52 protein-coding genes and 6 pseudogenes (1 of these 58 cut by a window edge) are annotated in these 56334 nt (G+C 61.0%); 32 read left to right on the plus strand and 26 right to left on the minus strand.

Annotated elements, in window-relative coordinates; genetic code table 11:
• The 9 genes and pseudogenes from MUU54_RS14435 to MUU54_RS14475 form a co-directional block, all read right to left on the minus strand.
• Window positions 1-298, minus strand: the 5' portion of a protein-coding gene (locus MUU54_RS14435; RefSeq protein WP_247244720.1) for an acyltransferase family protein. 746 nt of this gene lie to the left of the window's left edge; only the first 298 of its 1044 coding nucleotides appear in the window; the start codon lies at window positions 296-298; its stop codon lies beyond the left edge, outside the window.
• Window positions 299-405: 107 nt separating this feature from the next.
• Window positions 406-1532 (minus strand): annotated as a pseudogene (locus MUU54_RS14440) (4-oxalomesaconate tautomerase).
• Window positions 1525-1987: pseudogene (locus MUU54_RS14445) on the minus strand (4-carboxy-4-hydroxy-2-oxoadipate aldolase/oxaloacetate decarboxylase); the annotation flags it as partial. The pseudogenes MUU54_RS14445 and MUU54_RS14440, both read right to left, overlap by 8 nt.
• A 318-nt stretch (window positions 1988-2305) precedes the next feature.
• Window positions 2306-3145, minus strand: a complete 840-nt coding sequence (locus MUU54_RS14450; RefSeq protein ID WP_247244721.1) for a GNAT family N-acetyltransferase — start codon at window positions 3143-3145, stop codon at window positions 2306-2308.
• Window positions 3142-3888, minus strand: coding sequence for an aspartate/glutamate racemase family protein (locus MUU54_RS14455; RefSeq protein ID WP_247244722.1), 747 nt, complete (start codon window positions 3886-3888; stop codon window positions 3142-3144). The genes MUU54_RS14450 and MUU54_RS14455 overlap by 4 nt, the downstream gene beginning before the upstream one ends.
• An 8-nt stretch (window positions 3889-3896) precedes the next feature.
• The gene (locus MUU54_RS14460) at window positions 3897-4715 is read right to left on the minus strand and encodes an ABC transporter permease (RefSeq protein WP_247244723.1); all 819 of its coding nucleotides are present in this window, start codon (window positions 4713-4715) and stop codon (window positions 3897-3899) included.
• A complete protein-coding gene (locus MUU54_RS14465) occupies window positions 4716-5633 on the minus strand; it encodes an ABC transporter permease (protein ID WP_247244724.1) in 918 nt (305 codons plus the stop codon).
• 52 nt (window positions 5634-5685) lie between these two features.
• Window positions 5686-6978: an ABC transporter substrate-binding protein gene (locus MUU54_RS14470; RefSeq protein ID WP_247244725.1), complete on the minus strand. Its 1293-nt coding sequence runs from the start codon at window positions 6976-6978 to the stop codon at window positions 5686-5688.
• Window positions 6979-7025: 47 nt separating this feature from the next.
• The gene (locus MUU54_RS14475; protein WP_247244726.1) at window positions 7026-8114 is read right to left on the minus strand and encodes an ABC transporter ATP-binding protein; all 1089 of its coding nucleotides are present in this window, start codon (window positions 8112-8114) and stop codon (window positions 7026-7028) included.
• 238 nt (window positions 8115-8352) lie between these two features.
• Here MUU54_RS14475 and MUU54_RS14480 point away from each other — a divergent pair, with 238 nt between their 5' ends.
• Window positions 8353-9063 carry a GntR family transcriptional regulator gene (locus MUU54_RS14480; protein ID WP_247244727.1) on the plus strand — a complete coding sequence of 237 codons (711 nt, stop codon included), beginning with the start codon at window positions 8353-8355 and terminating at the stop codon, window positions 9061-9063.
• Here the strand turns inward: MUU54_RS14480 and MUU54_RS14485 are convergent.
• The 3 genes and pseudogenes from MUU54_RS14485 to MUU54_RS14495 all read right to left on the minus strand — a co-directional run.
• A complete protein-coding gene (locus MUU54_RS14485) occupies window positions 8974-9450 on the minus strand; it encodes a hypothetical protein (RefSeq protein WP_247244728.1) in 477 nt (158 codons plus the stop codon). The genes MUU54_RS14480 and MUU54_RS14485 overlap by 90 nt on opposite strands.
• Window positions 9450-9650: a hypothetical protein gene (locus MUU54_RS14490; RefSeq protein WP_247244875.1), complete on the minus strand. Its 201-nt coding sequence runs from the start codon at window positions 9648-9650 to the stop codon at window positions 9450-9452. Before MUU54_RS14490 ends, MUU54_RS14485 begins: the two co-directional genes overlap by 1 nt.
• Window positions 9651-9666: 16 nt before the next feature.
• Window positions 9667-9975 (minus strand): annotated as a pseudogene (locus tag MUU54_RS14495) (amidohydrolase family protein); the annotation flags it as partial.
• On the opposite strand from MUU54_RS14495, the pseudogene MUU54_RS14500 reads away from it, so the two are divergent.
• The 4 genes and pseudogenes from MUU54_RS14500 to MUU54_RS14520 all read left to right on the plus strand — a co-directional run.
• Window positions 9973-10164 (plus strand): annotated as a pseudogene (locus tag MUU54_RS14500) (3-hydroxyacyl-CoA dehydrogenase); the annotation flags it as partial. The pseudogenes MUU54_RS14495 and MUU54_RS14500 sit on opposite strands and share 3 nt — an antisense overlap.
• A gap of 596 nt (window positions 10165-10760) precedes the next feature.
• Window positions 10761-11402, plus strand: coding sequence for an acyl-CoA dehydrogenase family protein (locus MUU54_RS14510; RefSeq protein WP_247244730.1), 642 nt, complete (start codon window positions 10761-10763; stop codon window positions 11400-11402).
• A 64-nt stretch (window positions 11403-11466) separates the two neighbouring features.
• Window positions 11467-11781, plus strand: a complete 315-nt coding sequence (locus tag MUU54_RS14515) for a hypothetical protein (RefSeq protein ID WP_247244731.1) — start codon at window positions 11467-11469, stop codon at window positions 11779-11781.
• Window positions 11782-11849: 68 nt separating this feature from the next.
• Window positions 11850-12083, plus strand: coding sequence for a hypothetical protein (locus tag MUU54_RS14520; protein WP_247244732.1), 234 nt, complete (start codon window positions 11850-11852; stop codon window positions 12081-12083).
• 45 nt (window positions 12084-12128) lie between these two features.
• Here MUU54_RS14520 and MUU54_RS14525 read toward each other — a convergent pair whose 3' ends face one another.
• Window positions 12129-12770: a GntR family transcriptional regulator gene (locus MUU54_RS14525; protein ID WP_312038832.1), complete on the minus strand. Its 642-nt coding sequence runs from the start codon at window positions 12768-12770 to the stop codon at window positions 12129-12131.
• A gap of 311 nt (window positions 12771-13081) precedes the next feature.
• Here MUU54_RS14525 and MUU54_RS14530 point away from each other — a divergent pair, with 311 nt between their 5' ends.
• The 15 genes and pseudogenes from MUU54_RS14530 to MUU54_RS14600 all read left to right on the plus strand — a co-directional run bounded on the left by MUU54_RS14530 (window position 13082) and on the right by MUU54_RS14600 (window position 31793).
• Window positions 13082-13852, plus strand: coding sequence for a LamB/YcsF family protein (locus MUU54_RS14530; protein WP_247244734.1), 771 nt, complete (start codon window positions 13082-13084; stop codon window positions 13850-13852).
• Window positions 13853-13902: 50 nt separating this feature from the next.
• On the plus strand, window positions 13903-15510 hold the full coding sequence (gene pxpB, locus MUU54_RS14535; protein WP_247244863.1) for a 5-oxoprolinase subunit PxpB: 1608 nt from the start codon (window positions 13903-13905) through the stop codon (window positions 15508-15510).
• Window positions 15507-17285, plus strand: coding sequence for an acetyl/propionyl/methylcrotonyl-CoA carboxylase subunit alpha (locus MUU54_RS14540; protein WP_247244735.1), 1779 nt, complete (start codon window positions 15507-15509; stop codon window positions 17283-17285). Before pxpB ends, MUU54_RS14540 begins: the two co-directional genes overlap by 4 nt.
• A gap of 1 nt (window position 17286) precedes the next feature.
• Window positions 17287-19107, plus strand: a complete 1821-nt coding sequence (locus MUU54_RS14545) for an ABC transporter ATP-binding protein (protein WP_247244736.1) — start codon at window positions 17287-17289, stop codon at window positions 19105-19107.
• Between the two features lie 52 nt (window positions 19108-19159).
• Window positions 19160-20683, plus strand: coding sequence for an ABC transporter substrate-binding protein (locus MUU54_RS14550; RefSeq protein WP_446676983.1), 1524 nt, complete (start codon window positions 19160-19162; stop codon window positions 20681-20683).
• 61 nt (window positions 20684-20744) lie between these two features.
• Window positions 20745-21668: an ABC transporter permease gene (locus tag MUU54_RS14555; protein WP_247244738.1), complete on the plus strand. Its 924-nt coding sequence runs from the start codon at window positions 20745-20747 to the stop codon at window positions 21666-21668.
• Window positions 21669-21673: 5 nt separating this feature from the next.
• A complete protein-coding gene (locus tag MUU54_RS14560) occupies window positions 21674-22516 on the plus strand; it encodes an ABC transporter permease (protein ID WP_247244739.1) in 843 nt (280 codons plus the stop codon).
• 5 nt (window positions 22517-22521) lie between these two features.
• Entirely contained in the window at window positions 22522-24264 is a 1743-nt protein-coding gene (locus MUU54_RS14565; RefSeq protein ID WP_247244740.1) for a M14 family metallopeptidase, read from the plus strand.
• Window positions 24265-24608: 344 nt separating this feature from the next.
• On the plus strand, window positions 24609-25964 hold the full coding sequence (locus MUU54_RS14570; protein ID WP_247244741.1) for an ABC transporter substrate-binding protein: 1356 nt from the start codon (window positions 24609-24611) through the stop codon (window positions 25962-25964).
• A 57-nt stretch (window positions 25965-26021) separates the two neighbouring features.
• Window positions 26022-27338 carry a carbohydrate ABC transporter permease gene (locus MUU54_RS14575; RefSeq protein WP_247244742.1) on the plus strand — a complete coding sequence of 439 codons (1317 nt, stop codon included), beginning with the start codon at window positions 26022-26024 and terminating at the stop codon, window positions 27336-27338.
• A gap of 8 nt (window positions 27339-27346) precedes the next feature.
• Complete coding sequence (locus MUU54_RS14580; RefSeq protein ID WP_247244743.1) at window positions 27347-28171, plus strand: carbohydrate ABC transporter permease; 825 nt, start codon at window positions 27347-27349, stop codon at window positions 28169-28171.
• Entirely contained in the window at window positions 28171-29226 is a 1056-nt protein-coding gene (locus MUU54_RS14585) for an ABC transporter ATP-binding protein (RefSeq protein WP_247244744.1), read from the plus strand. The genes MUU54_RS14580 and MUU54_RS14585 overlap by 1 nt, the downstream gene beginning before the upstream one ends.
• A 2-nt stretch (window positions 29227-29228) precedes the next feature.
• Window positions 29229-29996 (plus strand): annotated as a pseudogene (locus tag MUU54_RS14590) (glycerophosphodiester phosphodiesterase); the annotation flags it as partial.
• A gap of 33 nt (window positions 29997-30029) precedes the next feature.
• Window positions 30030-30983, plus strand: coding sequence for a LacI family DNA-binding transcriptional regulator (locus tag MUU54_RS14595; RefSeq protein ID WP_376742102.1), 954 nt, complete (start codon window positions 30030-30032; stop codon window positions 30981-30983).
• The gene (locus MUU54_RS14600) at window positions 30984-31793 is read left to right on the plus strand and encodes an inositol monophosphatase family protein (protein WP_247244745.1); all 810 of its coding nucleotides are present in this window, start codon (window positions 30984-30986) and stop codon (window positions 31791-31793) included.
• A gap of 15 nt (window positions 31794-31808) precedes the next feature.
• Here MUU54_RS14600 and MUU54_RS14605 read toward each other — a convergent pair whose 3' ends face one another.
• The gene (locus MUU54_RS14605) at window positions 31809-32669 is read right to left on the minus strand and encodes a glycerophosphodiester phosphodiesterase (protein ID WP_247244746.1); all 861 of its coding nucleotides are present in this window, start codon (window positions 32667-32669) and stop codon (window positions 31809-31811) included.
• Window positions 32670-32897: 228 nt separating this feature from the next.
• Between MUU54_RS14605 and MUU54_RS14610 the strand changes: the two are divergent.
• Window positions 32898-33543: pseudogene (locus tag MUU54_RS14610) on the plus strand (fumarylacetoacetate hydrolase family protein).
• Between the two features lie 12 nt (window positions 33544-33555).
• On the opposite strand, the gene MUU54_RS14615 reads toward MUU54_RS14610, so the two are convergent.
• From MUU54_RS14615 to coxB, 3 genes are read right to left on the minus strand one after another with little or no spacing between them, the layout of a single operon-like run.
• Entirely contained in the window at window positions 33556-33906 is a 351-nt protein-coding gene (locus tag MUU54_RS14615; RefSeq protein ID WP_247244747.1) for a hypothetical protein, read from the minus strand.
• On the minus strand, window positions 33903-36416 hold the full coding sequence (gene ctaD, locus MUU54_RS14620; protein WP_247244748.1) for a cytochrome c oxidase subunit I: 2514 nt from the start codon (window positions 36414-36416) through the stop codon (window positions 33903-33905). The genes MUU54_RS14615 and ctaD overlap by 4 nt, the downstream gene beginning before the upstream one ends.
• Window positions 36413-37087: a cytochrome c oxidase subunit II gene (gene coxB, locus MUU54_RS14625; protein ID WP_247244749.1), complete on the minus strand. Its 675-nt coding sequence runs from the start codon at window positions 37085-37087 to the stop codon at window positions 36413-36415. The genes ctaD and coxB overlap by 4 nt, the downstream gene beginning before the upstream one ends.
• Before the next feature lie 54 nt (window positions 37088-37141).
• Between coxB and MUU54_RS14630 the strand changes: the two genes are divergently transcribed.
• Window positions 37142-37642, plus strand: a complete 501-nt coding sequence (locus MUU54_RS14630) for a DUF2231 domain-containing protein (RefSeq protein WP_247244750.1) — start codon at window positions 37142-37144, stop codon at window positions 37640-37642.
• Here MUU54_RS14630 and MUU54_RS14635 read toward each other — a convergent pair.
• Window positions 37620-38120 carry a CopD family protein gene (locus tag MUU54_RS14635; protein ID WP_247244751.1) on the minus strand — a complete coding sequence of 167 codons (501 nt, stop codon included), beginning with the start codon at window positions 38118-38120 and terminating at the stop codon, window positions 37620-37622. The two genes, MUU54_RS14630 and MUU54_RS14635, sit on opposite strands and share 23 nt — an antisense overlap.
• Window positions 38121-38413: 293 nt before the next feature.
• On the opposite strand from MUU54_RS14635, the gene MUU54_RS14640 reads away from it, so the two are divergent.
• The 3 genes from MUU54_RS14640 (at window position 38414) to MUU54_RS14650 (ending at window position 41534) form a co-directional block, all read left to right on the plus strand.
• Window positions 38414-38947 carry a DUF992 domain-containing protein gene (locus tag MUU54_RS14640; protein ID WP_247244752.1) on the plus strand — a complete coding sequence of 178 codons (534 nt, stop codon included), beginning with the start codon at window positions 38414-38416 and terminating at the stop codon, window positions 38945-38947.
• Between the two features lie 249 nt (window positions 38948-39196).
• Window positions 39197-40243 (plus strand): carboxynorspermidine decarboxylase, encoded by a 1047-nt coding sequence (locus MUU54_RS14645; protein ID WP_247244866.1) that lies wholly within the window; start codon window positions 39197-39199, stop codon window positions 40241-40243.
• Between the two features lie 49 nt (window positions 40244-40292).
• On the plus strand, window positions 40293-41534 hold the full coding sequence (locus MUU54_RS14650) for a saccharopine dehydrogenase family protein (protein WP_247244753.1): 1242 nt from the start codon (window positions 40293-40295) through the stop codon (window positions 41532-41534).
• A 48-nt stretch (window positions 41535-41582) separates the two neighbouring features.
• On the opposite strand, the gene MUU54_RS14655 is transcribed toward MUU54_RS14650, so the two are convergent.
• Window positions 41583-42311 (minus strand): response regulator transcription factor, encoded by a 729-nt coding sequence (locus MUU54_RS14655; RefSeq protein WP_247244754.1) that lies wholly within the window; start codon window positions 42309-42311, stop codon window positions 41583-41585.
• Between the two features lie 14 nt (window positions 42312-42325).
• The gene (locus tag MUU54_RS14660; protein ID WP_247244755.1) at window positions 42326-43552 is read right to left on the minus strand and encodes a GAF domain-containing sensor histidine kinase; all 1227 of its coding nucleotides are present in this window, start codon (window positions 43550-43552) and stop codon (window positions 42326-42328) included.
• 261 nt (window positions 43553-43813) lie between these two features.
• Between MUU54_RS14660 and MUU54_RS14665 the strand changes: the two genes are divergently transcribed.
• The 5 genes from MUU54_RS14665 (at window position 43814) to MUU54_RS14685 (ending at window position 49212) form a co-directional block, all read left to right on the plus strand.
• The gene (locus MUU54_RS14665; protein WP_247244756.1) at window positions 43814-44830 is read left to right on the plus strand and encodes an ABC transporter substrate-binding protein; all 1017 of its coding nucleotides are present in this window, start codon (window positions 43814-43816) and stop codon (window positions 44828-44830) included.
• An 86-nt stretch (window positions 44831-44916) separates the two neighbouring features.
• On the plus strand, window positions 44917-46377 hold the full coding sequence (locus MUU54_RS14670; protein ID WP_247244757.1) for a sugar ABC transporter ATP-binding protein: 1461 nt from the start codon (window positions 44917-44919) through the stop codon (window positions 46375-46377).
• Entirely contained in the window at window positions 46374-47315 is a 942-nt protein-coding gene (locus tag MUU54_RS14675) for an ABC transporter permease (RefSeq protein WP_247244758.1), read from the plus strand. Before MUU54_RS14670 ends, MUU54_RS14675 begins: the two co-directional genes overlap by 4 nt.
• Window positions 47312-48259 carry an ABC transporter permease gene (locus MUU54_RS14680; RefSeq protein WP_247244759.1) on the plus strand — a complete coding sequence of 316 codons (948 nt, stop codon included), beginning with the start codon at window positions 47312-47314 and terminating at the stop codon, window positions 48257-48259. The genes MUU54_RS14675 and MUU54_RS14680 overlap by 4 nt, the downstream gene beginning before the upstream one ends.
• A 44-nt stretch (window positions 48260-48303) precedes the next feature.
• Window positions 48304-49212 (plus strand): SMP-30/gluconolactonase/LRE family protein, encoded by a 909-nt coding sequence (locus tag MUU54_RS14685; RefSeq protein ID WP_247244867.1) that lies wholly within the window; start codon window positions 48304-48306, stop codon window positions 49210-49212.
• Here the strand turns inward: MUU54_RS14685 and MUU54_RS14690 are convergent.
• A complete protein-coding gene (locus tag MUU54_RS14690) occupies window positions 49209-49481 on the minus strand; it encodes a DUF982 domain-containing protein (RefSeq protein ID WP_247244760.1) in 273 nt (90 codons plus the stop codon). The genes MUU54_RS14685 and MUU54_RS14690 overlap by 4 nt on opposite strands.
• Window positions 49482-49593: 112 nt before the next feature.
• Window positions 49594-50073 (minus strand): pyridoxamine 5'-phosphate oxidase family protein, encoded by a 480-nt coding sequence (locus tag MUU54_RS14695; RefSeq protein WP_247244761.1) that lies wholly within the window; start codon window positions 50071-50073, stop codon window positions 49594-49596.
• A 128-nt stretch (window positions 50074-50201) separates the two neighbouring features.
• On the opposite strand from MUU54_RS14695, the gene MUU54_RS14700 reads away from it, so the two are divergent.
• Together MUU54_RS14700 and MUU54_RS14705 are read left to right on the plus strand one after the other, a co-directional pair.
• The gene (locus tag MUU54_RS14700) at window positions 50202-51758 is read left to right on the plus strand and encodes a putative bifunctional diguanylate cyclase/phosphodiesterase (protein ID WP_247244762.1); all 1557 of its coding nucleotides are present in this window, start codon (window positions 50202-50204) and stop codon (window positions 51756-51758) included.
• A 106-nt stretch (window positions 51759-51864) separates the two neighbouring features.
• Window positions 51865-52686 (plus strand): bifunctional allantoicase/(S)-ureidoglycine aminohydrolase, encoded by an 822-nt coding sequence (locus MUU54_RS14705; protein WP_247244763.1) that lies wholly within the window; start codon window positions 51865-51867, stop codon window positions 52684-52686.
• Between the two features lie 6 nt (window positions 52687-52692).
• On the opposite strand, the gene MUU54_RS14710 is transcribed toward MUU54_RS14705, so the two are convergent.
• The 4 genes from MUU54_RS14710 to MUU54_RS14725 all read right to left on the minus strand — a co-directional run bounded on the left by MUU54_RS14710 (window position 52693) and on the right by MUU54_RS14725 (window position 56305).
• The gene (locus MUU54_RS14710) at window positions 52693-53313 is read right to left on the minus strand and encodes a nucleoside triphosphate hydrolase (protein WP_247244764.1); all 621 of its coding nucleotides are present in this window, start codon (window positions 53311-53313) and stop codon (window positions 52693-52695) included.
• Complete coding sequence (locus MUU54_RS14715) at window positions 53310-54089, minus strand: ATP-binding cassette domain-containing protein (RefSeq protein WP_247244765.1); 780 nt, start codon at window positions 54087-54089, stop codon at window positions 53310-53312. The genes MUU54_RS14710 and MUU54_RS14715 overlap by 4 nt, the downstream gene beginning before the upstream one ends.
• Window positions 54089-55171, minus strand: a complete 1083-nt coding sequence (locus MUU54_RS14720; protein WP_247244766.1) for an ABC transporter permease — start codon at window positions 55169-55171, stop codon at window positions 54089-54091. Before MUU54_RS14720 ends, MUU54_RS14715 begins: the two co-directional genes overlap by 1 nt.
• Window positions 55172-55279: 108 nt before the next feature.
• A complete protein-coding gene (locus MUU54_RS14725) occupies window positions 55280-56305 on the minus strand; it encodes a sugar ABC transporter substrate-binding protein (RefSeq protein WP_247244767.1) in 1026 nt (341 codons plus the stop codon).
• Window positions 56306-56334 lie beyond the last annotated feature (29 nt).

A 56334-nucleotide genomic window follows, 5' to 3' on the forward strand; every position in this document is an offset into this window, starting at 1 on the left:
ATGTCAGCGCATCGCTCAGATCGTGTTGCGCCAGCGCGATCTTCAAGATGATGTGGATGCTGGCCCACAACGCGTAGAAGTAGATGTAGTGCACCGCGCGCCGGTCGGCGTAGTCGCGCCAGGACCGATCGATAACCTGGCTGAGGAAAAGCCCGGATATAAGGAAAAACTCCGGCATCCGAAAAGGCATAGCGAATGCGATGGTCCAGTGGAGAAAACCGGTTTTCCCGGTGTCTTCGCCAATGCTTGCTGCGCAATACATGATGACAACGAGAAAGATGGACAGGCCTTTGGCCATGTCCACCCAATCGAGCCGTTGCTTTGCACTCATGATCGTTGAACTCCAGCGCCTTGAGATCAGGATAGCGGACGAGAAAGACGGAAGGGTTAAGGCCTCCAGTAGCTTTAGAGTGAATGCGGCCGTCGGCTACGAGCGGCTTGATGAAGGTTGGCTGTATGAGCCTCAGGATGAAGGGGCGGGGAAACGCGCCCTTCCAAGAGTTTCCTCGCTACGCAGCGTACCTACGCCCGTGACTGCTCCACCTGCGTCTCTGAACACAAGAACTTCTGCCGCACCCGTCGGGTGTTCGATCAGCAGTCTCTCGCCCTCCGGCAGCTGTGCGAATTCGGCTGCAACCCTGCTCTCCAGGGCGCAAGCCGTTGCGACGCTGACGGCTGCAAAGACCCCGATTGAGGCACGGCATCGGTGGGGGATAAAGCTTCGAGTGCTGATCGTTCCACCATTCTGCGGTGGTTAGACGAGCGTCATCTTCGGGACCGGCCTGGCCCTGATGTGGCCGAGGTTCATGAGGGGACCGACGGCTAGGCGGATCTTCTCGAGTTGAGCCTTCAGCTCCTTGTTGGCATCCAGCACCTCGCGATCCTCTTCACCCGTTAGGCCGAAGTCCTTGGCACCAAGGATGACGATCGGCATGCCGTTGTCGATCAACGTGCAGTCGAAGCCTTCCACCACGTCTCGCGCTTTGCCGGTTGGCAGAAGAGCGCCACACATGAATCCTTCCATGTTCTGGAAAAAAAGAGGAATGGCGGCGTGATGTCCCGGCACGCCATCAATGGCCGCGTCGCCCTCGTAAGTGACCTTGCCGCCGGGTGTCGAGACCTGCGCCAGGGGCACCTCTCCGGTGCTGAGCATGTGGATGCGTACCGGCGTCACGCCATCCTTAGCCTTCACCAGTCCTCGTTCGATCGCAGCTGGGCCAGTCGCTGCAAGAATGTTGCCGCACCCTTGCGCATCCGTCACCACGGGCTGATCGACGAAGACCTGAAGAAACAAGTAGTCGATATCGGCATCCGCTCGTGTGGACGGCGAAAGGATCGCCACCTTGGACGTCAGCGGATCGGCGGCGCCGAGGCCATCAATCTGACGGGCATCGGGAGAACCCATCACCCGCAGCAGCAGGTCATCGCGCTCCTTCGAATCTGCCGGGAGGTCCGAGGCGAGGAAGACGACCGGTTTTCGACGTGCCGCGCATCCACAGACACGGGATGCCGTCGGCATAGGGGTCAGACATATTTCAGTCCTTTCTCCGCAAGCCGCTCGCGCATCTGATAGATGTCGAGGCCAAGCTCACCGCTCGCCAGCCGCTCGCTTGACCTCCTCGGCCGGAATTCGCGTGTCAGCAGCGTCCGCCACCGTCGCGGCCTCGGCACGCTTGACCACCACCACACCGTCATGGTCGGCGACAATTACATCGCCGGCTTCGATGACAGCACCTGCCCAGACGATCGGCACGTTGACCGATCCCAATGTCTCCTTGACCGTCGCCTGTGCCGACACGGCGCCCATGGCCGTCAGATCCCGCACGTCGCGCACGCCGGCATCGACGACAAGGCCACGGCGGCCTCTGACCTGTGCTGAGGTGCCCAGGAGGTCGCCGGAATAGCCGGTGTCGCAAGGGGAGGTCGGGGCCAGCACCAGGATGTCCCCTTCCTTCAGCTGTTCGATCGCCACATCCACCATCCAGTTCGGGCGCCGGCAGTGGCGTGCCAGCCCGGCTCATCGAATCCGGCTCTCTGCTGCTTATGCGCGGTCTGCTGAGGGAAAGCGACCACCTCGGCTGCATCTCCCATGTGCAGGCGAGAATTGAGTGCGATCAGGGTCTTCTTGTTCAGTTGCCGTTCGAGACAAACCAGCATGTTCGACCGATCGGCCTGACCCACAGAACCGGGTGGCGAACGACCCGGCCGCAGCAGAGGATGATGGACATTCTAGCTCAGGTCAGTTCTCAACTGGGTTAGGCGAAGCCTTTTGACGCGCTTGCCTTGGCTTGGCCTGGAGCTATCTCTAGCCCAGTTCCAGCGTAGTGATTGCGAAGGTACGAGGGTCGAAGGAGCGCTTGCCGCCCTTGTACATTCTGGCGGTGGTAAAACCTGGCGACATTCCTCGGGTGAGCAGCAAGTGCGAGAAGGTCGTCTGCGTTTCCGGGACGTCGATGGAAAGGACTTGATCCTTCGTCTCGCGCGCGCAGGCTGCCATCAGTCCCTCGGCGTCGGAGAGACCGTCGGCGAAGAGGGGGCCGATCTTGAAGCCCTCGTGGCAACGTCTCAGGACGGTATAGCCTGTGATTGCGCCGCCTCGACGTCTCACGAACGCCTTACGTGGCTCCTGTAACCACGACGGCAGAAAGGCGGTTCTCTTCTTCCCGAAGACGGAGGCGTCATAGGAAAGTAGCTGTGGCAGGATCTCCGGCGAGGCCGCCGCGCACCCGCCACTTACCGGTTTGGAGGCGACGATCTGGCCGGTCCAGCGCGTGGTGTGGTAGGAGGTCTCGAATCCCATCCGGCGATAGTTGGCCTGCTGCTCCGGCACGCCGTCGAGGCCGACAGTACAGCCCCTGAGCCGGTCCATACCGGCCTCCCAAATTGCCTTTCCGAATCCCTTCCCACGATGATCGGGATGGCAGATGTAGAGGCCGATGAAGCCGTAGGTCTGACAGTAGCGGACGGCGGAGATGCCCGCCACCATGCCTTCTTGGTTGAAGCAGCCTAAGAAGCCGGATGCATCTGCTGCATGGAACGGTTCGGCGTCGGCCAACCCCGGGTTCCATCCCTCCAGCCTTGCCCACTCAAGCAGAAGGCCCAGCTCGTCCTGCGTCAATTCTCTGATGACGGCGGGGCTGGTCATGTCGATAGGGCATCACTGGGTGAGAAGCCGGCAAGGATGCCGCTATAGGGCTTGGCCAGCGGGAAGGCATAAGCGCCTTGCTTGGCGGTGGTGAGACCCAGCGTGACGAGGCACTCTGCCTGTTTGACGGCGGCAGCGACCCCGTCGACGACGGGGATACCGTACTCGACCTGCAATTGCCTTGGCAGATCCGCCATCCCCGCACAGCCGAGCACGATGGCTTCAGCACGATCCTCGCGCAGGGCGCGCTCGATCTCCCGGCACAGGCGTTCTCGCGCCGACGAGGTGGGATCTTCCAGGGCGAGCACCGGAACATTAGCCGCACGCACGGTTGCACGGCGACCGACACCATAGCGATCCATGAGCGCTTCCAACGGCAGCCTTGATCGTTCCATCGTCGTCACCACGGTAAAGCGCTGGGCGATGAAGGAGGCTGTCGCAACGGCGGCCTCGCAGATGCCAATCACCGGGATCGCGGCTGCGCAGCGCGCTGCGTCAAGTCCTGTGTCGTCGAAGCATGCAATGATCGCGGCCTGAGCCCCCTCTCGCTCACCAGATCGAACTGCCTCTAGAAGTCCGGGGACCGCCAGTGCTTCGTCATAATAGCCCTCGATGGAGGCGGGGCCCATAGTCGACGTAACGGGAACGAGTGTGGTTTGGGAGGCCGCGACGGCTTCGGCTGCCGCCGCAATTCGCTCCGTCATGCTGGCGGTGGTGTTCGGATTAACGATGAGAATGCGCATGGGGACGATCATCCCTTGAGCCGCCTGCGGTTTAGGCGAAGGATGAGGAGGACAGCAGCGAGAATGATGAGGAAGGAGAATGCGGTGGTGACGGTGCCGAGTGCATAAAGCACCGGTGTCGTCACATTGGTGGTCATCGCATAAATTTCCAGCGGCAGCGTGTTGTACGTCCCCGCCGCAAGAAGGGTGCGGGCAAACTCGTCATAGGAGAGCGTAAAGCCGAACAGGCCGACGCCGATCAGGCTCGGCGTGATGATGGGAAGCAGCACATGCCGGAAAGTCTGCCATGAGGAGGCGCCGAGGTCCCGGGCCGCTTCTTCGTAAACCGGCGAGAAACGGTTGAAGACGGCAAGCATGATGAGAACGCCGAAGGGCAGCGTCCAGGTCAGGTGAGCGCCGAAGGCGGAGGAATACCAAGCTGGCTGAAGCCCCAGTTGCTGAAAAAGAACGCCGATCCCGAGAGAGATGATGATCGAGGGGACCACGAGGCTTGCGACGGCCAGGTAGAAGAGAGCCGAGGCGCCGAAGAAACGGCGTCGGAAAGCCAGCCCCGCCAGCAGCGAAACCACGACGGTCGCCGCCATTACCATCATGCCCAGCGCAAGGGAGCGACGGAAGGAGCCGCCGAAGTCACCCACTGCCTGGGTCTCAAACAGGTTGGCAAACCAGCGCAGCGAGACCCCGTTGAGGGGAAAGGTCAAACCGCCATTGGGACCTTGGAAAGACAGGATCAGGATCGCCGAAAGCGGCCCGTACAGGAAAAGGACGAACAACCCGAAGAACAGCGCCAGGATGTAGAACTCGCGGGAGCGGGCTTCTCTTTGCATCTAGAGCTCCTTGCGAATGTCGACGATGCGAAGAATGCCGGCCACCATCAGGAGAACAAGGGCGAGCAGCACCACGGCATTCGCGGCGGCTGCAGGGTATTGAAGCAGAGACATCTGGTTCTTCATCATCAGGGCGACCGAGGCGCTCTGGCCTCCGGACATGACCTGCACGGTCGAGAAGTCGGCCATCACGAGGGTGACGACAAAGATCGTCCCGATCGCCATGCCTGGTTTCGCGAGAGGAATTACGACGTTCAACAGCGTCTGCCAGCTGCTGGCGCCTGCATCGCGGGCGGCTTCCAGCAGTGTCCGGTCGATGCGCATCAGTGTGTTGAAGATGGGGGTTACCATGAACAGCGTGTAGAGATGCACCATGGCGAGCACCACCGCGAAATCCGAGTAGAGAAGCCATTCGACGGGTTCGTTGACGATGCCTGCCTCCATCAAGGCGGAGTTGATCAGACCGTTCCGGCCGAGGACCGGAATCCAGGAGATCATCCGGATGATGTTCGAGGTCAGGAAAGGCACTGTGCAAACGAGGAAGAGGACCATCTGCATCGCGGCGCTTCTGACATGGAAGGCGAGGAAGTAGGCGACCCAGAAGCCGAAGAAGAGGGTGATGGCCCAGACCAGGAAGGCGAATTTCAGGGTGTTGAGGTAGGTCTTCCAGGTCACCCAGGACCCCAGCGTCTCCGTATAGTTGAACGTGACTAAGTCGGGATACATGGCGGCGAAGTCGTAGTCCCAGAAGCTGACCACGCCGATCATCAGGATTGGAAGCAGGAGAAAGCCGCCGAGGATGAGGACAAGCGGCGTTGCCTGCAGGTAGGAAACCAGCCTGACACTCGACCCATCCCGGCGTACCGGCTTACGGCCAGCTCTTGCCGAGGCTGCCTGTGATGCGGTGATCGTCGCCATGTGTTGTCCTCGTTAAGGAGGCGGCCGGCGGCTTGCACCGGCCGCGAGGTTATCAGGCTGCGATGAACTCGTTCCAGCGGCGGACCATGTACCGGTCTTCGTCCATAACCGAGTTCCAGCAGGCGACGTGGCCCATGCGATCTTCGAAGGAACCACCGTCACGGACGGCACCGGCCTTTTCCATGACCTTGCCCTCCGGAGAGAGGATATCACCTTGAGCCGGCTTGCCCTCGATCCAGTAGCCCCATTCATCGGCCGACATGTATTCCCTGGCGGTATCCATACAGGCGGAATAGTAGCCCTGGCGGTTGAGGTAGCCGCCGACCCAGCCGGAAGTGTACCAGTTGATGTACTCGTAGGCCGCATCGAGTTGCGCGCCCGACAGGTGCGAGGCGAGACCGAGGCCGCCGCCCCAAGAGCGATAACCTTCCTTGAGCGGCTGATACTTACAGGCAATCCCCTTGGAGCGGACGGCGGCAACGGCTGGCGACCACATGGACTGGATCACCACTTCGCCCGAAGCCATAAGGTTGACCGACTCGTCGAAGGACTTCCAGAAGGCGCGGAACTGGCCGTCCTGCTTGGCCTTGATGAGGAAATCGATCGTGGCGTCGATCTCTTCCTTGGTCATGTTGCCCTTGTCGGCATATTTGATGTTGCCCATGGCTTCCATGATCATCGCTGCGTCCATGATGCCGATCGAGGGGATGTTCAGGATCGAGGTCTTACCCTTGAATGCTGGATCCATGATGTCGGCCCAGGTGGTGATCTCGCGGCCGACGAGATCTGGCCGGATGCCGAGCGTATCGGCATTGTAGATAGTCGGCATCATGGTGAAGAACTCGGTCTCGCCCGACGCGAAGGTCTTGGCGTCTTTGCTTTCGACATAGCCGACGGTGTGCGGCGCCGTGCCCTGCGCAATGACGCTGTCGGGCGTGAGCTTGCCGGTTTTGAAGAGCGGCACGACCTTGTCGTAATATTTCAGCTTCGCGGTTTCCATTGGCTGGATCACGCCCGTCGGATAGACCTTCTTCAGGATCCAATATTCGATGTCGGCGATGTCGTAGGAATTCGGCTGCGTCACGGCGCGCTGCGCGGCCGCGTCAGAATCCGTCGCCGTCATCTCAAGCGTGATGCCAAGGTCCTTTTTGCACTGCTCGGCGATTGCATTGATGTTCGAGACGCCGGTGCCGAACTGACGAAGGGTGATGTTCGACTGGGCCCAGATGGTCGGGAAACCGGTGATGGCGCCCGAGCCGGCTGCCAGGCCTGCTGCTGCTGCACCCGTCTTGAGAAGGGCGCGTCGGGAGATGGCTTTTTTTTCTGCGTTCTGGGTAGTGGTCATTTTCGTTCTCCTCTGTTGGCTGTGGCCATTTTTCTTTGTTTGTGAAGTTAGTGCTGGGTGCGTCCGAGGACGATGACATCCTCCCTTTCCCAGCAAAGAGGCAGTGCTTCGCCGACACGGATGGGATTGGCGAAGAAATCCCGGTCACGAAGCAGTATGGTGAAATCCTCTAGCCCGGCTCCGGCGACGGTGAGCTTTACCGAGGCGCCGCGGTACTCGATGTTGCTCACGGAGCCGGTGAAGCCGAGGCCGTTTATGTCCTCGGTTCCGATCCGGACGCGATCGGTGCGGATGGCGAAATCTGCCGTTTCGCTGAAGGGCGTGCTGTTATCCCAGGCGACGAACGTGCCACCCTGTGGGACAGCGATGGTCATGACTCCGTTCCGGTGGTCGGTGATGCGCCCGGAGATGACGTTGTGGTCGCCCATGAACCTTGCGACGAATGCGGTCGCCGGCTGCTCGAAGACCGTCCGTGGCGGAGCGGCCTGTTCGATTCGGCCATCGTTCATGACGACGATTAGGTCGGCGAGCGCCATCGCTTCTTCCTGACTGTGGGTCACGTGAACGAAGGTGATCCCCAGCGACGTTTGAAGCTTCTTCAGTTCGGCCCGCATCCGAACCTTGAGGAAGGGATCAAGCGCGGAAAGGGGCTCGTCGAGAAGGAGTGCCTGAGGGTTGGTTATAAGCGCGCGCGCCAGCGCGACGCGCTGTTGCTGGCCGCCGGAGAGCTGCGCCGGCTTGCGCGTCGCATAGGCCTGAAGCTCCATCAATTCGAGCATTTCCATGGCCTTTGCCTGGCGCTCGGGCTTAGGCACTCCCTTCATCTTTAGGCTGAAGGCGACGTTGTCAACCAGGTCGAGATGCGGGAAGAGGGCGTAGGACTGGAACATCATGGCCGTTCCGCGCCGCGCTGGAGGCAAGTCCGTCACCACGATATTGCCCAGGCGAACGTCGCCGCTGCTGATCGTCTCATGCCCGGCAATCATTCGCAGCGTAGAGGTCTTGCCGCATCCGGAAGGACCGAGCAAACAGCAATAGGTCCCACCCGGGATCTTGAGGCTTATGGCTTCCACCGCGGTGGTGGTGCCATAGACCTTGGTTACGGATGCGATGTCTATTTCAGATGCTTTGCTCATCTCTGTTCCCCTGCAATGACTTCAATGCAGGGACCGTGCCAGATCGGAGAAGACTGTTGGCGCCGGCTAAAGCAGGAGGAGAAAAGGCTCTTTCTGATCCACAAGCACCTGGGACTGCAGAACTTGCGCAAAATCACGACAGGGACATGGCGAAATTGTATGCAATCGTAGCCACGTTTCGTGGACACTTGGCAGGTGATGGAGGAGCCTGTAGGAGAATGCGATCCAGGAACTCACGATGAACATCCAGAAAGACATCAAGTCCGCCGAGCCTGCCGGTGAAGATCGCTCGCTCGCCATTCGCGATGCGCTCCGCAACGCGATCATCGACAGACGGCTGGCGCCTGCGACCAAACTCACGGAGAGTGAGGTCGGTTCGCTCTTTGGCGTAAGCCGCACCGTCGCACGTGCAGGGTTGCAGATGCTATCTTTCGAAGGCCTTGTCCGGCTGGAGCGTAACCGCGGGGCGTTTGTCGCCAATCCTTCACCAGAAGAGGCTCAACACGTCTTTGCATCGCGGCGTCTGATTGAGCCCGGCGTGATCTCCGCGGTAGTAGGACGGTTCACTTCGGAGATGGCGGAGGTGCTGCGTGAACAGCTTCATGAAGAAAGCCGCTATCTCAGTGAACGAGGGGCCGTAGCACGACGCGCGGAGATCAAGACATCCGGCGACTTCCACCTTCTGCTGGCGTCCATGAGCGGAAACGCAATTCTGGAGCGCTTCATGGATGAACTGGTTGCTCGCTCGTCGCTCGTCATCGCTCTTTATGGGCGGTCTGGTACGTCAAGTTGCGGTCACAGTGAACATCTCGCCATCCTGGACGCGCTGGAACGGCGCGACGAGCAGGAAGCCAAGCGCCTAATGCTTCACCACATCGACCACATCGAAGAGGACCTTGATCTTCAGGCGCGAAGTGCGACGCGCTTGAAAGATGCCCTGGCGATTTAACTGGCTAGGAAAGGTGCAGGATGCTTCACGTGGCGTCAGAAGAGGACTTGCGGGAGACTGAGCACGATCACAGGGAACGCGATGATCAGCGCTACGACGGCGATATCCGCCAGGATGAACGGAAGCACGCCCTTGAAGACCTGCACAACCGTAGAGGCTGATGCCCTCCGACTTCAGCACCGGCAGGGTGACGAGCATTGCGCCGAAGGGCTCCATGAACAAACCGAGGATCAGGTAGATGACGACGATGATCGTCGTCAGCTTTCCGCAGCCGAGATCGGCGTCGGCGACGAAGGAGCCGATGAAGGAGGAGAGGCCGGTTATTCCGAGGAAGCGGGTAAACATCGACTCGCCGATGCCGATGAAGAAGAGCGAGGCGCAAGTCATCAAAGTCTCGAGCAGCGAGATGGGACGACGTCCGCCGCCAATTTTCTGATTACGGCTGCGAGCACGATAGTCAGGCCGGCATGAAAGGCGACGAAGCCCATCAGCAGGAACATCGGCACGGCACTCATCGTCCAGCTGGCAACGAAGCTATACGGGGTGGAGGTAATTATCCCGAGTGCAGGCTGGAACCCCAGAAGCATCGAGATGCCGCCGAACGCCGGACATGTCGATATAGACGTTCGGCTTGTGGGGTTGCGACAGACAGCGCCTCCTCCTGCCAGGGGAAGGAGGGGTGCGCCAGGATGATCGGCATGTCAGGAAAATCGGCAGCAACATCATCGAGATGGATGGGATTCGTACTTCAGGCGCATTCCCATGCCGCCGCGCATGCCGGCGCCCAAACCCGTTTGTCCAGTGTGGAAAAGGGTGATTGCTCCTTCTTCGGCGATTGCCTCATAGAGGCAGGTAGGCGCCGCGATCGTTGGGAAAGAAGCCCTGCATGGTTGGGTGGAACTTGAACCCCTTTTCCTGACGCCCCTCTTACCGGAACTGCCTGTCGAGGCGCAGGAAGGCCTCGCGGCCTCCATCCCCTATCCGACGCGGCTGGGGGATCCTTCTGAATTCGCCGATACCGTGCGCTTCCTGATCGAGAACCAGTACGTCAATGGTGAAGTGATCCGCCTTGACGGGGGAATCCGAATGCAGCCGCGGTGAAAGCCATGGGCTTTGCTGACCAGGCGCAGCGGACCCTAAGTATTCTACGTGCCACGCCGGGCTGGCAACGGCTGCAGCAGAGGGGGGATCTGGACGATGATACGGTTTGGCGATCCTCGAGGAGGCGGCGAGGCTTTCCAAAGCTTTTCTTGCGCCACTGAACACTGTCGGCGACCGGACAGGCGCGCGGCTGGTCGAAGGACGGCTAAACATGCCGCCGTGCTTCGGCGAGGCTTACACGCGTTACGCAGAAGCGAGCTGGCTGGGTATGGACGTGGCTGCATCGTACAGCGGCAGGGGCTTGCCGCTAACGCTCGCCGCTGCCTGCGGGCCATTATTCGAACCGGGATGCGTGGCTTTAATGATGGCTGCCGGCTCGACACGCGCGGCCGCGCATCTGCTTTCTGAAAGCGCACCTGAGGATCTTGCAGAGGAGTGGGTTCCGAAACTGCTCGGCGGTGAATGGTCGCGACGATCTGCATTTCGGAGGCGGATGCTGGCTCGGACGTCGGACGGATCCGCACCCGGGCGGAGTGCCGGGACGGGATCTGGGGATCACCAGTCAGAAGACCTGGATCTCGTTTGGCGATCACGACATGAGCGGGCGCATCGGACACTGCCACCTGGCCCGGACGAGTAACGCGCCCGGCACCCGGGGCATCAGCTTGTTCCTCGTGCCGAGCAAGATCGGTGAAGGCTCGAACGGGATCTCCGTCGATCGAATCGAGGAGAAGATGGGGCTGCATGCTTCGCCCACCTGTACATTGAGCTTCGCCGGCGCCCGCGGCGTCCTGATCGGTGAGGAAGGGTGGGGCTTGCCGCAATTCTTCTCCATGATCGAACTCATGCGGCTGCGGACCGGCTGCCAGGGGCTCGGAATTGCCTCCGCTGCTGTCGACGTGGCGGAAGGATATGCGCGGGAGCGGCGGCAGGGCGGCCCGCCGGGGCAACCTCCTGTGCCGATTGATGAGCATCCTGATGTGAGGCGGCTATTGCACGAGATGCGGCATCAGACGGAGGTGTTGCGCGCGGCCATGCTGGAACTGGCGACAGTCATGGGTCTGGCTCGTCTGGAGGAGGATGAGGACCTTCGGAGGGAGATGAGCGATCTTGCTGGCTGGATGCTGCCGCTGGTGAAGAACTTCGGCGCGGCGATTGGGTTCGAGGTGGCGAATGCCGGAATTCAGGTTCTCGGCGGAGCTCGTACCACTGCGTTTCCCAGCAGGCTACACGCGTGACTGACGGCTCGAGCAGTACCTCAGGGACTCGCGCGTGATGGCTATCTACGAAGGCACCACGGGAATGCAGGCGCTCGATTTCCTGATGCGGCGCCTGCGGCTCGATAAGGGAAGGGGGCTCAGGGCGTTTCAGCGGAGGGTAACCGGCGAAATACAGGCTCTTTACCAGGTGGATGATCCATCGGTGGTGGAGGCGCTCCGGTCCTTGGCCGATTTCACCTCTGTCAGTCAAAGGATGGCTGAACTGGAGGCCAATCGGGAGCAGGCCCATTTTGAAGCGAACGACTATCTTCGCGCCGCATGGCAGGCTGTGGTCGCATGGATGGCGGTGCGTCTCGAACGCTTTAACCAGCGGCGGCTCGATCAGCGATCTGGCTGATGGCACATTGCGTACCCTCCCTTGGAACAATCGCCCTCTTGTCAGGTTTTCGCTGCTGTGGAGGGCCCATGCCGGAATTTCGTCTACTGATCGCAGATCATCGAGAGAGTGAGGTCACCATTGATGTCGATGACTCCGCGGAGGCGATGAATGCCGGCTTCAATGCACTCGCACAGTTCGCCTGCCGCAACTTTCCGCCGCCAGAGAATGTTGAGATCACGGTGTCGGACGCTGACAATCAGCCGGTCGGCAAGCTGAAGATGAGCTTCGAAGTCACTTGGGCCAAAAACGCTAGTGCCTGATCCATCTTTGAGTTGCTGCCGCGCCCCCCCCCCCCGAAGTGGCTCTTAGGGGCTGCCGGCGACGCGGCTATAGGCGCCGAGGATAAAGCGTTCGGCCTGGAAGAGGTAAGCTTCGAGCGTCTCTGCGGCGAGCGCTGCGTTTCCTTCTTCCAATTGCGTGACAATGGTCCGGTTCTGGTCGATGAATGGCCCGTGGAGGAATTCCGGGTCGCGCAGGAGGCCGAAGACAAGGCGGAGTTCCAGGGAGATTTGTCTGTAGAAGTCGCTGAGCCGCAGGCTGTCGGCAAGCTCGACGACCGACGCGTGAAAGACGATGTCGGCACTTCCGACCCCAAGCCAGTCTTTGCTTTCCCGGCACATATGCGCGGTATCAACTGCCTCACGCATCTTTCTCGCCGCCGGATGCCTCGGGTGAGCTTGCCGCAGAGCCGGACATTCGATGAGCCGACGAACCCGGTAGATGTCGATGATGGTGGACATGCTTGGCGTGGAGACGAAGACGCCACGATTGGCCTCGTAACGAAGCAGGCCCTCCTTCGTCAGCAGTCGAAAGACTTCTCGCAACGTGTTGCGGGAAACCTGCAGATCTTCGGTCAGGTGGCTCTCCGAAAGGTGGCTACCGGGAACGAGCACGCCAGAGATGACGCGTTCACGAATGCTGGCGGCGACACTTTCGGCGACGGTCACGCCGTTGTCCAAGCCGCTCCCGTTCCCGCGACGCGAGCGCCTTGCAGTTTCAGCTCCTTGCTCGGGCAAACCCGGCAGATCAGTTTCTTCCTGCTTCTTGCCCATTCCTAACGCCCCCGCTGCTCACTGCCATTCGCAGGAAAGTCAAACAATTTCAATAGTAGGAAGCTTCCATCAGTTATGAGAGATGATCCACGGTTGGTGCTCATTTGAGCAAGTGTAGCGCAATTTGTAAAAATTGTTCAACAGTCTGGACAGCATTGTCGTGACTTGGTAGCGTTCACGTCAAGAGTGGGTGGGGCTTGGCAAACGTGCGGGTAATCGATCTCAACAGCGACCTTGGCGAGAGCTTCGGCCCATGGAGCATGGGCGAAGACGCTGCCATGCTGGATCTGGTGAGCAGTGCCAACGTGGCATGCGGGTTTCACGCAGGCGATCCCGCCGGTATCTTGCGGACAGTCAGGGCAGCTAAAGAGCGCGGCATCGCAATCGGCGCCCATTTGGGCTACCGCGACCTCGTCGGCTTTGGTCGGCGCAACATTGATCCGACGAGCGAAGAGCTGATCGGCGACGTGATCTACCAGATCGGTGCGCTGAAGGGACTGGCCGCGGCAGCCGGCACGAAGGTAACCTACGTCAAGCCGCACGGTGCCTTGTACAACACGATTGCCGCAGATCGCCGGCAGGCTGCGGACGTGATCAATGCTATCCGTGCCGTCGACCCCGATCTTATCCTCGTCGCGCTCTCCGGATCCCCCATTGTCGCGCAGGCGCGGAATGCAGGGCTCACGGTGGTTGCCGAGGCTTTTGCCGATCGCGCCTATACCCCAAGCGGCGCGCTCGTCTCGCGGCGCGAGCCTGGTGCAGTGCTCCATGATCCCGAACTCGTTGCGGAGCGCATGCTGCGGCTCGTGACGGAAGGCACTGTAGAAGCCATCGACGGCTCCATGACCAGGATTGATGTTCAGACGATCTGCGTTCACGGTGACAGCCCGGGGGCCGTCTCCATGGCGCGCCGCCTGCGCGAGCGTCTCAAGGAAGCGGGTGTCGGAGTGGCGTCCTTCGTTCAGGCCAAGGCTTGAGGTTGTTGATGCAGACTGCTCCCGTCACTCCGTCGCCCATGCAAGGCCCGATGCGTTTCCTGCCCGTGCGGGAGAACTGTGTACTCGTCGAGCTGGCGGATCTGGAGGAGACTCTGGCACTGTACGGGGCTCTCGAAGCGACGCCGGTTGCCGGTGTCCTGGAGGTCATTCCGGCTGCCCGCACGCTCCTCGTTGAGTTCGATCCCGCTGAAGTCTCGGTAGCGTCCCTGCAGTCGGGGCTCGCATCGCTGAGTAACGGCAGCCGCAACGCGCCGTCAGCGGTCGTTGTCGAGATTCCGGTGCGATATGACGGGGAAGACCTGCCGGAGGTGGCGTCCCTGCTTGGGCTGAGCGAGGATGAGGTCATAGAGCTTCATACGGAAAGCGAGTACACCGTCGCCTTCACCGGGTTCGCCCCAGGCTTTGCCTATCTGTCAGGCGGCAATCCGCGTCTTGCGGTGCCGCGGCGGACGTCGCCTCGCACGAGCGTTCCGGCTGGGTCTGTTGGGCTGGCCGGCAAATTCTCTGGCGTCTATCCCAAGAACAGTCCCGGCGGCTGGCAATTGATCGGCTCGACCTCCCTGGAGATGTTTGACATCAATCGGCAGCCGGCAGCCCTTCTTCAGCCCGGCTACCGCGTTCGATTTAAACGTGCGATGGACGCGGGAAGCACAAGCATTGCTCCAGCAAAGGGTTACTCTTCTCCCTTGCGTAAGGAGCGGATGAGAGCGGTGGACCAGGCCTCGATAGAAGTCGTCTCCTGCGCACTCCCCGTTGTCTTTGAGGACGTTGGTCGTGCAGGCCAAGCAAGCCAAGGAATAAGCCGCTCGGGTGCGGCGGACCAGAAAAGCCTGAAGACTGCCAACCGCTTAGTCGGCAACGCGGCCGGGGCAGCGGCGCTGGAAGTTACCCTGGGGGGGCTAGTTTTTCGGATGCGGGGGAGAGGCGAGGTCGCGCTGACCGGGGCCGCAGTTTCCATCTCCATTGCTTCGGCGTCGGGGGAGCGCTTCTCGGCGCCTTTCGGAAAGCCGATTGCGCTCGATGATGGTGATGTTGTGACACTTGGCGCTCCGGCGAGTGGTATTCGGTCCTATCTGGCTGTCCGCGGCGGCTTTGACGTTGAGCCGGTGCTGGGAAGTGTCGCCACGGACACGCTCGCACAAATCGGGCCCTCGCCGGTCGCCGCAGGCGATCTGATCGGAATATGCCAAGCTCGGCCAGGTACTATGGTCTCGACCGAAGATGTGCCATCTCCCCCACTTCCCGCAGCGGGCGAGGAAGTTACTATCGATGTGATCCTTGGTCCGCGAACGGACTGGTTCACGGAAGAAGCTGTCGCGAGCTTCCTGTCGCAGCCCTGGGTCGCCACCGGCCAATCGAGCCGCGTCGGCATTCGCCTGCAGGGCAAGGCGCTCGAGCGAGCGGTGAAGGATGAACTCCCTAGTGAAGCCACCGTTCGCGGGGCGATCCAGGTACCGGCCAGCGGCCAGCCCGTTCTCTTCCTTTCGGACCATCCGCTGACGGGCGGATATCCGGTTATTGCCAACGTCGCCTGCCGTCACCTTGACCTTGCCGGCCAGGTCCCTGTCGGGGCGAAGATCCGTTTCAACGCCGTCGACGGGCCTTTCGGCAGCATTCATCCAGGAAACCGCGCATGAAGAAGGTTCTGATCGCGAACCGGGGCGAAATCGCCGTGCGGATCATCCGCGCCTGCAAGGACTACGGTCTCGCCTCAGTCGCAGTCTATGCCGATGCGGATGCAGCAGCGCTGTTCGTCGAGCAGGCTGATGAGGCGTATGCGCTTGAAGGGTCGAATGCGAAGGAAACTTACCTCGACATCGGCAAACTCATCGCCATTGCCAAGCGTGCCGGCGCCGATGCCGTCCATCCGGGCTACGGGTTTCTGTCGGAACGCTCCGAATTTGCTCAGGCGGTCATCGATGCCGGACTGACATGGATCGGGCCGGATTCGCAGGTGATCGAGGCTCTGGGTGACAAGCTTGAAGCACGGCGGATGGCCCAGAAGGTCGGCGCGCCGCTCGTGGCGGGCAGTGATGGCGCGATCTCCAACTCCGCCGAGGCGCTCACCTTCGCCCGCAGCTTCGGGTTGCCGATTGCGATCAAGGCGGCGCATGGCGGTGGCGGTCGCGGCCTGAAGGTTGCTCGCCACCTCGATGAGGTGGAGGAGATGTTCGAATCTGCCACCCGTGAGGCCGTCGCCGCCTTCGGCCGCGGGGAGTGCTACGTCGAGCAATATCTCGATCGCCCGCGCCACATCGAGGCGCAGGTGCTGGCGGATCGTCAGGGCAATGTCGTCGTGGTGGGAACGCGGGATTGCTCGCTGCAGCGGCGCAACCAGAAACTGGTCGAGGAGGCGCCGGCACCTTTTCTGTCGACGGAACAGCGGGAAAGGATCCACCAGGCTGCCCGAGATATTTGTGCAGAAGCCGGTTACACCGGTGCAGGTACCGTCGAGTTTCTGCTGAGTACCGACGGGGTCATCTCCTTCCTTGAGGTCAACGCCAGGTTGCAGGTGGAGCATCCGGTCACGGAAGAGACGACCGGTCTCGATCTGGTGATCGAACAGTTCCGGATCGCCGAAGGCCTGCCACTCAGCTTCACCGAAACGCCGGAGCCACGTGGGCACGCGATCGAATTCCGCATCAACATGGAGGATCCGGGCAGGGGCTTTTTGCCCTCTGCGGGGGATATCAAGCAGTTCAAGGCTCCTGCGGGCCCCGGAGTTCGTCTGGAATCGGGCATCGGCAGCGGATCGACGATCCCGCCGATGTTCGACTCGCTTGCCGCAAAGCTGATCGTCTGGGGACCGACACGGGTGGCCGCCCTCGCACGCTCGCGCCGGGCGCTTGCCGAATTCAAGATAGAGGGCGTGCCTTCCGTTCTGCCTTTCCATCGAGCGGTGGTCGATCATCCGGATTTTGCCGGCGACGAGTTTCGCGTCCACACCCGCTGGATTGAGAACGACTTCGCAGCAGATCTCGTGGCCGCCGCGCGACCAGCTCAGCCGGCAGCGCAGAGCATCCTTCGAAGCACCGTCGAGATCGATGGCAAAAAGGTCAGCATCGGTCTGCCGGCCAAATTTCTTGCTCTGTTGGGGCAGGTGCCTTTGTCGCCGACCCCTGTCGGCCAGTCGGTCGAAACGGAAGCAGATGAGAATGCTGTTCGCGCACCCGTACCTGGCACGCTCGTCCAGTGGAACGTTGCCGATGGCGACGAGGTCCGGGAGGGCGAGATCGTAGCGATAATGGATGCGATGAAGATGGAAACCTCTGTGGCTGCCCTAGCGACAGGCGTCATCTCGATGCTGGTGCCGGCCGGTTCCTTCCAGAATGCCGGCGCCGTCATTGCTCGACTGGCGCCTGCCGGCAAAGCAGAGGCCGCTTGCGAAGAGCAGAAGAGCGGGAGAAGCTGAGATGACGATTAAACAGGCAAAGCCGCTGCTGGCCGTCGAAGGGTTGAGCGTCGAGTTCGGCAATAGCCGTGTCGTAGACGATCTCTCCTTCGTGGTCCAACCCGGCAAGACAGTTGCGATCGTCGGGGAGTCCGGTTCCGGCAAGTCCGTGACCTCGCTGTCGATCATGCGCCTGGCTGACACCATGGGTGCGAAATTCGCCGCAGGCCGCATCGTCTTCGGCGATCGAGATCTGTTGAAGGCTTCGCAGAAAGAGATGCGCACCATCCGCGGCAAGGAGATCGCGATGATCTTCCAGGAGCCGATGACGTCGCTCAACCCGGTGTTCACCATCGGTGACCAGATCTGCGAAGTCCTTATGCTGCACGAGAAGATGGGCAAGGCTGCGGCCATGGCCGAGGCGCGGCGGCTTCTCGACATGGTGCGTCTGCCGGACTCCGAGCAGCTTCTGAAGCGCTATCCGCACCAGCTCTCCGGCGGAATGCGGCAGCGCGTGATGATCGCGATGGCCCTTGCCTGCCGACCGATGCTCTTGATCGCTGACGAGCCGACGACAGCGCTCGACGTCACGATCCAGGCCCAGATCCTGACGATCATGCGGGAACTGCAAAAAGATCTCGGCATGGGGATGGTCTTCATCACTCACGACATGGGCGTTGTCGCCGAAATGGCGGACGAGGTCGTGGTGATGTGGAAAGGCAAGAAGGTCGAGCAGGGGCCGGTGTCGCAGATATTCGCCGATCCTCAGCATCCCTACACCCGCACCCTTCTTGCGGCCGTGCCTCGCCTCGGCAGCATGACAGGAGAAGAATTCCCGAAGCGGCTGCCGCTGACCGTTCTTGAGAATGACGTCCCGACGGTGGTCGGCGAGGAAAGGGTGCAGGATACGGCGCGCTATAACGATGTGCCGCTTCTCTCCGTCAAGGATCTATTCGTTCGCTTTGATATGCGCAAGACGATGCTGGGCAAGGTCACCCATCGACTGAGTGCGGTGTCGAAGGCCGGCTTCGACATCTATCCGGGGGAGACGCTGGCGCTCGTTGGCGAATCCGGTTCCGGCAAGTCGACCATCGGCCGGACGATCCAGCAGTTGCAGACGGCCCACTTGGGAGAAATCTCCTTCAACGGCAGGAGCTATTCGGCAATGTCAGCGGCCGACCGCTTCCGCATGCGCCAGGAGGTTCAGTACATCTTCCAGGACCCGTTTGCCTCTCTCGACCCGCGTAAGACGGTCGGGTTTTCGATCGCCGAGCCGATCAACACGCATGGGCTGGTCTCCGGTGGCAAGGCAGTGCGTCGGCGGGTCGACGAACTGCTGGAGCGGGTTGGTCTTAGTTCCGCTCATGCCGACAGATATCCGCACGAGTTCTCCGGCGGCCAGCGCCAGCGCATCTGCATCGCCCGCGCTCTTGCCTCGGATCCCAAGCTAATCATTGCGGACGAGGCGCTGTCGGCACTCGACGTCTCGATCCAGGCGCAGATCATCAATCTGTTCATGGATCTGCAGGCGGAACGTGGCCTGGCCTACCTCTTCATCAGCCATGACATGGCCGTCGTGGAGAAAATGAGCCACCGCGTGGCAGTCCTCTATCTCGGACAGATCATGGAGATGGGAAGCCGGCGCCAGATATTCGAGACGCCCCGACACGCCTATACCCGCCGGCTGCTGTCTGCGGTCCCGGTGGCCGATCCGTCCGCCGAACGCAATGTCACACTGATGGAAGGGGAAATCCCCAATCCCGTTCGCCGTGTCGGCGACGAGCCCGCAATCCTCGCGCATGAGGAGATCGATCCAGGCCACTTTGTTGCGAAGAGTGCCTGAACAACCGCGAAAAAATCGCACGCATCTGAAGAGGAACAGGTACATGAGAATAATGAAACGGGGACTTCTGCCCGCTTTCGTCGCGCTCGCGATGACGGGAACGGCCTTCACGGCTCCGGCGCATGCCGAAGGCAAACTGACGCTGTCCAGCTCCCAGGACCCGGGCAGCTGGGATCCGATCGACACCTTCCTGGTCGCCTGGGCGGCCGTGTCGACCAACATCTTTGAAGGGTTGACCTATCGTGGCCCGGATATGGAGCTGGTCCCTGGCCTGGCTGAAAGCTGGGAAGAACTCGACGAAGGAAAGCGTATCCGATTCAAGCTTCGCCAGAACGTTTCCTTCCACAACGGCGAGCCCTTCAACGCGGAAGCGGTGAAGTACACCTTCGACCGCCTGCTCGGCGAAGAGGGTGCCAAGGGCCCGCAGCGGTCGAACTACGTTGCGGTTGAAAGCGTCGAGGTCATCGATGACTACACGGTCGACATGAAGCTTTCGACGCCCGACCCGGTTCTGCTGACGAAGCTTGCCGGCTATGGCGCCATGATCGTGCCGCCGAAGTACATCGAGGAGAAGGGCGAAGATTTCTTCAACCTCAACCCTGTCGGCACCGGCCCTTTCAAGTTCGTCTCCTACGAGCCGAAGGTCGGCATCAAGCTCGAGGCCTTCCAGGACTACTGGGGCGGAGCGCCCAAGCTTTCGGAACTCGAATATCGCTTCATTACCGAGCCGGCGACCGCCGTTGCCGAACTGCAGGCCGGCCGCGTCGATATCGTGATCCCGCCCATCATCCCGATCGGCATGATCCCCGTCATCGACGCTGATCCGAACCTGGAAGTGGTGAGCGTTCCCGGTCCGACTGTAGATGCCCTGCGTTTCAATACGCGCGACGGCATCACGGCAGATCCGAAGGTCCGCAAGGCGATCATTATGGCGGTGGATCGCAAGACGATCGTCGATTCCATCCTGGCCGGACAGGGCGCCGAAATCGCGACATTCCAGAGCGCGCTTTCCTTCGGTCATGACGAAGAGCTCGCTCCGCTTCCTTACGATCCGGAAGCGTCAAAGAAGCTTCTCAAAGAAGCCGGGGTCGAACCGGGCGAGAGCCTGCAGATCGACATCCGCGGAAACGACGCCACGATGAATGAAGTGGCGCAGGTCGTGGCAAGCTACCTGCAGATGGTCGGTCTCAATGCTACCATCAAGCCTTACGAGACCAACGTGCTGCTGAACGACATCATCCCCCAGGGCAAGACCGGCGCGATGTTCCAGCAGAAGTGGGGCGGCTGGACCTTCGACTACGACAACACCGCTTACTCGATGTACCACTCGGGCGAGAAGTGGAACCCGTATGAGAAGGATGAGACGCTCGACAAGCTCCTGGAGTCCCAGCGCCCACTCACCGATCGCGCAGAGCGTGAGCGGATCCTCAAGGAGATCGGTGCCTATGTTGCCGACCGCGCACTTGAGCTTCCGCTCTACAACACGAACGCGATCTATGGCGTGTCTAAGCGAGTGAACAACTTCATCGCTCCGCCGGACAACCGTCTGAAGCTTGACGACGTCACCGTCGAATAAGCGTCTGATCCGGTGCCGCCCGAGGAACGGGCGGCACCTCCTCGACTTCAAGGAAAAGAACGTGGCCGGCTTCCTCGTCAAACGCTTTTTGCAGGCGATCTTCGTCGTCATCGCCATCACACTGCTCGTATCCTTCGCCATCCGGCTGACTGGCGATCCTGCCGTGACAATGTTCCAGGGCGGTGGCAGCATGACGGAGGACGATCTGGCGCGCATCCGTGCGGCGCTCGGTACGGACAAGCCGTTCCTGGTTCAGTATTCTGACTTCCTCAAGGGTATGCTGACCCTCGACTTCGGGCGCAGTTTCGTCGGCGGCACGCAGGTCTCGACGCTGATCGGCAAAGCGGTTCCGGCAACGCTGATGCTGGCCTTCGTCTCCATGGCCGTCTCGATCGCGCTCTCGATCCCGCTCGGGATCATGGCGGCGACGAGGAAGGGGAAGGGCGTCGATCAGGCGATCCGCATCTTCTCCCTGATCGGTCTCTCCTTCCCCAACTTCTGGCTGGCAACCATGCTGGTCCTGCTCTTCTCGATCACCTTCAATCTTCTGCCGCCGAGCGGCATGGGCGGGATCCAGAGCTACATCATGCCGGCCTTCACGATGGCTGTGATCCTCACGGCGACCAACGTCAGGCTCGTGCGGACGGCTATGCTCGATACGTTGCAGTCCCAGTACGTGATGGTGGCGCGGGCGAAAGGGCTCAGCGAGAGCAAGGTGCTCTACAAGCACGCGCTTCGCAATTGCGCGATCCCGCTGATCACTTATTTCGGTCTCCAGTTCGGCGGCCTCCTCGGCGGCATCGTCGTCATCGAGCGCGTCTTCAATTGGCCGGGGCTAGGGACGCTTGCCTTCGATGCCGTAGCAGCTCGCGATTATCCGGTCCTTCAGGCCGTCATCACCGTGCTTTCTTTGATGATCGTCGGCATCAATCTCCTGGTCGACATCGCCTACGGGCTCGTCGATCCACGCATCCGCACGGAGTAACGGTTATGGCTGCCACTACCTCCTCCTTCCGCTTCAAGAGCCTCGAGTTCATCCTTGGAGCTTCCCTTACGGTCCTGATCTGCGGTGCGGTTCTTCTGTCGGATGTGCTCTTCCCGGGTGCCGAGAAGGTCAACCTGCTGTCCCGCCTCGTGCCACCTTTAACGGACATCCAGCACGTGTTCGGCACTGATCCCCTGGGTCGGGACGTCCTGGCGCGCGTGGTGGCGGGGGGCAAGATCTCGCTCCTCGTCGGCTTCACCTCGGTTTTCGGCGCCGTGATCTTCGGCGTCTTCATAGGCCTCGTCGCAGGCTACTACCGCGGCTTTTGGGACATGCTGTTGATGCGGTTCGCCGACCTTCAGCTCGCCATGCCCTTCATCCTGCTGGCGATCACCTTCATCGCCATCGTCGGCGGCAGCCTGACCAACACGATTATCCTGCTGATCGTGTCGCAGTGGGTGCAATACGCTCGCCTTGTCCGCGGCTCGGTCCTGACGCTGCGGGAGCGCGAGTTCATCTTGTCGGCACAGGCGATCGGCGTGCCTGACTGGCGCATCATCCTGCAGCACCTGCTGCCGAACCTGATCGGTCCGGTGATCGTGCTGATGACGCTCAACGTCGCCAACAACATCCTGCTGGAAAGCAGCCTGACCTTCCTCGGGCTCGGCGTCGATCCGACCATACCGAGCTGGGGCGGCATGCTCGCCGACGGGCGAACCTATCTGCAGACCGCCTGGTGGGTCAGCGTCTTTCCGGGGCTTGCGATCCTGCTCACCGTGCTCGGCCTCAACCTGCTGGGCGACTGGCTGCGCGACAGCCTCGACCCAACCGGCAGAACGACAGGATAATCCAGATGACCAAGATCTTCAGCAAGTCCATCGAGCGCACTCTGGACAGCCTGGTTGCGCGAGCCGTCCCCGGTCGGTCCTTCGAAGCCTGGACGTTCGACGATCGCAGAAGCCGGCAGGAGGCGGAGCGTGCGCTGGCGGAGAAGGGGGTGAGGGCCCGCATCCGAAGCGCCTATAAGCCGCTTCTCCATGCATTCCGGGAAGAGATCGATCTGGAGGGCGCGCAGGCAGTCGAGATCCACTACCCGGTTCATCCTGGTGCGCCGGCAAACCGGTTCCGTCTGGAGGCTTATCCTCTCGCAGCGTTGGTTGGCGACATTGATATCTCCTTCCTCGAGCGCGCCGATGGTCACTTCTTCTACGACGTTGTCCTGACCCGCAGCGGCGAGAAGGAAGCGCTGAAGGTCCTGGCGCCAAACCGTGTCCATACCGACGTCGCTGGCGAGACGAACGTCTCCCCGACGGGCTGGTATCGCGCTGCCGGCGACGAGAAGGGCGGGAGGCTGGCAACGGACTACGAGGCCCTGTTCGAGGCGACGGTTGAGGCGGTTGTCGCCTATCCATGGGCAGACGAGGAGCCTTACTTCGAGGAACTCAACATCCGGGTTGCGCATCCCGCCGAGGACGAACCGCTGCCTGTGGGCGACGAGGTGGTCAGTCTCCGCGAAGCGCTGCACGAAGACTTCTATTTCTCTCTGCTCGAATTCTTCCAGAAGGAGTCTGGCCGGCCCTTGGGTGACCGGGGACTGAAGCCTGGCCAGATCGTGCCGGAGATTGTGAAGTCGGATGCAGACGTTTCGGTCATTGTCGAGCTGAAGCCTTTCGCCGTCGATGTTGAAAAAGGTGCAGAGCAGGAGCTTGATGCTGCGCACGAACCGTTGGCGGAGCCTCAGATTTATAAAGTGCTGGAGGGCGTGGGTGGTGAGGCCTTCGGCGCGAAAGCTCGGTCAGGCCGCGAACTCCAGGCCCGTTACCATGCTGGCCAGGACGCGGCCGTCATGATCAGCGGTGGCCAGCACCCAAACGAAACGAGCGGTATCATAGGAGCGCTGCGGGCGGCAGAACGGCTTACGCAGCGAACAAATGCCCACTTCACAATCTCGCCGCTCGAAAACCCGGACGGCTATGCTGTGCATCAGCGTCTTCGGATCGACAATCCGCGTCACATGCATCACGCCGCGCGCTACACGGCGCTGGGTGACGATCTGGAATACCGAACGGCGGAGAACGCCGGACCGCACCTCAACGAGAAGGCGATACGCCTCAAGGCCGAGGAGGTCAGCGGCGCTCTCCTGCACGTAAACCTGCACGGTTATCCCTCGCATGAATGGACCCGGCCTTTGTCGGGCTATGTGCCACGCAATTTCGCAATGTGGACGCTGCCCAAGGGGTTCTTCCTGGTCCTGCGCCATCATTCGGGATGGGAGGCCGAAGCGGAACGCCTGCTCGACAAGGTGGCCCGTCATCTCGGCGCGATCCCGGGGCTGCTGGACTACAACAACCAGCAGATCGCGCTGTACGAGATCCATGCGGGGGAAACGGGGTTCAGGATCATCAACGGCTTCCCGTGCCTTGCCTCGGTGGACGATCGCCACGCTGTGCCGATGACGCTGATCACTGAATACCCGGACGAAACCATCTACGGCGAGGACTTCATCAAAGGTCATACGGCCCAAATGGAGACGGTGCTTGCGGCATATGACGCCTGGCAGGAAATCATGGCGGATCGCCAGGGTCTGTCAGCCTGACGTCACTGTACGTGCATTCAACCGCGGGGGCTTGGCCGCCCCTGTCCTTAAGGTTGCGAGACGCCGTGCCGGTTGAGCGGCGTTTGCGCTGAGCCGGTTTAAAGGGCCCTCTCTCGCTCGCCTTCAGTCCATCGCTCTAGCTTGGCGAAGGCGGCTCTTGCTTTGAAATCACCAGTCAGAGAGACGGCAGCAAGATTTTTTGTACACGCGTACATTCTGTCATGCGGGTGTTATGGTGGGCTTCTAGATCGGGCGGCGTTGATGCTCCTTTCAACGCTTCCGCTCCGACTGACCCGCATCTGACGGGCGCTGCGGAAGAGGCCATTTCTCTTCGGGGGTCCGCCATGACCGTTTCTTCATTGATCAAGTCCGCCGCGCTCGCTGCCACGCTGCTCGCATCGACTGCGGTACTCGCGTCCGCCAAGGACGTCACCATCTCCGTCTGGGCCGGTGGTACGGGCCCAACGAATGACTACCGCGTCGAAGCCATCAAGATGGCGGCCGAGATCCTTGAGCGTGAAGCCAAAATTCGCGGCGAGGATCTGAACATCACTGTGGAAGGTCAGACCTGGACAACTTGGGACGACTTCAAGCAGGCCGTGACACTCGCGGCCGAGTCCAACACTGCGCCGAACATCATCGTCTCGGGTCATGAAGACATCGGCACCTGGTCGCAGTCGGGCCTTCTTCGCCCGATCGAGGATTACGTCGATTTCGATGCTTGGCCGCTCAACCAGCTCTATCCGAACCTGATCGACGTCTCGTCTTTCGACGGGCGGATCTGGGGCATCCCGCAGGACGCCGAGGCGCGTCCCTTCTTCTTCTCCCGCAGCCATCTGAAGGCGATCGGCTATTCGGATGCCGACATCGATGCGCTGCCGGCGAAGGTGGAGAGCGGCGAGTACACCCTCTACTCCCTGCTCGATGACGCAAAGAAGATGCAGGACGCCAAGGTGGTCGAGCCGGGCAAGGGCTTCATGCCGCGCCCCTCGAACGGCACAGACTACTGGCAGTTCTACCTCAGCTTCGGCGGCGAGTTTACCGATGCTGAGTCAGGCAAGCTGATCCTCGACAAGCAAGCCCTGACCGAAATGTACCAGTTCTTCGTTGATGCGGTCGAGAAGGGTGTCGTTCCGGCGACCTATCTCGGCATGACCTGGGACAGCTGGCATGACGCCGTTGCCCACGATAAGGCGGGCATCTGGCACGGCGGCACCTGGCATAAGGCTGAGTGGGAAGCAAAATGGGGTCTGAATGACTTCTTCGGCCAGATCCAGTACAGCCTCATCCCTGCCGGCAACGAGAAGGGCCGTGCAAACACCATCACACACCCGCTCGTTTATCTTCTTTCCACGGCTGGAACGGACGAGGATGCGACGCTGGCAGCCGAGCTGATCACGATCGCCTCCGAGCCGCGCATCAACACGCTGCACGCTGTCAAGTCTGGCCACCTCGCCGTCGGTAGCGCCCAGGCTGATATCCCGCTCTACGCCAACGACCGTTGGACGACGGCGGCGACGGAGCAATTGCTTCCTCACGCCACCGCGCTTCCCAATGATCCCGATTTCGGCGTCATCTGGAAGGCGATGTACAGGGGCTTGGAGTCCGCTTGGACCAAAACATCCTCGGTGGCCGATGCCGTGAACAGCGTCGAGAGCGAAATTAATGCCTCGCTTGGTAACAAGGTCGTCATTCGCTGATCTTTTGGCCGGGCAGACCCCGTACTGCCCGGCCGCTTCCTTCCCAAGAACCCAGAGATGTCGATGCCTGCGCGCTCCTACCTGACGGGCCTGGCCTTTCTCAGCCCGGCTCTTTTCGTGCTGATCGGATTTTTCTTCCTGCCGGTCGTACTGACGGCGGTCTTCGCCTTCACTAACATGAGCACATCCACCGGGATCAGCGGCGGCTCCTATGTCATCACCGGCAACCTGTTGGGCTCGCTGAAGGCGCAGGGCGTGGCGCCGACGGTGGTGGACGCGCTTTCGCAGGCGAGCTTCGTGGTGGATGAACAATCGATCGCGAAGGCACAGGCGGCTGGCACCGATGCACAGTTTCTCGCGGAGATCGAGCAGCAGCTTAGTGGGAAGGCGTTCTCGGAGGAGCGGGCATTCGAGCGGGAGCTTAAATCTCTCCGCTATCGGCCGAGGTCGATCCGCGACCTCAAGCTTGCGGTGGACCAGTTCGAGCTTTCCGTGCTCAACACGCGGTTCGCAAGTGCCGCCGAAGCCCGAGAGGCAGTCAGCGAGCTTGTGCCGTCTGCGCCGGCAGACGTTGTCGATGAGATCGTCGATGCCAGCTATACGGGATGGCGATGGACCACCTCAAACTTCACGCGGCTCGTTTCCAGCAGTGATACCTGGCGGCTGGTCGGCAACACCATCTTCTACGTCGCGGTGACCTTGTCCTTTACCGTCTTCGTCGGCCTCTTCCTCGCCGTTACGACATTTTACCTGCCTGCCGGTGCTGCGAGCGCATTCAGCATGTTGTGGCTCCTGCCGCGGATAACGCCCGTGGTGCTCTATACAGTGATGTGGAAGTGGTTCACCTGGGAAGGCGGCTTCGTCTACACGGCTGCCCAGGCACTCGGGCTACCCGCCTTCAACTACATGAAAGGCTCGGTACCCACCGCCTGGACCATCGTCATCATGGTCAACGGCTTCATTGGCGCCGCCTTTGCCATGATCCTTTTCTCCGGTGCGCTGAAGGCAATCCCGGTGCAGCAGCTCTGGGCGAGTGAAGCGGATGGCGCGAGCCGCTGGCAGCAGATCCGCTTCATCATCCTGCCGCATCTGCGCTGGCCGATCCTGTTCGTCGTTAGTTACCAGACGCTGTCGCTGCTCTCGTCCTACCAGGAAATCTGGCTCACCACGAATGGGGGGCCCGGGCGTACCACCACAGTCTGGGCGCTGGAGTCCTTCAACACCGCTCTGAACAGCTACACGGGCAACCTGCAATATGGTCTGGGTGCTGCCATGGCGCTCATCCTGGTGATCGTCGGCGTGGCGCTGTCGATTCTCTATCTCAGGCTGTTTCGTTTCGACGAGCTTCTCAGCCGTCCGAAGATCGAGTTCTGAGGCAAGTCATGACGCGCAATTTCGCTAACTGGCCTATCGTCCTGGTGCTGTTGATCATCAGCACTCCAATCATCATCATGTATGCCTTTCTGGTGATCGACACGGTGACGACGTCGCCGCCCGGATCCGCGATCCCCAATGGCTTCACGCTGTCGCACTGGAGATTCCTGATCGATCCAACGGCAACGGGAGATGTCTGGAGGCCGACGCTGACGACGATCCTGTTCACCGCAAGCATTGTCGTCATCGTCCTCGGCATATCTTCGACCGCTGGCTACGCGCTGTCGCGCCTCAACATGCCGTTTCGTCGCTATTTCCTGGCAGTCGTGCTGGTGATGCATGCGTTTCCGCTCGTGACACTGATCATCGGCGTCTTTCTCGTGCTGCAGTTCGTCGGCCTCTACAACACGCTGACAGGCGTCGTGCTGGTCAAGGCCGGCCTGATGCTGCCCTTCGGCATCTGGATCATGAAGGGCTTCTACGACACGGTGCCGTGGGAGATCGAGATGGCCGGGGTGCAGGACGGCGCAAGCCGCTTCACCGTGTGGCGCAAGCTCATCCTGCCGCAGGTCAAACCTGGCCTGTTCGCCCTGGCACTCTTTGCCGCGATTGATGCCTGGGGCGAATACATGCTGCCACGAATCCTGGCACCGTCCGCGGATTTCGAGGTGCTGTCGATCTACCTCAACACGGTCTCGGACCCAGATTCCACGACCTATAACTTTAATCTCTTCAAGTCGGTCGGGCTGTTCTACACATTGCCGATCCTGGCGCTCTACGCGATCTTTCGCGACCGGCTGATGAACATTTTCGGCGGGGGCACGAAAGGCTGATGCAAATCGTCCTGAAGGATTTCACCAAGACGTTCGACGGCAACACGGTCATCGATCGGATGAACCTGACTGTCCGCGACGGCGAAATGCTGGCTCTGTTGGGACCCTCCGGCTGCGGCAAGTCCACAACCCTCTTTGCCATCTGCGGCATCCACCGGGTCAACGGAGGACAGATCCTCTTTGGCGAGCGTGACGTCAGCAATATGCCGAGCCAGCAGCGCAATGTCGGGGTGGTGTTCCAGAACTACGCGCTCTATCCGCACATGAGCGTGTTTGATAACATCGCCTTCCCGCTGAAGGTGCGCAACGACAGCAAGGCGGACATCGCACGGGACGTCCGGACGATCGCGGAGCTGACGCATATCGCCGAACTTCTTGGGCGGCGGCCTGGCCAGCTTTCGGGCGGTCAGCAGCAGCGCGTGGCGCTCGCCCGTGCGCTGGTCCGCAAGCCGGATGTGCTGTTGCTGGACGAGCCGCTCGCCAATCTCGACGCGAAGTTGAGGCTGGAGATGCGATCCGAAATCCGCCGCATCCAGCTGGAGACGGGGATCACCGCGATCCTCGTAACACACGATCAGGTGGAAGCCATGTCCATGTGCGACCGCATCGCCATCATGAAGGGCGGGCAGATCCTCCAGATCGATGCGCCGAAAGACATGTACCACAACCCCCGCACATCGTTCGTGGCGGGCTTCCTCGGCAATCCGCCGATCTCTTTCCTCGATGGGCGAACAATGGACGGTCGCTTTCTGGACGAGGGGACAGGCGTCACCCTTCCGCTTCCTGCCGGTGTAACTGTTGCCAACGGTACCGGACTGACGGTCGGCATCCGGCCGGAGCATTTCGGTCACGCTGGCGATGTGCCGGTAAGAGGCAAGGTGGTATTTGCAGAGACGCAGGGTCGTGAGAACCTTTATGACGTCGCACTGCCCAACGGGGCGTTGCTGCGCTCGGTCCAACCGGCACGGGACGATGTGAGACCAGGGGACGAAGTGTCCTGGCAGCTGAACAGCGCAGCCGCCTTGTTCTTCACCGAAGATGGCCGGAGACTTTGATCATGCACGACCTCTCCGGTTTCTTTGCACGGTTTGGTTGGCCGCAGAACAGGGGCAGGCCGCCGTTCTGTATCGGCCACCGGGGCGCAAGTGGCCACTGCGTCGAAAACACGCTTGCCGCATTCCAGCGTGCAGCAGAGCTCGGCGCGGAGATGTGGGAACTGGACACTCAGATGACCGCTGATCAGGTGGTGGTCGTTTCGCATGACGATCATCTGGAGCGTGTCTTCCGGAAGGATCTGCGCATCTCTCAAATGACCTTTGCGGAACTACGAAATGAGGTCCCGGAGGTCCCGACCTTCGAAGAGGTTGCGGCACTGGCGCGCGAGACAGGCTGCGGGCTCTACGTGGAGCTCAAACGTTCCGGAACCGGTGTCCTTTGCTGGCGTCACCTCCAGGAGATGGAGCAGCGCTTTGCCTGTTTCGGCTCCTTTGACTTGGCCCAGGTTCGCGAACTGCGACAGCTCGGCTGTGGCTACCCCCTCTCGGTGCTGATCAGGTCGGGCGATAACCCCTTCGCACTCGGAGACGAGGCCGGCGCCGATGTGCTGCACCTGTGCTGGGAGCGGGCGAGCGAAAGACCGCAGGATCTCGTGACCGAGGCGTTGCTGGAGAAGGCACTCGCCGCCGGGAAGGAGATCGTCCTGTGGCATGAGGAGCGGCCCGAGGTTCTCGAAGACATCATGAAGCTGCCGCTCCTGGGCATCTGTACGGACCTGCCGGACCTGATGCGGCCGCACAATGGCAACGGGAACGGAAATGGCAGCCAGCTCCGGGAGTTGCGGAGGGTCACCTCCTTTGACGTGGCGCGAGCCGCCGGCGTGTCACGTGCAGCCGTGTCGCGGGCGTTTACCCCGGATGCAAGCGTTTCCGACAAGACGCGCCAGAAGGTCTATGAGGCCGCCAAGGAACTGGGTTACCGGGTTAATTACCTCGCCCGCAGCCTCACCAACAAGCGGTCGGACCTTGTTGGACTTGTCGCGGCAGGTCTCGACAACCCCTTTCGCACTCTCCAGCTGGAGCAGCTGGCACGGACACTGATCGCGCGCAACTACAGGCCGATCTTGCTGCCGACCTCGAAGGGGGCGGACAGCGCGACTGTGATCGGGCAATTGCTGCAATATGCGGTCTCCGGGGTTATCGTCACCTCGGATGCACCGCCCTCTCATATCTGCGAAGAATGTGCGGCGGAAGGTGTGCCGATTGTCCTGATCAACAAGGGCGAAGACTATCCATTCGTCGACCGGGTGCTCTCCGACGACAGGATGGCCGGATACACCGCCGTCGAGGTTCTTTTGGAGGCAGGTGCCAAGAAGCTCGCGGTAATCTCGGGTGCGGCAGTGTCCTATTCCTCGCGACGTCGTGCGGAAGCCTTTCAGGCACGTTGTGCTGCCCTGGGTGTCGAGGCAAGGTTGATCCCGGTCGCCAGCAACGATTACTGGCATGGGCAGCAAGCGGCGGAGGAACTGCTCGATGTTGGTGTCGATGGCGTGTTTGCGGTCAACGACTACATGGCCTGCGGCGTGATCGACGGGCTCCGCCAAAAGGGCCGCATGGATTACTCCATCAAGATCGTTGGCCACGACGACATCCCTCAGGCAAGCTGGTCCTCGTACGATCTCACGACCTTTCTGCAGCCATGCGACTTACAGGCGGGGAAGGTGGTCGACCTCCTTGCCAGCCGCATATCGGAACCCGATTCCGTTGCGCGCGTGGAGTTCACGCCAGTGACGCTCGTTTCAAGAAGAAGTGCATAGATGACATCTTTCGATTTCGCCTCACTCGAGGCTCGCGCCGAGGCCGCCATCGCTCTTGCCCGGCGGGTTGGGCGCGATGTTGCCGCGTTCCGCGCCGAAGCGCTGCCGCAAACGCTCGCGGTCGAGAACAAGGGCGTTCAGGACTTCGTCACGGTCGCCGACAAGCGAGCGGAAGAGGCAATCCGCACTGCGCTGATGCAGACTTTTCCGCAGGACGCGTTCATGGGAGAGGAGAGCGGCGGCCAAGTTGGCCGCGGGGGAACCTGGGTGGTGGATCCGATAGACGGAACCACCAACTTCATTCGGGGCTTTCGCCACTGGGGCGTTTCCATTGCCTTCGTCGCTGCGGGCGAGATCCAGATCGGTGTCATCTATGATGCTGCTCAGGACAAGGTGTTCCACGCCATCCGAGGCAACGGCGCCTTCAAGGATGGTCAACCGATCTCTGCGTCGCACGTGACCGATCCAAGCCGCGCGATCGCTATTTTGGGGCACTCCCGCCGAACGAAGTTCGAAGACTATCTCGCCGTCACCAGCACCCTCTACGAGTGCGGGGTGGATTACCGGCGTATGGGTGCTGCAGCGATCGGGCTGGCGCGTGTGGCCGAAGGCGTATCCGACGTCTATTTCGAACGGCACCTGTCGCCCTGGGACATGCTTGCCGGGATCCTCATCGCGCGCGAGGCCGGGGCTCGGATCGCCACCGCGCCACTGGCCGAGATGATCGGCGGCGGTGGACCGGTCGTGGCTTGTGCGCCGGGACTGGTGCAGGCGCTCTCGTTCTTGTTCGATGCGGCAGGCTGCCGTTAGACTGAGGGCAAATATTCAGGCTGCCATGGCAAGTCGCGCGTGCCAAGCCCGCTCGGTCCCCGGCGCCTGGTCTGTTGTCAGCTGGTCTGGCTTCAGCGCCAGCAGTTGGCTTACCGCGTCCCACTCGGCGTCGGAGAAGCCAGCCTCCGCATCGCGGAGGTTATAGGTCCAGGCATCGACCTTCTTCTTGTGCTGATGGCAGAGGGCGACGAGATCCAGACCCTGCTTTGCCGCATCCAGCAGAAGCGGCCAGGCGAGATAGATCGTCTCCGGCTCGGACGGACCTTTGATGTCAGCCACCAAAGCTCGTTCGACGGCAGTCAGGCCGCTCTCACGAAACAGGTCGACGAGCTTGCCGGTCGGGTCGATCCCCCGACGAAGGTCCGGTACGCGCTTCTTGATCGCCAGGATGAGGTCCTGATCGTCGGCACTCACGATCACATGCTTGCCGAGACCGTCGAAGTGCGTGGCGATGTGGTCGAGCCCACGTCCGCCTATCTGATCCAGCGTGTCCTTGATGTCAAACTGCAGCAGCGCCTCCGGGTGGGCCATAGGGAGCATCCCGGCGAGATCCTCGCTGAGGGAAACCTTCTCTCCTCCGATCTTCATGCGGAGATCACTCAGCTCGGCTGCCGTTGCCTGATGCACCGGCCCAGACCCTGTCGTTTCTCCCTCCAGGAGGTCGTCATGGAGCACCGCGAAGCCTCCGTCGGCCCTGACCCGAAGATCGAGTTCCATCGAGGCTCCGAGGCGGAAGCCTTCCGCCATGATCCTGGAGGAGAACAAGGGATCGTCCAGCCGGCGACGGAGTCGGTGCCATTTGAGGCGAATCGTATGGCCCTGGTGCGTGATTGCCAGACCGCTGAAGTCATTCATGGGAAAGAACCTGTAGGAGGGGAGGGCAGTTATCGCTGCCGATGTTGCTATGTCTCCTAGGCAATGAACATGTCACTTTTGTAAAGTTCAAGGACATTCCGCGCTCTGTCCAGCCTTGCCATCGCGGTGAAACTGCCTGAAGAGGAAAGAACAGAAGGAGCATGACGTGGACAGAGATCGCAACAGAGCCCTTACCTTTTCGAGCCCGCCCCGCACCCAAGCCTTGCGATCGCTGGAAGTGATGCGCTTTTCCCCGTTCATCGCATCTACTGCGTCGGGCGCAACTTCGCCGGCCATGCCGTGGAGATGGGTCACGATCCGAATAAGGAGCCGCCGTTCTTCTTCCAGAAAAACCCGGACAACCTCCTGCCGCAGGGTCAGAATTTCCCGTATCCAAGCGCTTCCAGTGACGTTCACCACGAAGTCGAGCTTGTCGTCGCTTTGCATGCGGGGGGGGCGGGACATTGCACCGGAGAAGGCACTGGACTGCGTCTTCGGTTATGCGATCGGCCTCGACATGACCCGGCGAGACCTTCAGGGCGAGGCGAAGAAGTTCGGTCGCCCCTGGGAAACAGGCAAGTCGTTCGAGGCCTCCGCGCCGTGTGGTCCCTTGCAGGCCGCGTCGGATATCGGCCATCCAACGGAAGGCGCCATCTGGCTCAAGGTCAATGGCGAAATCCGCCAGGGCGGTGACTTGAACCAGATGATCTGGAAGGTGCCGGACATGATCGGCTACCTGTCAGGGCTGTTCGAGCTTCGTGCGGGAGATCTGATTTTTGCAGGAACGCCGGCCGGGGTGGGTGCCGTCAAGCGAGGTGACGAGATGCACGGCCATGTCACATCCATCGGCGACATCCACTTCAAGGTGGCCTGAGAAGCCAGTCCTTCAGGTGCCGCAAAGGCTCAGCCAAGCAACACCACCGAAGGTGAAGGGCGTTGCCACGAGGGCAGCTATCCAGATGTAACCGGAGACTTCCCTGACGAAGCTTCCTGTATCGTCCGCCTGCGGAGCATAATGCTTGCGTTTTCTTGCCCTGAGGAACGTGTAGCCGAGCGCGAGAAACGAGAGCACGAAGACCGCGATCAGGATCAGGCGCACCCATGGGTATTCGCCGTTTGCGGACAGGTTATCCCCGGCTAGATGGCAGCCGGTTGCCTGTACCCCGTAGAGCAGCAGAAAGATCACGCTCCACAGGACGAAGCCGGAGATGATCGCAAGGAGTGGCGTCGCTCTCATTGGCTCACCTCTTTAACGAGGCTTGTCAGCACGAATGGAAAAGCCGCGGCGGTTATGCCGGTTGCCGCGCTGAAGGCGTGCCAGAGCGAACCGAGACGAAGATCAAGGCTGCGCCGCCTCGACACGAAGCCACCGCGGACGCGCCAGATCCCATAGACCGCAAAAACGAAACCCATCAGAGCATGAAGGGCGGCATAGGCGAAGACGACGAATATGCTCGCCGCTGCCGCGTGACGACGCGGATCGGGGACTGCCGTCAGCGCCAGCCAGGCCAGAAGGGCAACCGTAACGAGATGCCCCGCCGCGGCGACGATCAACCATAGGGTCGAAGCGGGTCGAGCGACGACGGATCGACAGCCGGCCAAGGCGGAAGCCGCCGATGCCATTGCTGCGATCGCTGGGCCAACAATGCTCATCTCGATGAGAGTCGTCGGGGGCCAGTTGGGTGCCGAGACCCAGAGGAAGAGCGCCCCGAAACACAGCGAGACATAGGCCGTCGCGTCGGCCGTCAGTGCAAATACAAGCGCCCACCAGGACGGTGGCCGCTCCGCCTCCATGTGTGGCGGCAGTTCCAGTCCGTGACCGACAGGAAGCTTCTCCAGATCCTTCGGCTCTGCTGTATCCCTGCTCCACAGAAAGAAGAGGAAGATCACCAAGGCAAAGGCGAATGGCGTGGCCCAGTAGAGCTTGAACAGCAGAGACAGAAAAAAGCAGCCGGTGGCGGCAGCACTCCAGAGGGGCAGAAAGGTCTGCCGCGGCAAACGCACCACGTGCTCCGGGGCGCCGGAGACCATGTCGACAGCAAGCAGCTCCATGCGCCCGTCACGCGGGAAGCCAAGCAGTCCCTTGCCTCCCGCCAGTTCCGGTCCCACCACATCAGGATCGAGCATGTCGGCGCGGCGGTCAATCACCGGCAGCGACGCAAAATTGTAGGAAGGCGGCGGTGTTGGCATTGCCCATTCGAGGGTTCCCGCTTTCCAGGGGTTACGGACATAGAGGCGGCCGAAGCGAAAGAGCAGAATGAAGTCGAGCGCGACGAGGGCGAAGCCCATCGTCATGACGAAGCTGCCGGCGGAGGAGATGAAGTTGAGGGACTCCCATCCCGTGTCCGGTGGGTACTCGTAGACTCGACGAGGCATGCCGCGCAGGCCGGTCAGGTGCATCATGAAGAAGGTGACGTTGAAGCCGATGAAGATCATCCAGAACGCGGCTGGCGACAGGTGCTGCACCGGCTGGCGCCCGGTAATGTGTGGCAGCCAGTAATAAGCGGCCGCCAGCATGGGAAAGACGAATCCGCCGACCAGCACGTAGTGCAGATGCGCGACAACGAAGTGTGTGTCGTGGGCCTGCCAGTCGAAGGGCACCATCGCCAGCATCACGCCTGTCAGGCCGCCGATGACGAACACGAAGAAGAAGCCGAAGATGTGCAGCATCGGGACCGAGAAGCGCGGTCTTCCATGGCTGATGGTCGCGAGCCAGGCGAAGATCTGTATGGCCGTCGGTACCGCGACGAGCGCGCTTGCAGCCGAGAAGAAGGAAAGTGCCACATGCGGAATGCCGACCGTGTACATGTGGTGGACCCACAGGCCGAAGGAGAGGAATGCCATCGATACGAGCGCTGCGACAATGATGCGGTAGCCGGCAAGTGGGGCTCCGGCGAATACGGGCAAGATTGTCGAGATCGCGCCGGCGGCCGGAAGGAAGATGATGTAGACCTCCGGATGGCCGAAGAGCCAGAAAAGGTGCTGCCACAACAGCGGGTCGCCACCCCTCGTGGGATCGAAGAAAGGTAGATCGAACGCCCGCTCCACCTCCAGCAGAACCGAGCCCATGATGAGCGGCGGGAAGCCGATCAGCATCATCGTGGCGACCACAAGCATGTACCATGCGAAGATCGGCATCCTGTCGAGGGACATACCGGAGGCGCGCAGTTTGAGGATGCTCACCATGATTTCGACGGCTGCGGAAAGCGCGGAGATCTCGACGAAGGTGATGCCGAGCAGCCAGACGTCGGAATTGATGCCGCGAGAATAGGTACCCGACGAAAGCGGCGTGTACATGAACCAGCCTGCGTCCGGCGCAACACCGGCGAGCAGCGCAACTATCAACATACTCCCGCCGAACAGGTAGCACCAGTAGCCGTAGGCGGTCAGCCGCGGAAAGGCGAGGTCGCGCGTGCCCAGCAGCTTCGGCAGGAGATAGATCGCAACGCCCTCGGCAAAAGGGATCGCGAACAGGAACATCATGATGGTCCCGTGCATGGTGAAGACCTGCGCATATTCCTCGGCATCCATGAAGGCGCTTTCGGAGGACGCGAGTTGGGTGCGGATCAGCATGGCCAGCAGACCGCCAATGGCAAAGAACATGAGAGCCGTCAGCATGAAGCGGCGGCCGACGATGTTGTGGTTTACCGCGGCCAGGCGCCCGATGCCGGGCTTCGTTCCCCAGATCTCGTCCAGTGCGTGGTGCAGGGTGATCGGGGAGGTGAGTTCGTCGCGTTGTTGTGTCATTCGGTTTCCTCGAGGCCGAGTGCCGCAGCGTAGTCTTCGTCCGCATGCGCGCGGACCTCGAACCTCATTCCGGTATGTCCGACGCCGCAGTATTCGGAACACTGGCCGCCATAGCGACCGGGCTTGTCGGCGCGCAGTCGCAGAAAGGTCGTGTGACCCGGGATGGCATCTATCTTGCCGGCGAGGCGGGGGATCCAGAAGCTGTGGATGACGTCGTCGCTTTCCACCGCAACTTCGACGGTGCGGCCGACGGGAATGTGGAGAACGCCGACCGTGAGCGGCGTGCCGGAGACATCGGGATAACGGAACTGCCACTGCCATCGCGTGCCTGTTGCTTCGACGCGTGCCAGATCGGGAGAGAGTGCTCCCGCCCCGCGCAACAGGTATTCGCCCTGCCAAAACGCGTAGAAGGTGAGGATCAGAAGAAGGGGTATCGGCAGGCCCAAGCCGCCGGCCAGGATCCACGACCTCGGGGAAATGCGCCGGCCGAACTCCGGCTTGACGATCAAGAGCAGGAAAAGCCCGACGACCAGCAGGAACAGCAGCACGGAGGCGCCCAGCATGACCCACCACAACCGTGCGATGGAGGCGGCCGAGGGACCGGCTGGATCGAGTGCGGAGAGGTCACCCGTGCAGCCTGAGACAACCGCCGCTGCGACGCCCGGCATCATTCGCGGGAACCAGCGCCGACATTGCCGGATTAAGGCGGAGAAGGGAGCCGAAGAATGAGTACTGCGGAAGAAACTGAAAATCCCGTCATCTCGAAGGTCAAAGAGAAGGACGTCACTTCGGCCGTTGCTGTGGCCGGTCATCCCTTGCATGCGATGACCGTTCACTTTCCGATCGCGCTGGTCTTCGTGACCTTTGCGATCGATGTCATCTACTGGTGGTCGGCCGATCCGTTCTGGCTGAGGGCTGGCGTATGGTCCTCGGGCGGGGCCTTCTTCATGGGCGCCGCGGCTGGGGCTGTGGGAACAGCCGAACTGCTCATGGTGGCCGGAATTCGAGGGCGTGTCGCGAGCTGGGCGCATGCCGTCGCGGCGATGATGCTGATCGCAGTTGCCGGACTGAACTGGGGTTTGCGCGTCACCGATGCTGCCGAGATCCTGCCGCATGGGTTGCTCGTTTCGGCCCTTGCCGCCGTTCTCGCGGGGATGGCAGGGTGGCACGGTGGGAAGCTTATTTTCCATCATGGCATCGGCCTCATGGTATCGCCCAAGGACTGATGGATTGCGCGAGGCGCCGCAAGGCGCCGGGCTCGAAGAGGTCCTGGGCGAACTGCGCGCTGATTGTCGGCTTGGCCAGGACTACGAAGAGTATGGTGAGCACGACACCACCGGTGAGGGCCGTGGTGAAGATGAAGCGCCAGACAGGATAGATCTCCCCCTCGCGGAACAGTCGGATGATCACGAGACCGGTCAGCACGTGCAGGATCACGAGTAGGGCTACAAAGAATAGTTTGACGGAGAACCATCCGGCAAAAGTCTGCTGACCGAAGATCAGAAGGATTCCGCTCGCAACAGCCAGGAAGGCGGCGGGCGATATGATGGTGACATAGGCAAACCGCACCATCATCTGCAGCCGGTAGAGGGCCTCCTTGTCCTTCACATGCGCACGCTGCACGTAGAGGCCGGGCAGACTGACGAGGCCACCAGCCCAGATTGAGATAGCAGCGATGTGAATGAACTTCAGGACAAGGATCATGAAGTCTCTCGCGCGGAGCGAGGCGTCGTTGCGTCATTCATGGTGCCCCACTTTTGAGTTTCCCGGTGCCGTTGTCTGGGGGCACTTAGGGCAGTGGCGGAACCCTTCTAGTCACAACAATGGGAGAATTGGCAGGCTCGACCTGCCATGCCGCAAGCCGGGAGGTTGAAACAGAGCTTAACGAACTGTTACCCGACGCAAGCGGATCATTTTTCGATCACATTCGTTCTCTTCAACTGAATACGCAGCCGTCGCCTCAAGACGACGCGTAGAAATTTCAGAAGGAGTTTGAGATGAAGACCATCCTCGCGCTAAGCCTTTCCGCCTCTGCCGCTGCATTTTCGGCCGCGCCAACTGCTATTGCTGCCGACGCCGTTCGCTACCAGGAGCCTGTGCCGACCTATCAGGAGATGGATGCCCGCAATGGCGTGAAAATTGGCTATCTGACGTGCGACATCGGCGGTGGCGTCGGCTATGTGCTCGGCTCTGCCAAGGAAGTTAGCTGCGTCTTCACATCCACGGACGCCGACCGCCACGACGCTTATGTCGGCACCATCCGCAAGATGGGCATTGATCTCGGCTTCACGACACGCGGCAAGATGGTCTGGGCCGTCTTCGCACCGACCGCGGGTTACCACACCGGCTCGCTGGGTGGCCTCTATCAGGGTGCAACTGCCGAGGCGACCGTCGGTGCCGGGATCGGCGCAAACATCCTGGTTGGCGGCACGGCCGGCTCCATTCATCTGCAGACGGTCAGCGTGCAAGGCCAGCTTGGTCTAAACGTTGCTGCCACCGGCACGTCGATGACACTGACGCCAGTTAGCTGATCATCCGCTTCTGCCTAAGCCTTGGGACGGCCTCTCCACGAGGGCCGTCCCATTTCTCATTCGCAGTCACGCTTTGCCGGACTGATCATTTTCTCCGGGACCACGCAAAGCCTGGCTTGGTTCGGGTTGAGTCTCCCGCTGATCCGGGGTATTCGCCCCCCTCTGACAAGACAGCGCAGAGGTTGAGGCGTGACCAGCGACATTCAAACCCCTTACTACCTGATCGACAAGTCGAAGCTTCTCCGGAACATGGAGAAGATCGCGACGCTGCGCGAGCGTTCCGGCGCCAAGGCCCTGCTTGCCTTGAAGTGCTTTGCCACCTGGTCGGTCTTCGATTTCATGCGCGACTATATGGACGGCACGACCTCATCGTCGCTCAACGAAGTTCGCCTCGGCCACGAGCGCTTCGGTAAGGAAACCCACGCCTACTCCGTGGCCTATGCCGATTATGAGATCGACGAGGTCGTCTCCCACGCCGACAAGATCATCTTCAACTCGATCGGGCAGCTCACCCGTTTCGAAAAGCAATCCTCCGGCATCATCCGCGGCCTGCGTTTGAACCCCGGCATCTCGTCGTCGAGCTTCGACCTCGCAGATCCCGCCCGCCCCTTCTCGCGGCTTGGCGAATGGGACCTGAAGAAGGTCGAGCCGGTTATGGATCTGATCTCGGGCTTCATGATCCACAACAACTGCGAAAATAGCGATTTCGACCTCTTCGACCGCATGCTGGGCGAGATCGAACAGAAGTTCGGCCCGCTCCTCAAGAAGGCCGACTGGGTCTCGCTCGGCGGCGGCATCCATTTCACCGGCAAAGACTATCCGCTGGAAAAATTCGCCGAACGCCTCAAGCGCTTTTCCGGCGAGTTCGGCGTCCACGTCTATCTGGAGCCCGGGGAAGCCTCGATCACCAAGTCGACCACGCTTGAAGTCACCGTGCTCGACAAGCTTTACAACGGCAAGGATCTTGTCGTGGTGGATAGCTCCATCGAAGCGCATCTCCTCGATCTCCTGATCTACCGGGAAAGCGCAAAGGTCCACCCCAACCAGGGACCGCACCGGTACCAGGTCTGCGGCAAGTCCTGCCTCGCGGGCGATATCTTCGGCGAATTCAACTTCGAAAAGGAATTGAACATCGGCGACCGCATCTCGCTGCAGGACACCGCCGGCTACACGATGGTCAAGAAAAACTGGTTTAACGGCGTTCAAATGCCGGCAATCGCCATCCGCGAACTGGATGGCAGCCTCAGGACGGTCCGTGAGTTCGACTACACGGACTACGAAACAAGCCTGTCCTGATTGCCTCAGGAACAGGTTCTGACGATTGGACATAGGAGTTGGTCCCATTATGAAGAAGAACGTGCTCATCATCGGCGCCGGCGGCGTCGCCCAGGTGGTCGCGCACAAATGTGCGCAGAACAACGACGTGCTCGGCGACATCCATATCGCCTCGCGCACCAAGGCGAAGTGCGACGCGATCATCGCTTCCGTGCACGAAAAGAAGGCGATGAAGCAGCCGGGCGTTCTCGAAGCCCATGCGCTCGACGCCCTCGACATCGAAGCCACCAAGGCGCTGATTACCAAGCTCGGCACTGAGATCGTTGTTAATGTCGGCACCGCCTTCCTCAACATGTCGGTCTTACGCGCCTGTATGGACACCGGTGTGGCCTATATCGACACCGCGATCCATGAAGAGCCGAACAAGATCTGCGAAACGCCGCCGTGGTATGGAAACTACGAGTGGAAGCGTGCTGCCGAATGCGAGGAAAAGGGCATCACCGCTATCCTCGGCGCCGGCTTTGATCCGGGCGTCGTCAACGCCTATGCGCGTCTCGCCAAAGACGAATATCTCGACAAGGTGACCGACGTCGACATCGTCGACATCAATGCCGGCAGCCACGGCAAGTATTTCGCCACGAACTTCGACCCGGAAATCAACTTCCGCGAATTCACCGGCGTCGTCTATTCCTGGCAGGGCGGCGAGTGGAAGGTCAACAAGATGTTCGAGATCGGCAAGGACTACGACCTGCCGGTCGTCGGCACCCGCCGCGCCTATCTCTGCGGCCATGATGAAGTGCATTCGCTGGCCAAGAACATGGACGGCGCCGACGTGCGCTTCTGGATGGGCTTCGGCGACCACTACATCAACGTCTTCACCGTGCTGAAGAACATTGGCCTTTTGTCCGAGCAGCCGGTGAGGCTTGCCAACGGCGATGAAGTCGTGCCGCTCAAGGTGGTCAAGGCTTGCCTGCCGGATCCTGCGTCGCTTGCCCCTGAATACGAAGGCAAGACCTGCATCGGCGACTTCGTGAAGGGTATCAAGGACGGCAAGGAACGGACGGTATTCATCTACAACGTCGCGGATCACAAGGAAGCCTACAACGAAGTCGGCAGCCAGGGCATCAGCTACACTGCCGGTGTTCCTCCGGTCGCCGCAGCCATGCTCGTTGCCACCGGCGAGTGGGACATGAAGAAGATGGCAAACGTCGAAGAGCTGCCGCCGCGGCCCTTCCTCAACGTCCTCAACCACATCGGTCTGCCGACATGGATACGGGATGAAGAGGGTGAGCGTCCGCTTACCTTCTCCTGATCTTCCGAATGACTTTGACTGAGGCGCCGTGGCGAAAGCTGCGGCGCCTTAGTTATGTCTTATGCCGAGCCACTCATTCAGCTCGGCTTCAGCGCGTTCGAGCGCGCTGTAGTTGATCAGCTTACGCATGAAGGCGACGGCAACGGCGCGGCTGCGGAGGTTGTAGCGTCCTTCGTCGCCCTCCTCGCCGACCCGCTGATAGACGTTGAGCTTTTCATAAAGCTGCTGCAGCCGGTTCTGCACGCTGCGGAGAGACAGGTTTTGACGGCGGGCGATCATCCGGTCGGTCAGTCCAAGTGCGATGTCGACCAGGATCTCGTATTCGACATCGGTGAAGCCGTTGATGTTTCCGAGGCTTTTCTGCTGCATGCCGCGCACTTCACGGTCGATGACGCATTGCGACTCCATGAAGATGCTGCGCAGCGCCAGCTTGAGCCGGTCGTCCGAAGCTGACTTGAGGACATAGCCGTAGGCGGCGCCTTCCGGCACGATTCGCGAGACGCCGCGGACATAGGCTTCGTCCGCATAGTTCGACCAGAACAGGATCCGGGTGTCCGGCCGTTCCTTCCAGATCGTCCGGGCGGCCTCGATGCCGTTGCGCTCGGACATCTGCAGGTCCATGACGATATGCGCCGAGCGATGCTGCCTCGCCAGACCTTCGCCGATCCTGCCATTCTCCGCTTCCAGCACGAGCTCGCATTCCGGCAATGCAGCAAGCACTGCGTCGTGCAGGTAGGACCGGTGGAGCGGGTCGTCTTCGACGATCAGAACTTCCATGTTGGCTTTCCTGTTCATGGCCGCTTCGGGCTGCTGCCGGGCAGTCGCAGCTTTACCTGCGTCCCCGTTCCGTCTGCTCTGCCACCGATCTCGAACCGGGCGCCGATCAGACGGGCTCTGGTCCGCATGTTGTCGATGCCGTGGCCGGCTTGTTCCTGCGGCCGACCGATACCGACGCCGTCATCTGTGACGACAACCGACAGGCCGCTGTCCGCCTGCTGCAAGGTGACGATGATCTCGGATGGCTGACCGTGACGGACGGCGTTGTTGATCGCTTCCTGAACGATGCGGAACAAGGCGGTGGCGACGGTCTGGTCGAGCATGTCGAGCTTTCCTCCGCTGTTATCTTCAAACCGGAAGCGGACAGACGCGCCGGTCTCTCGCACGGAGCGTTCTAGATGGTTCTCGATGGCCTCCGCGACGCCGAAGAGCTGCAGCACGGAGGGCTTGGCCTCCTCGATGATCTGGCGCAGGTCGTGCATGCAGTGCTGCAGGCTGCGGAACAGAGGCTCCAGCGTCTCGCCCGGCATGTCCGGCAGATGCGTCAGCCGCTCCATCCGTCGCGCGAGGCGTGTCAGGTCCGCGAGGGTCTGGTCGTGCAGGTCCATTCCTATCCGCTGGCGCTCCGCCTCGAGGGCTTCGGTGAGCTTTAGTGCTCCGAGGCGCAGGCCCTCCTCACGGGCGCGCGCTTCCGTTTCCACGACCGCTGAACGTTTGGCCTGCTCGGCTGCGCGAAGGGCGAAAAAGTAGGGCGCCAACAGGTCGGCAATCGATCGCGCGTTCTCGACGTCCTCCAGCGTGTAGTGGTCGGGCTGGTGGCTCGAGCAGCTCAGGGCGCCGATGATATCGCCCTGGACCCGCAGAGGAACGTGCAACCGGCTGCGGAGCGAAAGGGCGATGATTGGGCTTGAAAAGGCGCCGTCGAAGTGGAAGCGCGGATCGGAACAGGCGTCGCCCGATAGCAGGTAGTCGACTTCGCCGGAGAGGAGGCTACGGATGGGACTTCCCGTCAACAGGGCAGGCGGTTGCTGGCTCCACGCGGTCTCGAGGCCGCTTTCGTAGGCGATATGATACTTGCCGTCGATCATCTTGATGCAGACGTCGAGATGATCGTGCGGGATGATGTGTCCGATCTCGACGGCGACCGCCTGGATGATCGCGTTGAAATCTAGCTGTCCCGCAAGAAGGCGGGAGATTCCCAGGTAGTGCTCGAAGAGCCCGTTGCGTGTCCGGTTTAGCATGAGGCGACGTCCTCCCAGCCGTCGGCAGATGGCACAGAGCGCACAACACATTAAGCGCTGCGCATCCGCGCTTGTCTTGCGGGTTCCCGCAAATTTTGCGCGATCCTCCGCATCCACATTGCTTCAATCCGCCTTTGCAAGGTAGCACTTCTCCTACATTCTCCTCATACTGACGCCTTGGCGCCAGTTCAAACATCAATCGACGGGCCGTTGAGGAGCGGACCCTGGTAGATGAGCCCGCGGGCGATAGGGAGGAAAATCATGACCATCAAGAAGATGCTTCTGGCATCGATCGCGCTTGCATTCGTAGCGGCGCCGATCTCTGCTTCGGCTGAGACTGCCGACAAGCGGATTGCGCTGTCCAACAACTACGCCGGAAATTCCTGGCGTCAGGCCATGCTGACGAGCTGGGACAAGATCACCAAGGAAGCCGTCAACGAGGGCACCGTCGCCGCAGCCGATGCCTTCACCACAGCTGAAAACCAGGCGACCGAGCAGGCCGCCCAAATTCAGAACCTGATCCTTCAAGGCTATGATGCAATCGTCGTCAACGCGGCTTCTCCGACGGCACTCAATGGTGCGATCAAGGAAGCCTGCGACGCCGGCATCGTCGTCGTCTCGTTTGACGGCATCGTCACCGAACCCTGTGCTTGGCGCATCGCCGTAGACTTCAAGGCGATGGGCGAAAGCCAGATCGAATACCTCGCCAAGAAGATGCCGGAAGGTGGCAACCTGCTTGAGATCCGTGGCCTGGCCGGCGTTTCCGTCGATGACGAAATCCATGCCGGTATCCAGGCAGGCGTCGAGAAGAACCCGCAGTTCAAGATCGTCGGCTCCGTCAACGGCGACTGGGCGCAGGACGTGGCGCAGCGTGCGGTTGCCGGAATTCTGCCGAGTCTTCCGGAGATCGCTGCCGTCGTGACACAAGGTGGCGACGGCTACGGTGCAGCACAGGCTTTCGCCGCAGCCAACCGGCCGATGCCGACCATCGTCATGGGCAACCGCGAAGACGAGCTCCGCTGGTGGAAGGAGCAGAAGGACGCCAACGGCTACGAGACGATGTCCGTCTCGATCGCACCCGGCGTCTCCACGCTCGCCTTCTGGGTGGCGCAGCAGATCCTCGACGGCAAGGACGTGAAGAAGGATCTGACGGTTCCCTTCCTGCGGATCGATCAGGAAAATCTTGAGGCAAATCTCGAGAGCACTGAAAAGGGTGGCGTCGCGAACGTCGAATACTCGCTCGAAGACGCGCAAAAGGTGATCGGAGCCGACATGTAGGGTGCCTTCACCCGACCGCTCCTCCGGGCGCGGCCTTACGCGGCGTCCGGAGGGGATGTTCATCTGCTTCAGGCGGAATTCTCTCCATGAATGAAATAGCCCACGAACAGGAAGTCGTTGCTGCTCGCGGTGTGAAGGTCGCTTTCGGCGCGGTGAGGGCGCTGGACGGCGCCGATCTTGTCATCCGCGCCGGTGAATGCGTCGGGTTGGTCGGCCACAATGGTGCGGGCAAATCGACCATCGTGAATGTCATCAACGGTGGGCTCACACCCCACGAAGGAACGATCAGCTACGGTGGTGAGGTGGCCCAGGGGATCACCGCCTCTCGCGCCCATGGCGTTCGCTGCGTCTTCCAGGAACTGTCGCTCTGCCCGAACCTGACGGTGGCGGAGAACGCGCGTGTCATGCACAGCGACCTCACGGGGACGGGCTGGCGCAAGCAGGCGCTCGCTCTTGTGAAGCAGCAGCTTTCGGACATTTTCCCAGGACACACGATCGATTGTGAAAGCGTCGTTGAAGATCTGACGATCGCCGAGCGGCAGATGGTCGAGATTGCAATCAGCTTCGGCGCCGTTGCAGACCGTCCCCGCCTCGTCATTCTCGACGAGCCGACGTCCTCTCTCGATGCCGGACTGGCCGGGCAGTTGATGGCTTATGTCCGCCGCTTCGTCGAGGCAGGTGGATCTGTCCTGCTGATTTCCCACATCCTTGGCGAGATCCTGTCCACGTCTAACCGCATCGTGGTGATGAAGGACGGTAAGGTGGTCGCCGACAAGCCGGCGTCCCAATTCCAGACCCGTAGCCTCGTCGAGGCAATGGGAAGTGTGGTGCGTGAACAAGGCTCTGACCGCACAGCCAGAGTGAGAACCGGGGATGCAGTGCTCTCCAAGCAGTTGAACCCGCGGAGCGACAGCCGGCTTGAAGCCTATGCCGGGGAGATCGTCGGGCTCGCCGGTCTCGGCGGGCACGGGCAGACGGAGGCGCTGCTCGAGATCTATCTCTCCGCAAACGGCAACTGGTGGCCGACGCGAGAGCCGAAGATGGCATTTGTAGCGGGTGATCGTGGGCTGAACGGCACGTTTTCGCTCTGGAGCATCCTTAAGAACCTCAGCGTCTCCTCGCTGAAGGCTCTGTCGTCGCGCAGCATGATCAGCGACGGGCGGGAAGCTGAGGTCGGAGACCGCTGGCGGAAGCGGATCGAGATCCGGACCCCCGACATGGACAACCCTATCCTCTCGCTTTCCGGCGGCAATCAGCAGAAGGTTCTGTTTGCGCGAGCACTCGTGACGACATCCAAGATCGTCTTGATGGACGATCCGATGCGCGGCGTCGATATCGGCACGAAGCAGGAGGTCTACGAAATCCTCCGCTCAGAGGCTTCTGCCGGGCGAACCTTCATCTGGTATTCCACCGAAATGGACGAGATCCGCCTTTGCGACCGCGTCTACGTCTTCCGGGACGGTGCGATCGCAGCCGAGCTCGTTGGCGAGGAAATCACGGAGGCGAATGTGCTGGCTGCATCTTTTGCTGGAGGGGTGGCCGTATGAAGCTCTCCTCCGGTGCCATCAGGCTTGTCATTCCGGCCGCCTCGCTCGCTGTCCTGCTTGCAGCCGTTTTCTATATGCAGCCGCGGGCGATGAGCTACACAGGCTTGAACCTTCTGTTCAATCTCGCCGTGCCCATCGCGCTTGCGACGATTGCCCAGATGCTCATCATGTCGGTGAACGACCTTGACCTCTCCATGGGGACGTTCGTCAGCTTTACCGCCTGTGTGACGGCGACCTTCCTGCAGAGCTCGCCTGCAATAGGCATACTGATCCTCGCGGGTGCGATTGCCGCATATGCGGCCCTCGGCGTCATCATCCATGTCCGTCAGTTGCCCTCGATCGTCGTGACGCTTGGCATGAGCTTCGTCTGGGGCGGCTTGGCGGTGCTCCTCCTACCGTCCCCGGGCGGTGCCGCCCCGGGTTGGGTTCGGTGGATCATGACGGCGAAGCCTCCGTTAGTTCCGGTGGCAATCGTCGCGAGCGTGATCATCGCCGCCTCCACGCACCTGCTGGTGATGCGTTCATCCCTCGGCGTCCTGATCCGCGGTGTGGGGGGCAATCAACGCTCAGTGGAGCGGGCGGGCTGGTCGATCGTCTGGTTGCGCGCCGCGGCCTACGCCATGGCCGGATTCTTCGCAGTGCTTGCTGGCATTGCGCTGGTCGGGCTGACGACCTCGGCAGATGCCAACATCGCGCTGCGCTATACGCTTCTGTCGATTGCCGGAGTGATCCTCGGCGGCGGCGAGTTCGTCGGCGGGCGCGTCTCGCCGATCGGTGCGGTGATCGGCGCTCTGACCCTGACCTTGGCCGGGTCGTTCCTCTCGTTCATGCGCATCTCGCCCGACTGGCAGATCGGCGCCCAGGGCGCGATCCTGATCGTCGTGCTCGCGCTGCGCCTCTTCCTCAATCGCCTCGAGAAGCGGGAGAAGAACCGATGAGCGCAGTGCGTAACTTAGGCAGCAGGCCGTGGATCTGGTCTTTCGCAGCCGCAGCGATCGTTTGGGTCGCGACAGTCTGGTTCACAGGAGGCTCAAGTGCGTTCGGCCTCTCACAGGCTACCCTAACGTTTGCCGCCTTCTCCATCATCGTCGGGGTCGGGCAGATGTTCGTCATCACGCTGGGGCCAGGCAATATCGACCTTTCCGTTCCTGCGACGATGACGCTGTCCGGGACGCTCGCGCTGAAGGTGATGGACGTGCAGGACGGGATGATCCTTGTCGGCCTCCTTGTCGCAGTTCTTGTGGGGGTGGCGATCGGTATCGGCAACTATGCGCTGATCAAGCTCCTCCGCATTCCACCGATCATCGCGACACTGTCGATGAGCTTCATCGTGCAGTCCTTCGCGATCTGGACCAATCGGGGCTTGCGCATCAAGCCACCGGAGATGCTTTCCAGCTTCGCCACCTCCTACAGCTTCGGCATCCCGAACGTCGCGCTGATCGCCTTGCTCATTTCAACCGTGGCTTGGGTTCTGCTGGAGAAGTCCATCTATGGACGCTGGATTTCCGCCATCGGTCAAAGCAGCTTCGCGGCTCGTATGGCCGGCATCCCGGTGGACGGTACCCGCTTCGTTACCTACGTCCTCTGCGCCGTCCTGGCGGCTCTTTGCGGCTATCTTCTCGCCAGCTTCTCCGGCGGCGCGGCGCTCAACATGGGCGCCGAATACCTTCTTATGTCGATTGCGGTCGTGGTGATCGGCGGTACGGCGGTTGCCGGCGGAAACTCGAACGTGCCGGGAATCTGGGGCGCCTCGCTTTTCATGTTTCTGGTCGTTTCGATGCTCAACACCTACGGGTTCGGCGCAGGCGTCAGACTGATCCTGACGGGGCTCATCATCATCGCCGTCATCCTGGCGGCCGGAGGCAGGAAGGCGGTCCGATGAAGCTAGATACCGTCAGCAATCACTCGAACGTTCAGGCCTCGCACATGTCGCACTCAGACTCGATCTACGAAATCCACGACGAGCGTTTCCGTCATCTGATCGTGGCAACCGCTGGCCTGGAAGAGCTTTATTCGGGCTGCCGCTGGGCGGAGGGGCCGGTCTGGTTTGCAGATACCCAATGCCTGATCTTCAGCGACATTCCGAACCAGCGCATGCTGCGCTGGGTGGAGGGTGGCGGGGTGTCGGTCTTCCGTTCCCCGTCCAACTTTACCAACGGCAACACCCGCGACCGGCAGGGACGGCTTGTTTCGTGCGAGCACGGTGGCAGACGGGTGGTTCGAACGGAACTGGATGGCTCGATCACGGTGCTTGCGGACAGCTACCAGGGCAAGCGGCTTAATTCGCCGAACGACGTCGTCGTCGCGTCGGACGACGGCGTCTGGTTCACCGATCCCACCTACGGGATTCTTTCCGACTACGAGGGTTACCGGGCGGAGCCGGAGCAGGAGACACGCAATGTCTACCGCCTCGACATCCGATCCGGGGAACTGGCGGCTGTCATAACTGATTTTGGCCAACCGAACGGACTTGCCTTCTCGCCGGACGAGAGCCGCCTTTATGTCGCCGATTCAGCTTCAAGCCACAATCCTCATGCGCCACGGCATATCCGCGTCTTCGATGTGATCGATGGCCGCCGAGCGACTAACGGCCGAGTCTTCTGCAACATCGACGCCGGTCTTCCGGATGGCTTCCGGGTGGACCGTAACGGAAACGTATGGACGAGTGCCGCCGATGGCGTTCATTGCTTCGCAGCAGACGGAGCACTTCTTGGAAAGATCAGAGTTCCACAGGTGGTGGCGAACGTGGCGTTCGGCGGTGTCCGCCGCAACCGCTTGTTCATCACCGCCACCAGGAGCCTCTATTCGGTCTACCTGGCCATCAACGGGATCTAGGCGGCCAAAGGCTCGGCCAGCATCTTGGCCTCAATGCATGCGTTAAAGAATGCTTCGCGCGCGGCTTCAAGGCATCCTTGTCCCTCCATGACGTCGGCGCACAAGGCTTTGGCGGCGCGGCAGTTATCGCCATCGACTGCTGGCCAGCGGAACTGAAGGTAGCTCAGAGCCTCTCGCGGCCCCCAAATGGTTTCAGGAAAGCCGTACCCAATTCTGACGCGGACAGGAGAGGTCCAGCGAACTTCGCTGGAGCGGATGATCATGTTCATTACACTACCCTACATTCGGGCAGCTTTAACGTTCGAATGGCGCGATGGTTTCAGACGCGCGGGGAAATATCGGCATGCACCGAAGCCGGTCACCTCAGCGCATGCCGGGCGCCTATAGATTGACCTTCTCGTTGTCGCCCATGTCCGGCTTAGAGCTGGAAACGGCGGCAGCGGCCATCTTGATGTAGCTGATGACCGTACCGGGGCTGTCCCAGTATTCTGCCGAGGCAGGCTCTACCTTGAGAATCCGGATCGACGGATCGTCCGGGCTGTCCCACCAGGCCTTGGCGGGCGTGGACCAGATTTCGCGGATCAGTTCCCGGTCGTTCGAAACCTGCGCAGTACCGGAAACGGAGACGTACTTCTGACCCTTCGTGTCGGCAAAGGCGAGGCAAACGTTCGGCCAACGTGAGATCTCTTCGTCCTTGTGGCTTGCGACATCGGTCAGGAAGTAGATCGCATTTTCATCCTTCTTGGTGTAGGCCGACATCGGCCGCGAGCGGATGTCTCGACCGTTCTGCGTGGCGAGCATGCAGAAACCAATCCGGTCGATGAGCTCCCAGACCTTCGCAGTTTCATCATGATTGGACATTCTCATCTCCTTTGTTGAGATCAGAAAAACCCGGCCGCGCGCTGTCGGTTCCGCTGATGCAGTACCCTCCTACATGAACCTCTCGTTCAGCAATTGCTGATAGGGGATCAGATGGGGAGGAGCGGGGGATGAACGAGTTTTCAAAGAGCCGGGCGGGGAAGCAGTTTGTTCTCGCCGTTTCGGCAGCTGTTCTGGTTTGGGCGGCGGCATTCCGTTTCAGGGAAGAACTCTCCAGCGCCGCCGGCGCCCTTAGCGGCGACCGCGCAGACACCGTCATCGTCACCTTGGCGATCGCCGGCATTGCCAGCTTCATCTACTCCATTCTGCGGATCGCCGATCTGCGGTATGAGATGGTGCGGCGTGGGGAGGCGGAGCAGCGGGCGGATTATATCGCCACCCACGATCATCTGACGAAGTTGCCCAACCGCTATGCGTTCGACCGGTTTCAACTGACGCCGCTGACGGACAAGGAGAGCGACGAGGTCCTGCAGCCGTCCGCAACCGTTTACTCGATCGACCTCGATGGCTTTAAGAAGGTCAACGATCTCCTCGGCCACCAGGGCGGCGACGCGCTGTTGAAGGAAGTTGCTCGGCGCATCTGCGCGTTGTCGGAGCGGGGAAGCGTGTTCCGCTTCGGTGGCGACGAGTTCATCGCCGTCATGCGCAATCTGACGCCACAGCAGGAAGAGCGCTTCGCGGCCCTCCTCATCCAGTCGATCACCCGGCCTGTTCACATCGGTGACATGACGGCAGGCGTCGGTGCAAGTGTCGGTTACGCACGCTTTCCTGAGCAGGGGGTGGAGCTAGGTGTTGTTTCACACCTTTCAGATATTGCCCTTTACGAGGCGAAGGCCCGCGGACCGAACCATCACGTGCTGTTTACGCCGCAGATGCAGCAGAAGGTGAGCGAGAGGGCCAAGGTCGAAGGTGAGCTTCGCGAGGCGATCGAGACCGATCAGATCAAGCCGTTCTACCAGCCGCTGATCGACTTGCGCACCGGCGATGTCTGCGGCTTCGAAGCACTCGCCCGCTGGGTTCGTACCGACGGCAGCAAGGTGCCTCCAGCCTTCTTCATTCCGGTTGCGGAGGAGAAGGGGCTGATCACGTCACTTTTCCAGCGTGTTCTTCATCGGGCCTGCTGCGACGCCATGCAGTGGCATAAGGGCATCCTGCTTTCCTTCAACGTTTCACCAGTCCAGATGGAAGACCGCCTCTTGCCTGCCCGGATCTTCGAGATCCTCGGCAAGACGGGGCTGTCGCCAGACCGGCTCGAGATCGAGATCACGGAGAACGCACTCGTCGCTGACCCCGATCTTGCTGCAAAGATGATGGAAGAGCTGCATGCTGCCGGGATCAAGGTCGCCCTCGACGATTTCGGGACGGGTTATTCCAGTCTCTCGCAGCTCGCTCGCTTCAAGTTCGACAAGATCAAGATCGACAAGAGCTTCGTTGGCAGATGTGGCAGCGACGACCGACAGGCCAAGATCATCCAGGCGATGCTCGGTCTGAGCCGGAACCTGAATGCGAAGACGACGGTCGAGGGGCTGGAGGACCATCAACAGGTGGCCTACTTCATCCAGCAAGGCTGCGATATCGGCCAAGGCTATGTGTTCGGCCGCCCGGCTTCGGCCGAAGACACCTTGGAGTATCTGGCACAACGCCGGCGGGTTCTGGCAACGGCCTGAGCGCTGCGCGAAAAACGTTGCGGCGGCCATTGCTGCATTCTAAACCGGAGGCACAGCGCCCCTGATGTCGGGGGCTCTGGCCAGCGCAAGGGAACGCCGCATCTCGATGACCGACACTTCCTATTATTCTCGCCTCGGTGGACTGCCTGCCCAGACTGAACTCCTGTCCAGCAAGGCCGTCTTTACCACCGCCTATGCCGTCATCCCTCGCAGTGTCATGACAGACATCGTGACCAGCGTTCTGCCCCACTGGGAAAAGACGCGGGCATGGATCATATCAAGGCCGCTGACCGGGTTTTCCGAAACCTTTGCGCAATATGTGATGGAGGTCGATGCTGGTGGCGGGAGCTCCAGTCCAGAGCCTGACTTGCGCGCGCAGGCTGGCTTGTTCGTCACAGAAGGGGAGATGGTCGTTGAGGTCGGAGGTGCGCAGCACGCCCTGCGAAAAGGCTCGTTCGCCTATCTTCCTGCCGGCTCAGCATGGAAGCTCCACAACACGTCCAGTTCGCCTGCTAGTTTCCATTGGATCCGCAAGACTTTTCAAGCCGTCGAGGGCCTGGAGCCACCACCTGCCATCTTTACCCATGAGAGCGAGCAGGAGATGGTGGCGATGCCGGACACGGACGGAAAGTGGGCAACGACCCGCTTTATCGATCCGGCCGACGTGCGCTACGACATGCATGTCAACATCGTCACCTTCGAACCAGGGGGCACGATCCCGTTCATGGAAACGCACGTGATGGAGCATGGGCTCTACGTGCTGGAAGGCAAGGCGGTCTATCGTCTCAACAAGGACTGGGTCGAGGTCGAGGCGGGCGATTTCATGTGGCTTCGGGCATTCTGCCCCCAGGCTTGCTATGCCGGAGGCCCAAGTCGCTTTCGCTATCTGCTCTACAAGGACGTTAACCGGCACGTCGCCCTTTGGTAGGCTGGCTCAGTTCAGGACAAGGTCCGCGTCGCGGCTTTTTGTGCGCACGAGCCTGCCGTTGGGGAGGTCATTTTCCTCCACCTTACGGCGGGCTTCTTCCCCCGTCATGCCGAGGTCCAGCCAACGGCGCATCAGTCGCTCCTCGAGCACCTCTTCGGCCGGCATGAGCAGGACCGAAAGGTTCAGCAGGCACGCGAGGCCTGCCCATGGCTGCTCTTCCAGCAGCAGATAGTTGCCTTCGATGAGGACGAGGCGGGTGTTGGAGGGGATTGCTCTCGCAGCAGCGACCGAGAGCTCTCTGCTTCTGTCGAACAGCGGAACAAGAACCTCCTGATCCGCCCGCTGCAAAGCCTTTACAACGTCCAGAAGCCCCCGCACGTCGAAGGTCTGCGGAGCGCCCTTGCGCTTCAGAAGTCCTTTGTCGCGCAGCACGGCATCGTCCATGTGGAAACCATCCATCGGCACGATGGCGGCGTTTTCCCCCTTTGCCCGCAGGTGGCTTGCAACCTCTTCTGCAAAGGTCGATTTTCCCGAGCCGGGCGGGCCGGCGATCGCCACGATGAAGCGCTTTGCGTCGCCGGCGCGGCGGACGATCTCGTCCGCAATCTCACCTGATCTTGCCATCATGCGACGACGGGTTCTTCCGGAGCCTTGGCACCCGTCATCAGCGCTACCGCATCGGACATGCTGTAGTCTTTCGGATTTATGACGGTGAGCCGCTTGCCCAGACGGTGGATGTGGATGCGGTCTGCGACCTCGAACACGTGCGGCATGTTGTGCGAGATCAGGACGATTGGAATGCCTCTTCCTCGCACATCGAGGATCAGCTCCAGGACCCGCCGGCTTTCCTTGACCCCGAGTGCAGCGGTCGGTTCATCGAGAATGATGACCTTGGAGCCGAAGGCTGCGGCTCGGGCGACCGCAACTCCCTGGCGCTGCCCACCGGAAAGCGTTTCCACCGCCTGATTGATGTTCTGGATGGTCATCAGCCCGAGTTCGGAAAGCTTCTCCCGCGCGAAATTTTCCATCGCCCCGCGGTCGAGCTTGCGCAGCCATTTGCCCGTAAAGCCAGGTTTGCGAAGCTCGCGACCGAGGAACATGTTGTCCGCAATGGAGAGGGCGGGGGAGAGCGCCAGGTTCTGATAGACAGTCTCGATGCCAGCCTCCCTGGCCTCCAGCGGCGAGCGGAAGTGGACGGGTCGGCCCTCCAGGCGGATTTCCCCTTCGTCGGGCACGACCGCGCCGGAGATTGCCTTGATCATCGACGATTTGCCCGCGCCGTTGTCGCCGATCACGGCAAGGATTTCCCCGGGATAGAGATCGAAGTCGGCATGGTCGAGTGCGGTCACACGGCCATATCGCTTCACCAGACCACGGGCACTGAGAATGGGTTCGCTTGTCATCAGCTCGCTACCTTTCTGATCCACTGGTCGATGGCCACGGCGGCGATGATGAGGACGCCGATCAGCAGATAGGTCCATTGCGGGTCGGTGCCGATGAGGCGCAGTCCGAGAGAGAAGACGCCGACGATCAGGGCGCCGAACAGCATGCCGAGGATGGAGCCGCGTCCACCGAAAAGGGACAGGCCGCCGATGACCACTGCGGTGATGGACTCGATGTTGGTGAACTGGCCTGCCGTGGGAGAAACCGAGCCGATCCGGCCGATCAGTGTCCAGCCTGCGAAGGCGCAGATGATGCCGGACAGGGTGTAGACCGAGATGAGCATGCGCCGGACATTGACACCGGCCAGTTCTGCGGCATCCGGATCGTCCCCGACCGCATAGACATGCCGGCCCCAGGCGGTGTTGTTGAGGACATACCAGAGAAGGGCGACCAGCAGGACCATGGCGATCACGCCATAGGTGAAGACTGCTCCGCCGATGCGCAGGTTCTCGCCGAACAACTGCAGGATCGGCGCATTCTGGGCGATGTCTTGTGAGCGGATCGTTTCGTTGGCGGAGTAGAGGAAGTTGGAGGCAAGCACGATCTGCCACATGCCAAGCGTGACGATGAAGGGCGGCAGCTTCATACGAGCAACAAGGATGCCGTTGATCCAGCCACAGAAGGCGCCAACGGCGAACCCGGCCAGGATCGCCACCGTCGGGGGCAAACCATAGCGGAATGTGAACTGGCCCATGACGACCGAGGAGAGGACCATGATGGCGCCAACCGAAAGGTCGATACCGGCCGTCAGGATCACCAGTGTCTGTGCCGCGCCAACGATGCCTACGATCGCGACCTGCTGAAGAATGAGGGTCAGCGTGAAGGCGGAGAAGAACTTTTCGCCGAGGACGACGCCGAAAAGGATAATCGACAATACCAGGACGATCAGCGGAACGGCGGCAGGGCTGGAGTGCAAAAAGTGCTGCACCTTCTGGAGCGCGCCCTTTTCATGGGTGTCGAACGCTGCCACGGTTGCTGGGCTGCCGGTCAGCACGGTCTCATAGTCGCTTCCGGATCGAGGTGCGGCGTGCGGCTCGCTCATGGAAATCCTCCCAAGCTGTCCTTTGACCGAAGCGAATGAGGTTAAGCCTCCTCCACGACGGCTTGGCTTGGAGGGGCGCTGAGCGCCCCTCAGTGGATTACGACCGGGTCAGCCCCAGCACTTGTCCATGCCTTCCTTGGTGTCGATGGACTCGACGCCGTCAACCGGCTTGTCCGTAACAAGAGCAACGCCGGTGTCGACGAAGTTCTTCCCTTCGGTCGCCTTCGGCTTTTCGCCGGTGTCGGCAAAATTCTTGATGGCCTCGATGCCCATGGAGGCCATCAGCAGCGGATACTGCTGAGAGGTGGCGCCAATGATGCCCTCTGCCACGTTCTTGACACCCGGGCAGCCGCCGTCAACCGACACGATGAGAACATCGTTCTCACGACCCACAGACTTCAGAGCCTCGAAGGCGCCGGCCGCAGCCGGTTCATTGATCGTGTGGACGACATTGATCGTCGGATCCTGCTGCAGCAGGTTTTCCATTGCCGTTCTGCCGCCCTCTTCGTTGCCGTTCGTCACGTCGTGACCGACAATGCGCGGGTCGTTTTCATCACCGATACGGTTGATGTCCGCGACGTCGATGCCAAAGCCCTTCATGAAGCCTTGGTTGCGCAGAACGTCGACCGACGGTTGGGAAGGCGTGAGATTGAGGAAGCCGATACGGGCATCCGTGGCAGCGTCTCCGAGCGTTGCGGCAGCCCATTGCCCGATGAGTTCGCCGGCACGAAGGTTGTCGGTGGCGAAGGTCATGTCGGCGGCGCCGAGTGGTTCAAGCGGCGTGTCGAGAGCGATGACCAGGATGCCTGCATCGCGCGCCTTCTGAACGGCCGGAACGATGCCCTTGGTGTCCGATGCCGTCAGCAGGATGCCCTTCGCGCCATCCGCAATGCAGGTTTCAATCGCTGCAACCTGGCTTTCGCTATCGCCGTCGATCTTGCCTGCATAGGACTTCAGATTGACGCCAAGTTCTTTAGCCTTCTCAGTAGCGCCTTCCTTCATCTTGACGAAGAAGGGGTTGGTATCTGTCTTGGTAATCAGGCAGGCCGATACATCCTGTGCCTGAGCCGGTGCAGACAAGATCATCCCGAAGGCGAGTGCGCTGAATGCTGTGGCGTAAAGTGAATTCTTCATGGTCTCCTCCCAGAGCCTGTAATCGATGT

It is taken from the genome of Pseudorhizobium tarimense (assembly GCF_022968135.1).
Taxonomy (GTDB): Bacteria; Pseudomonadota; Alphaproteobacteria; order Rhizobiales; family Rhizobiaceae; genus Neorhizobium; species Neorhizobium tarimense.

Excerpts from the sequence above, each read along its gene's own strand:
- MUU54_RS14450 (WP_247244721.1), bottom strand. The coding sequence starts at position 3,145 with ATGACCAGCCCCGCCGTCATCAGAGAATTGACGCAGGACGAGCTGGGC.
- MUU54_RS14455 (WP_247244722.1), bottom strand. The coding sequence starts at position 3,888 with ATGCGCATTCTCATCGTTAATCCGAACACCACCGCCAGCATGACGGAG.
- MUU54_RS14460 (WP_247244723.1), bottom strand. The coding sequence starts at position 4,715 with ATGCAAAGAGAAGCCCGCTCCCGCGAGTTCTACATCCTGGCGCTGTTC.
- MUU54_RS14465 (WP_247244724.1), bottom strand. The coding sequence starts at position 5,633 with ATGGCGACGATCACCGCATCACAGGCAGCCTCGGCAAGAGCTGGCCGT.
- MUU54_RS14470 (WP_247244725.1), bottom strand. The coding sequence starts at position 6,978 with ATGACCACTACCCAGAACGCAGAAAAAAAAGCCATCTCCCGACGCGCC.
- MUU54_RS14475 (WP_247244726.1), bottom strand. The coding sequence starts at position 8,114 with ATGAGCAAAGCATCTGAAATAGACATCGCATCCGTAACCAAGGTCTAT.
- MUU54_RS14480 (WP_247244727.1), top strand. The coding sequence starts at position 8,353 with ATGAACATCCAGAAAGACATCAAGTCCGCCGAGCCTGCCGGTGAAGAT.
- MUU54_RS14485 (WP_247244728.1), bottom strand. The coding sequence starts at position 9,450 with ATGACTTGCGCCTCGCTCTTCTTCATCGGCATCGGCGAGTCGATGTTT.
- MUU54_RS14490 (WP_247244875.1), bottom strand. The coding sequence starts at position 9,650 with ATGCTTCTGGGGTTCCAGCCTGCACTCGGGATAATTACCTCCACCCCG.
- MUU54_RS14510 (WP_247244730.1), top strand. The coding sequence starts at position 10,761 with ATGAGCGGGCGCATCGGACACTGCCACCTGGCCCGGACGAGTAACGCG.
- MUU54_RS14515 (WP_247244731.1), top strand. The coding sequence starts at position 11,467 with ATGCAGGCGCTCGATTTCCTGATGCGGCGCCTGCGGCTCGATAAGGGA.
- MUU54_RS14520 (WP_247244732.1), top strand. The coding sequence starts at position 11,850 with ATGCCGGAATTTCGTCTACTGATCGCAGATCATCGAGAGAGTGAGGTC.
- pxpB (WP_247244863.1), top strand. The coding sequence starts at position 13,903 with ATGCGTTTCCTGCCCGTGCGGGAGAACTGTGTACTCGTCGAGCTGGCG.
- MUU54_RS14540 (WP_247244735.1), top strand. The coding sequence starts at position 15,507 with ATGAAGAAGGTTCTGATCGCGAACCGGGGCGAAATCGCCGTGCGGATC.
- MUU54_RS14545 (WP_247244736.1), top strand. The coding sequence starts at position 17,287 with ATGACGATTAAACAGGCAAAGCCGCTGCTGGCCGTCGAAGGGTTGAGC.
- MUU54_RS14550 (WP_446676983.1), top strand. The coding sequence starts at position 19,160 with ATGAAACGGGGACTTCTGCCCGCTTTCGTCGCGCTCGCGATGACGGGA.
- MUU54_RS14560 (WP_247244739.1), top strand. The coding sequence starts at position 21,674 with ATGGCTGCCACTACCTCCTCCTTCCGCTTCAAGAGCCTCGAGTTCATC.
- MUU54_RS14565 (WP_247244740.1), top strand. The coding sequence starts at position 22,522 with ATGACCAAGATCTTCAGCAAGTCCATCGAGCGCACTCTGGACAGCCTG.
- MUU54_RS14570 (WP_247244741.1), top strand. The coding sequence starts at position 24,609 with ATGACCGTTTCTTCATTGATCAAGTCCGCCGCGCTCGCTGCCACGCTG.
- MUU54_RS14575 (WP_247244742.1), top strand. The coding sequence starts at position 26,022 with ATGTCGATGCCTGCGCGCTCCTACCTGACGGGCCTGGCCTTTCTCAGC.
- MUU54_RS14580 (WP_247244743.1), top strand. The coding sequence starts at position 27,347 with ATGACGCGCAATTTCGCTAACTGGCCTATCGTCCTGGTGCTGTTGATC.
- MUU54_RS14585 (WP_247244744.1), top strand. The coding sequence starts at position 28,171 with ATGCAAATCGTCCTGAAGGATTTCACCAAGACGTTCGACGGCAACACG.
- MUU54_RS14600 (WP_247244745.1), top strand. The coding sequence starts at position 30,984 with ATGACATCTTTCGATTTCGCCTCACTCGAGGCTCGCGCCGAGGCCGCC.
- MUU54_RS14605 (WP_247244746.1), bottom strand. The coding sequence starts at position 32,669 with ATGAATGACTTCAGCGGTCTGGCAATCACGCACCAGGGCCATACGATT.
- MUU54_RS14615 (WP_247244747.1), bottom strand. The coding sequence starts at position 33,906 with ATGAGAGCGACGCCACTCCTTGCGATCATCTCCGGCTTCGTCCTGTGG.
- ctaD (WP_247244748.1), bottom strand. The coding sequence starts at position 36,416 with ATGACACAACAACGCGACGAACTCACCTCCCCGATCACCCTGCACCAC.
- coxB (WP_247244749.1), bottom strand. The coding sequence starts at position 37,087 with ATGATGCCGGGCGTCGCAGCGGCGGTTGTCTCAGGCTGCACGGGTGAC.
- MUU54_RS14630 (WP_247244750.1), top strand. The coding sequence starts at position 37,142 with ATGAGTACTGCGGAAGAAACTGAAAATCCCGTCATCTCGAAGGTCAAA.
- MUU54_RS14635 (WP_247244751.1), bottom strand. The coding sequence starts at position 38,120 with ATGATCCTTGTCCTGAAGTTCATTCACATCGCTGCTATCTCAATCTGG.
- MUU54_RS14640 (WP_247244752.1), top strand. The coding sequence starts at position 38,414 with ATGAAGACCATCCTCGCGCTAAGCCTTTCCGCCTCTGCCGCTGCATTT.
- MUU54_RS14645 (WP_247244866.1), top strand. The coding sequence starts at position 39,197 with ATGGAGAAGATCGCGACGCTGCGCGAGCGTTCCGGCGCCAAGGCCCTG.
- MUU54_RS14650 (WP_247244753.1), top strand. The coding sequence starts at position 40,293 with ATGAAGAAGAACGTGCTCATCATCGGCGCCGGCGGCGTCGCCCAGGTG.
- MUU54_RS14655 (WP_247244754.1), bottom strand. The coding sequence starts at position 42,311 with ATGGAAGTTCTGATCGTCGAAGACGACCCGCTCCACCGGTCCTACCTG.
- MUU54_RS14660 (WP_247244755.1), bottom strand. The coding sequence starts at position 43,552 with ATGCTAAACCGGACACGCAACGGGCTCTTCGAGCACTACCTGGGAATC.
- MUU54_RS14665 (WP_247244756.1), top strand. The coding sequence starts at position 43,814 with ATGACCATCAAGAAGATGCTTCTGGCATCGATCGCGCTTGCATTCGTA.
- MUU54_RS14670 (WP_247244757.1), top strand. The coding sequence starts at position 44,917 with ATGAATGAAATAGCCCACGAACAGGAAGTCGTTGCTGCTCGCGGTGTG.
- MUU54_RS14675 (WP_247244758.1), top strand. The coding sequence starts at position 46,374 with ATGAAGCTCTCCTCCGGTGCCATCAGGCTTGTCATTCCGGCCGCCTCG.
- MUU54_RS14680 (WP_247244759.1), top strand. The coding sequence starts at position 47,312 with ATGAGCGCAGTGCGTAACTTAGGCAGCAGGCCGTGGATCTGGTCTTTC.
- MUU54_RS14685 (WP_247244867.1), top strand. The coding sequence starts at position 48,304 with ATGTCGCACTCAGACTCGATCTACGAAATCCACGACGAGCGTTTCCGT.
- MUU54_RS14690 (WP_247244760.1), bottom strand. The coding sequence starts at position 49,481 with ATGAACATGATCATCCGCTCCAGCGAAGTTCGCTGGACCTCTCCTGTC.
- MUU54_RS14695 (WP_247244761.1), bottom strand. The coding sequence starts at position 50,073 with ATGTCCAATCATGATGAAACTGCGAAGGTCTGGGAGCTCATCGACCGG.
- MUU54_RS14700 (WP_247244762.1), top strand. The coding sequence starts at position 50,202 with ATGAACGAGTTTTCAAAGAGCCGGGCGGGGAAGCAGTTTGTTCTCGCC.
- MUU54_RS14705 (WP_247244763.1), top strand. The coding sequence starts at position 51,865 with ATGACCGACACTTCCTATTATTCTCGCCTCGGTGGACTGCCTGCCCAG.
- MUU54_RS14710 (WP_247244764.1), bottom strand. The coding sequence starts at position 53,313 with ATGATGGCAAGATCAGGTGAGATTGCGGACGAGATCGTCCGCCGCGCC.
- MUU54_RS14715 (WP_247244765.1), bottom strand. The coding sequence starts at position 54,089 with ATGACAAGCGAACCCATTCTCAGTGCCCGTGGTCTGGTGAAGCGATAT.
- MUU54_RS14720 (WP_247244766.1), bottom strand. The coding sequence starts at position 55,171 with ATGAGCGAGCCGCACGCCGCACCTCGATCCGGAAGCGACTATGAGACC.
- MUU54_RS14725 (WP_247244767.1), bottom strand. The coding sequence starts at position 56,305 with ATGAAGAATTCACTTTACGCCACAGCATTCAGCGCACTCGCCTTCGGG.